This window comes from Bacillus pfraonensis (assembly GCF_050768835.1).
Lineage (GTDB): Bacteria > Bacillota > Bacilli > Bacillales > Bacillaceae_G > Bacillus_A > Bacillus_A pfraonensis.
The window spans coordinates 1-57,671 of the sequence record NZ_JAHCDO010000004.1; the positions used below are offsets into that span (position 1 = coordinate 1).

Below are 57,671 nucleotides of genomic sequence, written 5' to 3' on the forward strand. Positions count from 1 at the left end.
TTTTTTGAAGTTATTTACTTGTGACCGGATTAACTACTGGCGGAATTGGACAGATGTAACTAGCGCCATCTAACCTTTCCTGCAACCCGGCTTTTGCCTGTTCTGTACGAATCAATATCTCGATAGCGACCACTGCTATCATTCTTCCAGCGTGAAGCGTATTTTTCTTAACTAAAACTTTTTGTTTTGTCTTTTGCTGAGTATATTTGCTTGCCTTTGATTTAATTCTTGCATTTGTTCTTGGTCCTTACTAGGAGTATTTAGTGCATCTAAAGGCATGTTGTTGATTTGATGATTTCGTAGATTTTTTTTGTCCATGATATATAGCTCCTTCTCTGATTTAAATTTAGATCCAATCTAATTATTAATGAGTATTTTACATCTTAAGATTAATTTATATACAATAGATATATTGAGAAATCACTTAACTATAATGAGTCTTTTTAATTTATACAATTTTAAAAAGTGGTCAGAAATATGATTCTAAATTACATGCAGCTGTTTGTAGAATTGAGTGGGATAAAGTATTTAAGTTAGAAGTCAAGCAAGAGCCTGTGTTATTAAAGTAAAAGAGCAAGATTGTTGAAGATAGAAGAGTATTTCATTCAAGTGTCAAATGTATTGGAGTAGAGATTAACTTTCTATTATTTTATGGAGGAGTATATGAGACAAAAAACAATAATAATATCTATTTCGGCTATATCTGGTGGAGGTAAGACAACAGTTACAAAGACACTAGCTAATAGACTTAATAACTCTAAGGCTGTTCATTTTGATGATTATGATTTAGAAGGACCAAATGACATTTGTAAATGGGTAGAAAAAGGTGCAAATTATGACGAGTGGAATGTTACTCCCATAATTAAAGACATCAAGTCATTATTAAAGGATTCAATTATAAATTATATTATTTTGGACTATCCGTTTTCGTACCTTAATAATCAGATGAAAGACTTGATAGACATTTCATTTTATATTGACACACCATTAGATATAGCGATGGCAAGAAGATTAATTCGTAATCCTTTGAATTCTATTGATGAAGTCATTTATGAATGCGAGATGTATTTGAGTGCTGGAAGACAGGCATACTTAGAGATGGAGAAAAGTATTAAACCAGATTCGGACTATATAATTGATGGTCAATTGAATATAGAGAATATTGCAGAAGCAATAATAAACAAACTGTAAAACTGATACTAACAGGAATTTTTCTTGAATAAGCAATGAGTTTTTATTCATTTTCCTAAGTCTATTAAAATACCAAATCCCTTACTTTTTTTGTTAAAAGTAGGGATTATTTTTTAGTTGAAGATCTTTCCTTTTTCTCAAAGTACTACACTACATTTAATTTTTGATAAAAATGATAATCTCTAATTCACAAATATTTAATTGACAAATAAAATTTTGGATACTATAATTTATCTTGAATTCGAGATAAATTGTAAAAGGATTGATAATTATGGATAATATGAACGATGAGGATTTATCTCTCAAATTATTTGTTATATTTTCTCGTGCAGGACAGACAATAACAAAGCGCATTGAAGAAGATATAAGAAGCTATGGACTTAATCCAACTGAATTCGCAGTTCTTGAGTTCCTATTTAGTAAAGGTGATCAGCCTATACAAAAAATTGGAGATAAAATATTACTTGCAAGTGGCAGTATTACTTATGTTGTTGATAAGTTAGAGAAGAAGCAATTGTTAATTCGAAAACCATGTCCTAAAGATCGTCGTGTTACGTATGCAGCGATTACTTTAAAAGGAACTGAACTGATGAATGCTATATTCCCTAAGCATAAAGAGGCAATTCAACAAATATTTGGTGGATTGAACTCTATGGAAAAAAGAATGATGATTGAACAATTAAAGAAATTAGGATACAATGCCCAAAAGCAATAATTTTTGGGCTGATATCTCGAATTCAAGATGAAGTGAAGATGCAAGAAATTTTAGACAGGTGAAATTGTTATTTTTTATATTTTATCTCGAATTCGAGATTATTTAACTCAAGATAAATTCTCGTGATGTGAATGTAACTACATCATGTGGATAAGATTAAGTGTAAGCTGATACAAAAGGAATAGGACAATCGTTAAAGTTTAGTGATTAAGATTAATGTTTTTAAATAAAGAAATGAAAGGGAGTATACAAAATGAATAAGAAAATTATGGGGATTCACCATATTACAGCAATCGTAGGTCATCCGCAAGAGAATGTAGATTTTTATACAGGGGTCTTAGGATTACGTTTAGTAAAACAAACGGTAAACTTTGATGATCCAGGTACGTATCATCTTTATTTTGGGAATGAAGGAGGCAAACCAGGGACTATTATTACATTTTTTCCATGGGCAGGTGCTCGACAAGGGATTATAGGAGATGGTCAAGTAGGGGTAACTTCTTATGTTGTTCCGAAAGGTGCTATGGAGTTTTGGGAAAAGAGATTGGAAAAGTTCAATATTTCGTATACAAAAATGGAGCGTTTTGGAGAACAGTATTTAGAATTTGACGATCCTCACGGCTTACATTTAGAGATTGTTGAAAGAGAAGAAGGAGAAGTAAATAATTGGACTTTTGGAGACGTAAAACCAGAAGTTGCGATTAAGGGATTTGGTGGAGCCATTCTGCTATCTGCTCAACCTAGCAAAACTGCAGAGTTATTAGAACAAGTAATGGGATTAGAACGAATTGGAGAAGAGGGAGATTTTGTTCGCTTCCGTTCCTCAGCTGAGATTGGAAATATCATTGATCTAAAACAAACTTCTATAGGACGTGGACAAATGGGAGTTGGTACAGTTCACCATATTGCATGGAGAGCTAGTGATGATCAAGATCAATTGGATTGGAGAGAGCATGTTTCACGCTATGGTTATGGTGTAACACCTGTACGAGATAGAAACTATTTTAACGCGATTTACTTTAGAGAACATGGAGAAATCTTATTTGAAATTGCAACGGATCCTCCAGGATTCGCGCATGATGAATCACAAGAAACTATGGGTGAGAAATTAATGTTGCCTGAACAATATGAGCCACATAGAAAACAGATTGAACAAGTATTACTACCGTTTGAAGTAAGGGAATTAGACTAATTTACGAAAGGAATGATTTCTGTGCTTTCGATCGATCCATCCCAAAATACTGAAAGAGAAAATTATAAGTTTCTAATAGGAAGTATTATTCCAAGGCCGATTGCTTTTGTTACTACAATTTCAAGAGAGCATGTTTTAAATGGTGCACCTTTTAGTTACTTTAATATTGTTTCCTCTAATCCTCCGATGATTTCATTAGCAATTCAACGGTCAGAGGGAAGACAAAAGGATACAGCAAAAAATATTCTCGATAGTAAGGAATTCGTCGTTCATATTGTTGATGAAGAAAATGTAGAAATGGTGAATAAAACTGCTGCTAATTTACCTTCTAATCAAAGTGAAATTGAATTGGCAAATTTCACACCGGTAGAGAGTGAAAAGGTTTCTGTACCAGGGGTACAAGAGGCTAAAATTCGAATGGAGTGTGTACTAGAGAACTCCCTAGAATTAGGCGGTTCAGATTCTCCTGGATGTGATTTGATTATAGGAAAAGTGGTTCAATTCCATATTGAAAGTGAGATTTATGAAAAGGGCAGAATTGATCCAAAAGGATTAGGAGCAGTGAGTCGATTGGCAGGTCATAATTATGCGAAAATAGGTGAGATTTTTTCCATTGAACGCCCCAAATAAAATGAATATAGCCTATTAACGAAATGGAGAGAGAGTTATGCCGAATAAAATAGCAGGGATTCATCATATTTCTGCAATGGTAAATGATGCACAACGAACAATTGATTTTTATGCAGGTGTTCTGGGACTAAGACTAGTAAAAAAGACAATCAATTTTGATCGTCCAGAAGTGTATCATCTGTACTTTGGGAATGAGTCTGGTGAACCAGGAACCGTCATCACCTTTTTTCCATGGCCTAAACAGTTAAAAGGACGAATTGGAACAGGTCAAGTTGGAGTAACCGGTTATATGATTCCAAATGGATCCATGTCATTTTGGAAGAATCGTTTGCAAAAATTCAATATTGAGTTTGCTTCATCAGCTCGTTTTGGGGAAACGTATTTACAATTCCAAGACCCAGATGGTCTCCAAATTGAACTGGTAGAGCGAGAAGGGGGTTCACAAAATACGTGGGGCTTTGGAGGAATTGGGATAGAGAACGCGATTAAAGGGTTTAGTGGTGCTACTTTATATTCTACACAGCCGAATAAAACAGCCCAATTGCTTGAAGAGGTATTTAGATTAGAGTGCATCGGACAAGAGGATGGATTTTTGAGATTTCAATCAGAAGCAGAAGTTGGAAATATAATTGATATTAAATTAACCGCTTCAATCCGAGGTTTAATGGGAGCAGGAACTGTTCATCATATTGCATGGCGAGCAAAGGATGAAAAGGAGCATCAAGAATGGTGGTCTATGCTTCAAGATAAAGGATATTATCCGACTGAAATTCTCAATCGAAATTATTTTAAGGCGCTGTATTTTCATGAAGCAGGTGGCATTTTATTCGAAATAGCAACAGATCCACCGGGTTTTACAGTGGATGAATCGACAGAGAATTTGGGTGAAAGACTTATGTTACCATCTTGGTTAGACCAAAGACGAGAAGAATTAGAAGAACTCTTACCTCCTATTGAGGTGCGGATATTGGAAGGGGATAAATAATGAAACATTTTTTTCATAAAGGGAAGGATTTAACAAAACCAACATTATTACTACTTCATGGTACTGGTGGGAATGAGTTAGATTTATTACCACTTGCGGGCAGAATTGATGAAGAAGCTTCTATATTAACTGTTCGTGGAAATGTATTGGAAAATGGAATGCCTCGTTTCTTCCGAAGATTAGCAGAAGGCGTTTTTGATGAAGAGGATCTTGTTTTTCGTACGAAAGAATTGAACGAATTTCTTGATGAAGCAGCAAAAACATATGACTTTGATAGAGAAAATATAGTAGCAATTGGTTATTCTAATGGCGCAAATATCGCAGCAAGTTTATTATTCCATTATCACAATGCACTGAAAGGTGCCATTCTTCATCACCCTATGGTACCTAGAAGAGGAATAGAGCTTCCTGATTTATCAGGTAAATCTGTATTTATTGCAGCTGGGACAAATGATCCAATCTGTTCACCTATGGAATCGGCAGAATTACAAACCTTATTAGAAAAGGCGAATGCAAATGTATCATTACATTGGGAAAATAGAGGGCATCAGTTGACTGCGAGTGAAGTAGAAGTAGCTGCTCAGTGGTATCAGACTTTTCTAAATGCATGATAAAAAAATTTTATGAAATGGATTATAATTTGAAAAAAGTGAAAAAATAGGTAGGTGTAATGAAATGGGGATTTTATCCAAGTTATTTGGGAATTCATCAATAAAGGAGGAAAAAACGATGGAAAATGTAAAATTAGCAGTGATTTATTACAGCATGGGTGGAACAAACTATCAACTAGCAAAGTGGGCTGAGGAAGGTGCAAAAGAAGTTGGTGCAGAAGTAAAAGTATTAAAAGTGCCAGAATTAGCTCCACAATCTGTAATTGAAGGAAATCCAGCTTGGAAAGCACACATTGAAGCGACTAAGGATGTACCTGAGGTAACATTAAGTGATTTAGAGTGGGCAGATGCAATTATTTTCAGTGTACCAACTCGTTTTGGGAATATGCCTGCACAAATGAAACAATTTTTAGATACAACAGGTGGATTATGGTTCAGTGGAAAACTTGTAAATAAAGTTGTTAGTGCGATGACTTCTGCACAAAACCCTCATGGTGGACAAGAGGCAACAATTTTATCATTATATACTTCAATGTATCATTGGGGAGCAATTGTGGCTGCACCTGGATATACGGATCCTGTAACATTTGGTGCAGGTGGAAATCCATATGGTACTAGTGTTACTGTTGGTCAAGACGGAAAGATGATTGAAGATGTACAGGCAGCTGTAAAACATCAAGCGAAGCGTACAGTAACTGTTGCAGAGTGGGTAAAGAAAGCAAATCAATAAAAAGTACTAAGGAATTTTCTTATTACTGAAATAGCGTACAATTTATTCAAAACACAAACAATCCAGCCTATGTTTTTACTGATAATAAAGGCTGGATTTTATATTTATAAAAGCTTACAGAGACCTTTAGGTAATCATTGAATCAATATGAGATTGGGATATACTACAAGATTTTGCATTTTTGAAAACAAGTTCCCTTGATATATTGACCAAAGGTTAGGTATAAAAATTTTGTGGGAGGAAAGCATTGATGGAAGAGAAAAAAGTAACGTGGCTGGAGCTATTTTTTGATTTAATTTTTGTGGCTGCTATTTCAAAAGCGACACATTTGTTGCTCCATTTAGAACAGGGAATTATTCCATTCGAGTATTTATTAAAATTTATATTAATTTTCGTTCCTATTTGGTGGGCATGGGTAGGCCAATCTTTATACGTTAACAGGTTTGGTAAAGATTGTGTCGCTCAACGATGGTTTATGATTATTCAAATGCTTTTTATCATTTTAATGACGGCCAGCCTATCTGTGAATTTTGATCAGTATTATGTCTCCTTCCTTATAGGGTATGTTGGTATTCGATTTTTTACATCTATGCAATATATATGGATTAGCAAACAAGAAAACGGCTCACGCAAAAAGGCAGCTGAATATTTAGGATATGGATTTTTAATAGGAATTGCAGTATCTTTATGTTCTATTTTCCTTGATTCATGGGTTCGATATCTTATTTTATATCTAGGGATTTTTATTGATATTATTGTCCCTATTTTGGGTCGAAGATACTTGATTAAAGCACCAACAAATACCCCGCATTTATTAGAAAGATTTGGCCTTTTTACTATTATTTTATTTGGGGAATCAATTGTCAGCTTAATTGCTGTTTTGCATCCAGAAAAAGGGAGTTGGGATGCGATTAGCTTTGTGCTTGTATCATTTACAATTGTTATTACTATGTGGTGGCAATATTTCGATAATGTTGAAAAAAAGGTCGATAAAGAATTAGAAACTACTGGGCAAGCAATTATTTATGGGCACTTATTTATTTATATGTCTTTAAGCATAATTGCATCAACTATTCAATTAGCATTTTCACAGGATATTCATTATTTATTTTTAGTAATTTTAGTTTTCATATCTACTTTTATCTATTTCTTGTCAACTACGCTTATTTTTCATAAATATCGATTTGTCAAGAATCGACTGAAGATTTACCATTTAGGTTTATTTATGTGTATTTTGTTTACCTTTTTATTATTTGACCTGTTTATTGTGGTTCCAAACATTCTCATCTTTGTTCAGTTAGCTGTTTTCTTCCTCGTATATACAAAAGTAACAATTTAATAATCTATACTAAATTTATTTTAAATTACATTTGTATTAAAACTAGAAAATTTATAATTTTTCAATGCATATGGTTTGGAAAAATAAGAAATAATGCTAAAGGTATTGATATTTGATTAGTCGAGGTGTAACGAATGGAAAAAGTAAAACTTGCTGTTATTTACTACAGTTCCACAGGTACTAACTATGAATTAGCACAATGGGCAATAGAAGGTGCAAAAGAGTTAGGAGCAGAAGTGAAATTATTAAAAGTTCCTGAACTTGCCCCACAGTCAGCAATCGAGTCGAATCCAGCTTGGAAGAATTACGTTGAAGAAGTCGCAGTTTGTGTCCCTACAGTTTCTCTTGATGATTTAGAATGGGCGGATGCAATTATCTTTAGTGTACCAACTCGTTTTGGAAACATGCCTGCTCAGATGAAACAATTTCTTGATACAACAGGTGGGCTGTGGTTTAATGGAAAACTAGTAAATAAGGTAGTGAGTGCAATGGTCTCAGCACAAAATCCTCATGGAGGACAAGAAGCGACTATTCACTCTTTATATACTACAATGTACCATTGGGGAGCGATTGTAGTAACCCCTGGATATACAGACCCTGTGACATTTGCTGCTGGAGGTAATCCTTATGGAACTAGTGTAACAGTGGATCAAGATGGGAAAATGAAAGAAAATGTACGAGGTGCAGTAAAGCATCAGGCAAAGCGTACCGTAACTGTTGCTGAGATGGTTAAAAAAGCAAATCAATAAGAAAGAGCACCAATCAAGAAGCGAGATTGGTGCTTTTTTGTTTCATTCTTTATTCTCAATAAAATTTTTATATCTTCTATTTGTAAAAAATGAAATTAATTACATTGAATACTTCTTTTCTACTGACAATTATAAAATGAACAAATGTAGTTAGCAGTAGATACTATGAAAGCAGTCTCTTCGATTAATTCGGTGAATGCTTGAGCGTATATGGGTATATTATCAACGTAGAAATATACTAAAAAGAGCATTCTTTATTTCAAGCCATGGGATTGAATATCCTTACAATTAAAGAAACTATACGATCAAGTAATATACAGCCTATTGATATTCTTTGTATTTCTTTTAGTTCAGCAATGTATAGTGTCAGTGCTGTAGATTAACGAGATGTATCACTTGGGCAGATAATAGAAGCTCACGCTGGGCACAGAAAATAAAGAATGAGATGAATGGTCATGAAATTTACCTTCGTACTGGGACATCAATCCATCCTATGTCACCGCTTTTGAAATTAGTTTGGCTTGAGAACGAGCATACAGAATTATTCACAAAAAGCTATAAATTCATTTCTATCAAAGAGTATATTTTGTATAAGTTATTTAAGGAATATGTAATTGATTATTCTATAGCATCTTTTTGAAATTGCGACAGATGGACCAGGATTTACAATTGATAGAGACGTGGAACATTTAGGAGAGAAATTTGATTTACCGCCGTTCTTGGAGGAACAGCGAGTAGAAATTGAAGCAAAATTATCTCCTATTGAAGAGAAGTAATAATGGGAAAATGTTATATTGACAAATCCAAAGGTCTAGAAGAAAAAGTACAACTGTAAAGTATAAATTAAAACTATTGGAGGAATATAAAGTGAACCAACTAAAAGGAATACACCATGTTACAGCTATTACAAGTAGTGCAGAAAAGAACTATGAATTTTTTACTCATGTTTTAGGAATGCGTCTAGTTAAAAAAACGGTAAATCAAGATGATATTCAAACCTATCATTTATTTTTTGCGGATGATAAAGGAAGTGCAGGAACGGACATGACTTTCTTTGACTTCCCAGGCATTCCGAAAGGCGTACACGGTACAAATGAGATTTCAAAGACATCGTTCCGAGTACCAAGTGATGCAGCATTGGAATACTGGGTAAAACGTTTTGATCGTCTCGAAGTGCAACATACTGGAATTAAAGAGCAATTTGGCAAGAAAACTCTCTCTTTCTCTGATTTTGATGATCAACAATATCAATTGATATCAGATGAATTCAATAAAGGGGTGGAATCAGGTACACCTTGGCAAAAGGGGCCAATTCCATTGGAATATGCAATTACTGGTTTAGGACCTGTTTTTGTTCGTATCGCGAATCTTAGTTACTTCAAAGAAATGTTAGAAAAAGTTCTATTATTTAAAGAGAATGATCAAGAAGGAGCATTCCACTTATTTGAAGTAGGAGAAGGTGGAAATGGTGCCTCTGTCATTGTAGAACATAATGTGATTCTTCCTGAAGCCCAACAAGGTTTTGGTACAGTGCACCATGCAGCATTCCGCGTAGAGGATCGCTCCGTATTAGAGGAATGGATTGAGCGGATGAGTAGTTTTGGATTCCATACATCCGGCTATGTAAATCGTCACTTTTTTGAGTCATTATACGCAAGAGTTGTACCACAAATTTTATTTGAGTTTGCGACAGATGGACCTGGTTTTATGGGAGATGAACCTTATGAAACGCTGGGGGAAAAACTATCTTTACCTCCATTCTTAGAGCCAAAACGTGCAGAAATAGAAAAATTAGTTCGCTCAATTGATACAGTGAGAAGCACTAAGGAATTCATTAAAGAGTAAAAAAGAAACATATTTAACCGAATAGATATTTATGAAGAAAATTTGAATATAAAATAACTCTAAAATTGATAATGGAAGTTAATTTTGGAGTTATTTTTTTGTTTTCGTCACTTATGTTTGATTAAAAAAGTATTAGGCTGTGAAAAAATGGTTGTAGACTGAAGGGGTATTTTTCTGTACATGAAAGCACCCTTTGTTAAGATAAAATAAACGTATTGTAAAAACTTTTAAAGTCTCTTCAGAAGATCTTAAGAGACTTCCATTTACATGATTCCCGCTAGCAACAGTACAAGAATAATCTCCAATATTCTGGAGAGAGGCATTATAAAAACTGATTTAAATAAACCCAGTGTATTTTGCCAACTTCCTGTCCAACTTGTAAGCGAACAGTTTAAAATTAATGCAAGAACTGTCAAACTCACATATTGCTGTTTGATATATTGGGAGATGAACACTAAAAGTGTTATTGCAACTGCGACGATTTCGATGTATAGATAAAGGTTGGTTTAGTAGTTTAGAAGAAAGAGTTGGGCGAGATGTAGAAAATAATTTACTGTTAATATCTGCAGACGATGCTAATATTACCTTTATTCGAACAGGTGAGGGGCTCCTACTTGTGTGTATTTAGAAATTAAAGAAACACCAAATGGATCAATTTTAGAATCTGTTTATGATTCTGCAAATCGCGTTATTGGTGAAAAGCGAGATGAAAAAGATTCATTTACATTTGAATGTGATGCGGATGGACAAGTTACGAAAGTCAAAGACCATGTCAATGGTGTAGGTGGAGATGAAAATGTGTAATATATAGATATCATAATTAAGCAAATGTTAAAGATAAATATAATGAGGGTGCAATTATAAATATTCAAAGATATGAAAACATTCATCTCCTTTTATTTTCTTAACTGTTCAATCGCTAAAGGATATGCTGGATTTTTATCAATCTTAACGACACGTGGTGTTGTACAATAGCGAACAGCAAAGGCTTTTTTGAAAAAGCGCTTGGCTGCTTTGGTATTTCTGGATTTACTTAAATAAAAGTCAATCGTATTTCCTCCCGAATCGACTGCACGATATAAGCAGATCCAATGACCTTTGACTTCCACATATGTCTCATTGGCTCGCCAAGAATCATTGGTTGACTTAAGATGATGCCGTACTCGCTTATCTAATTCAGGACTATACTGATTACGTCTCTTTATAGAGTTCTAGTATTGATATGTCCAAGATTTAGAGACTAGTTTCAATTCAGCAGAAATTTTGCACCAAAACCAAATTTTTAATAGAAACTGAATATGAAAATTAATAAAGAAACTACAAGGTAGATTATAGTAGTCTCTTTACTGGTTTTAGCATACTTCTTATTTATAATACATTTTTTAGTGTATATGGTTTATTATAAAAGGTAACTGCCACAAATATAAATATAGAACTAAAGACGGTTAAAATGAATGTTTCTCATAGCGGTATATTAAACCTATATGATACGATAAAAAGATGTATTGAAAGTGGGAATACACCCTCTGCACCGTTTGCACAATAGTTGTAGAAGTAATTTGGTATAGAATACAATAATAGTTCTTAAACATCACATTGAAATACTTCTTAGAGTTTAAAGTAAGGTAGGATTATTAGGATAGAACAGGTGGAATAAATATGGAAAATAATCAAACGAATGAAATTGTAAATAATTGGCTTGCCATTACTAATATTCAAATGGGCATAACTAATGAATTAGAGCGTGCTTTGCAAAAACAATATAATTTATCATTAAATGAGTTTTATGTTCTTTATTTTTTATCTCAAACAATCGATAAAAGGTTAAGACTACAACAATTACAAGAAATGGTTGGATTGAGTCAGAGTGCGATGTCAAGGCTAGTAAATAGATTAGAAGCAAAAAGCTGTGGAGTTTTAGAAAGACATATATGTGAAGATGACCGTAGAGGGATATATACAAGTTTGACTGCAAAAGGCGAAGAAAAATTACAAAATTGTTTGCATACCTTCCACAAGATTATTCATACTACTTTTTCAAATAAACATCTTCAACTTGAAATCCAGTCATTAATACAGAAAATATAATGTAATTTTCACCTTGAATTTAAGCAAAGGAAAATTATATGTATTTGTTTAAATAGGAATGAATAGTTTTTTGCCCAGTAAAATTTACTAGGGCTATTTTTTTAATTTATATTACCACGTATACTTTCAATATTGCTTATGTATGAATACATTGACAAAAAATAAAGCATAATGATAAATTAAATGCATGCGCATACAATTAATTTAAAAGGGGATATTATTATGAATCATTTATTTAGTCCTTATAAATTGAAAGGATTAGAATTAAAAAACCGTGTCGTAATGCCACCAATGTGTCAATATTCAGTTGACAAGGGGGACGGTATTGCAACAGATTGGCATTATTTACATTATGTTAGTAGAGCAATTGGTGGTGCGGGCTTAATTATAATTGAAATGACAGATGTAGAGCCTGATGGCCGAATTACAGATAAGGATTTAGGATTATGGTCAGATGAACAAATTCCAGCTTTAGCACGAATTGTGGAAGCTTGTCATAGGTATGGAACTAAAGTAGGGATTCAAATCGCACATGCTGGAAGGAAAGCGGAAGATGCAGAAATACCTGTTGCACCTTCTTCCATTCCATTTGATGAAAATTCAAAAACACCTAGATCTCTTTCGACAGGTGAAGTAAAAGAGATGATTGAAAAGTTTCGTAGGGCTGTACAACGTGCAGTAAAAGCAGGAGTTGATGTAATTGAAATACATGGTGCACATGGATATTTGATTCATCAATTTCACTCTCCTATAACGAATAAGAGAGAGGATGAATATGGAAAAGAACTCACTAAATTTGGTAGAGAAATTCTCAAAGCTGCTAAATCTGAAATGCCAAGAGATATGCCATTAGTGATGCGTATATCTGCAAAAGAATATGTTGAGGGCGGATATGACATTCAGGAAGGTATTGAATTGGCAAAAGAATACCAAAAAGCAGGAGTTGATATTTTCCACATCAGTTCAGGCGGAGAAGGTCCTATTAGTCCGTTTCGAAAACCAGGTACACATGCAGGCTATCAAGTAACATTAGCAAGAGAAATCAGGAATGCTCTTAATGTTCCAGTTATTGCAGTTGGAAGATTAGATGAAGCGGTGTTAGCAGATACTGTTATTGGAAATGGGGATGCAGATCTTGTAGCAGTAGGACGAGGGATGCTACGTAATCCTTATTGGACACTAGAAGCATCTAGTAAACTAAAAAAAGAAATTAATGTACCAGCACAGTACATAGCTGGTTTTTGAGATGAGTTTTATTTATGCAATTCCCAAATGGAATAAAAAAGTTATTCTCAATAACAAGTGGATTATTTTTTCGTGTATGAAATTTGATTTTTTGATGTTGAAATAAATATGAAGCGTTTTTTGGCTCTATAGCCACATACTATTCTTTAAAAATCAGATAAAAAGAGAAAATTTCATCTTTTCAACATTTCTAACAACCATCTATCAGTAATCAGATAGATGGTTGTTGTATTTGAAACAAAATAATCAATGTAATTTATTATTTTAATATAAAGTTATTTAAGGGTTGACTGATTTTCTTAAGTTACATCTATACATACTCCATTTGATATATAGAATGAATGGTTCGGGTTTGAAAATTTCATCTGACTTGAAACTAATTTCTAAACCTTGGAAATACTGATACTATTACTTTAAAACAAAGTGTGTGATCGGTATAAAAAGGAAAAATTGTTCAAATAGAAGCACTATCAGTTTGATGTTGTTTTATTTACAGCACAACCTAAGTTTTCAGGGTTTGGTAGAAATAATGGAAGGATGAGGCTTATCTATCGCTCATACGACCATCATGCGTTAGGTTCATCAATATGAACCTAAATTAATAGAAACAAAAAAGTATCTATAGAACTTTTTTGTTTCTATAGCACTAAAAAGTGCGTAATTTTCTTTGTAATTAATATATCTCATAATAGTATTTGTCAGTTGGCTTTCGCTTTACTCTGTTGTTTTTATAAGTAATTTCAATGATACGTAAAGCGATGATTAGGAAGAGATAAAATAACTTTAGATAAAACTGAAGTATATTGGCAATTGGAATAACAAAGTTTATCGGTGTAGGATAGTTACCACTTATATTTCAATGTTTACAAATTTCTGTTAGAACTGCGGGTTTAATGGTAGTTTCTTAAAACTTTTTAGTAGGAGATGTTTATATGGTTGAAGAACTTTTTTATAAAAAAATACTCAAAAATCTCTTTTCAGACCCTGTTCAAATTAAACTTTGGAATGGAGAGACCATACAATAGGGCGAAGGGGAACCTCAATTTTATGTAACATTCCATAAGCCTCTATCAAAAAAGGAGATTGCTAAGGACCCTTCTATCGCATTCGGTGAGGCATATTTGAATGGTGATCTTGAAATACAAGGTGACCTTGAAAAAGCAATTCAATCTATTTATAAAAGGCAGGATAGCTTTTTAGGTAATAGTAAATTGCAATATTTCAAAAGTAAATGGAATTTCTCAAAACAAAAAAATAAAGAAGATATTGCTCACCATTATGATATTGGGAACGATTTCTATAAACTATGGCTTGATGAAACAATGACATATTCTTGTGCGTATTTCCAAAGCGATACCGATTCCCTAATAACAGCTCAACATAATAAAGTTAATCATATTTTAAAGAAGTTAAATCTTCAGAAAGGTGATACTTTATTGGACATTGGTTGTGGATGGGGTGAGCTGATTACGGCTGCCGCGAAACAATATGGCGTTAAAGCAATGGGAGTAACATTAAGTGAGGAGCAATATGCAAAGACTTCCGAGCGAATTAAGCGAGAGGGACTTACAGATTTAGTTGAAGTATCTTTACTCGATTACCGTGATATTCAGAATCGTAAATTTAATAAAATTGTTAGTGTAGGCATGATTGAACATGTAGGAAAGGACAACATTACGCAATACTTTGAGACAGTGAATAAACTACTAAATGACGGTGGAATTTCTCTTCTGCATTGTATTACTTCTCCAACTAATGGTGGCGCTACGAATGGTTGGATTGAAAAATATATATTCCCTGGTGGATATGTTCCTGCTGTTAACGAATTAATCACGAACATGACAAACGAACAATTTTTTATTGTTGATGTTGAAAGCTTACGTAGACATTACGGTAAAACATTACAGCATTGGTCTCAAAATTTTGAAAATGTATTGGAGGAAGTTCGCAAAACGAAAGATGAGCGATTCATTCGTATGTGGCGCTTATATTTAAATGCATGTGCAGCTTCATTCTTTACAGGTAATATTGATTTACATCAATTTGTATTTATAAAAGGCATTAATGATACAATTCCTATGACACGCTCTTATATGTATGAATAAGAGAATATAATCTAATAGCTCTTCACTTATCAAGTTCAAGCAATGTATAAATTCATAGCTCCATAACCTATAGTAAAAGGTCGGGATGAAAATCGAAAATGATTTTTGTCTCGACCTTTTTTATTTAATATTTAGGGGCTTTTCAGCATGTTGAAAATGTAAATTGCTTTTGCGATTTCTATAACTATAAGAGATAGCGGGAGACTAATGGAGAATAAAATTGAAATAATACGTAAAGAAATGGACATGACTCAAGTGTAGTGTATAAAAGTGTGTGATATTACGCGGCAAACGGTCACCGCGATAGAGAATAATAAAAATAGTTGGCATTTGCATACTACAAGTTCATGATTTGTTTAATATATAATTTAAAAAACAAAACTATATACTTTTTATTATGAAAATATATAATAAATATAGGAACGAAAATTTATGAGCAAGGAAGTTGAAGAACATGACATTAACAATGGGCTTTATCGGGTTTGGGAAATCAGCTAACCGTTATCACTTACCTTATGTAAAAACACGTAAAAATATAAAAGTAAAAACAATTTTTGCCCGACATATTAATGAAGAATTAGCGGCTCCATATCAGGAAAAAGGTGTTTACTTCACCACTGATTTGGACGAATTGTTGAATGACAAAGAAATTCAATTAGTGACGATCTGTACGCCAGCACACACGCATTACGAATTGGCAAAAAAAGTTATACTTGCTGGGAAATCAGTTATCGTTGAAAAACCATTTTGCGATACGGTTGAACATGCTAAAGAATTATTAGCTTTAGGGCGTGAAAAAGGTGTAGTAGTTATGCCTTACCAAAACCGCCGTTTTGATGGTGATTTCTTAGCTGTGAAACAAGTTGTTGAACAAGGATTCCTTGGTGATATTATTGAGGTTGAATCGCACATTGATTACTTCCGCCCTGGTTCAATCACTCACGAAGGTCCAAAAGATGAAGGTTCATTTTACAGTTTAGGTATCCATACGATGGACCGCATGATTTCACTATTCGGTCGTCCGGATACGGTGACATACGATATTCGCAATAATGAAGTGGAAGGTGCGGTTGATAACTATTTCGATGTTGGTCTACATTACGGAAATCAATTGAAAATTAAACTGAAAACCAACCATGTTGTAGCAAAAGATTATCCGCGCTTTATCGTTCATGGAACAAACGGATCATTTATTAAATATGGTGAAGATCAGCAGGAAAATGATTTGAAAGCAGGTATTATGCCTGAGAGTGCAGGGTTTGGTGAAGATTCACCGATGTACTATGGAGTTGCTAAATATCGCAACGCGAACGGTGACTGGATTGAAAAGCAAATTAAAACGCCGCTTGGTGATTACGGTCGCTTCTATGATGCAGCGTATGAAACAATCGTAAATGGTGCAACAAAACTTGTGAAAGACGAAGAAGCGGTAACGAATATTGAAATCTTGGAAAACGGATTTGCTGCATTATCACCTTCAGTTTACAAACTTGAGGCTTTAAATTGGAACGAATAGAAGGTAGCTAAGCAGAAAATAAAGCATAAAGGGGGTAGGGGAATGGCAAGCGGATCAACTCAAGTAAAATACCTCGGCATTTATCAAAAAATTAAACAGCAAATTTTAGACGGCGAGTATAAAATTAACGAAAAAATCCCAAGTAGCCCCGTCCTTGCTGAAGAATTCGGCGTTTCAACTCTTACCATTAAAAAGGCGCTGGACCTGCTAGTTAGAGACGGCTATATCATCCGCCGGCGCGGCAGCGGAACGGTGGTTCAAGATTGGCGTCAGCAGGAAAAGGCACGAATGATTCAAACTTTAACAGGTACAAAAGCTGTTTACGGCAGTGAGGTAGAAAGTAAAATTATCGAGTTTATGATTGTCGGTGCCGATGAAATCATTGCTGAAAAATTGGGGATTTCAGTCGACGATTTTGTCTATAAAATCATTCGCCTCCGTATCATTCACAGTATTCCGACGATTATGGAGCATACATGGATGCCAATTTCGGTCATACCAGGTATTGAAGCTTCGGTTTTAGAGCAGTCGATATACTCGCACATTCAAAAAAAACTTGGTCTTGAAGTGGGGACATCCGTTGTCAGGGTAAAAGGAATTCGTCCAGATGATAGGGAAAAGCAGTTTATGAACTTAACCAATCAGGACTTCCTAATGCGAGTTGAACAGGTAGCCTACTTGACGGATGGACGCACTTTCGAATACTCTTACGCCGACCATCTGCCAGAAACCTTTGAATTTGAAACAGTCATTACTGCAAAAAATTATAAAGAGTCATAAACGTAAACAGGTTGGGATGAGTTTTGTCCTGACCTGTTTTTTTATGTCTTCAATATATTTTACACATTCAATGGAACGATTCAGGATCTATATAAACAGAGACGGAATCTTAAATCAGATTCCGTCTCTTCTATGTGCATAGAATTATAAAATTAGTATCACTTTCTTCATACTAACAGCCAAACAGTCATTTTTGGTATGAAAATTGAGTATTTAAATCAGATTGTAAAGTAAATAATGAAAAATAATATGTTCATTATTCGTCGGTTGTAATAAGCATGGACGTGTTCCCGTTTTTTTCAAGATGAACTTCTCCCCAAGTGCAGAGGGAATCGAGTATGGATCCTAAAGACGAACCGTAATCTGTTAAAGAATACTCCACTTTCGGTGGTACTTGGTCATATACTTTTCTTTGAATTACACCGTCTTCTTCTAGTTCACGTAATTGTTGTGTTAACATCTTTTGTGTAATACCAGGCATTAAACGTTTTAATTCGCTCGTTCTTTTTGTACCTTTCTTTAAATGACAAAGGATAACAACTTTCCACCAATAACTTCTAAAGTAGCCTCTACAGGAATATTGTATGTTTTCATTAAAAAAACCTCCTTTGATGAATTTAGATTACAGTTTTGGGGCTAAATACGTTTTCGTACTAAAATTATTTCTTTTTGGTACCTATAACACTTTAAAGTACGTACTTTTTATTGTGCTAAATATAGTTCATAATAATCGATGTAAGAGAGGGAGTAAGCAGAAATGTATTAGAAAGTTCATATGTTACTTTTTAGTACCTATAACACTTTAAAGTGCGTACTTTTTATTATGTTAAATATATTCAATAATAGCACATGTAAGTAAGAAATGAATAAAATATACTTTAAAGTACATTTGGAATTGGTTAGCATCCATTTTATTGGGAAAGTCACACAAAAGAAAACGATTTGTTACGTGGATAGAATTAATCCAACATTTAACAGTTGATTAATAGAACTGTAAAGTTTAAATTTACAGTATGTTTTTTGGAAGTAAATTGCCATTGTCAATAAAATGTAGTTACATTAATTTTATTGAAGTAGCATTTTAAAAAGAAATGGATAGTTAAGATAAATTAAATATTGCCGAATAAATAACATTACGTGAATTTGATTCTAAACTGTAATTTTTTTTAATACATTTGATAAAAAATATTAAAGGAGTGTGTAAAATATGGTAATTCTATATACGACACCAAGCTGTGGTTCATGCCGGAAAGCAAAAGCATGGCTTGAGGAGCATCAAATTGATTATATTGAAAAAAAAATCGTATCAAATTCTATGACGGTCGATGAACTTAAATCAATTCTTCGTTTAACTGAAGATGGTGCTACTGAAATTATTTCAACTAGATCCAAAACTTTTCAGGAATTAAATATAAATATCGAGGCGCTTTCGCTTAATGAATTTTATAAATTAATAATTGAGTATCCTCAAATGTTGCGCCGGCCAATTATGCTGGACGAAAAAAGATTGCAGATTGGTTTTAATGAGGAAGAAATTCGTAAATTTATACCACGTAGTGTTCGAACATTTTTGAACATTGAATTGCAAAAATTGGCTAATTAATAAGTGATATTTTTAAGTAAAAGTTTTTTGAAAGGAGGAAACAGGAGATGATTGAAGTATTTGTTACAGTTAATTATAACAATAGAAATTATCAAACAAATGTTATTGTGAGCAAAGATACGATATGGACAAAAATTAAACAGTTGGCAGAAGAACAAGTCAAGAAACAGTGGAATTTTTAAATGTATGTTCAGACTTAAAAACAGTGATGATAAAAAGGTTGTTTAAATTTGATTATTCAAAAATTAAAACAAATTTATGATATAGATTTTAACTAAATCCAGAACTATTCAGAAATTAAATATAAATAAGGGGAAATTTTTTGAAAGGAGGAAGCAGGAGATGATTGAAGTATTCGTTACAGTTAATTATAACAATAGAAATTATCAAACAAATGTTATTGTGAGCAAAGATACGATATGGACAAAAATTAAACAGTTGGCAGAAGAACAAGTTAAGAAACAGTGGAGTTTTTAAATGTATGTTCAAACTTAAAAAGAATAAATGATAAAAGGTAGTTCAAAAAGCTAAATGAAACTAATAGTCATAGGTGAGCTCGTATAGAATATGAAGGAATTTATTTCTTCAACGTAAGAATTATTCATATATATTTTAACGTTCACAAACCTATCTATAATATTTGTGGCTACAGTATGTTAATAAGCGAGAAATAATATTTTATATCGTAGGAGGAAAACCATGAACAGCGACTTTACCTTGGCCATTCACAGTTTAACTTATCTAGCTATACAGCCAGACCGGATGTCAACAAGTAATGCTATTTCAGAAAGTGCAGGTGTTCACCCAGTACGCATTCGCAAAGTGCTTAGTTTGTTAAAAAAACACAAGTTTATACAATCAAAAGAGGGAACTGGTGGCGGTTTTATTTTTGCTCGGGATTTAAGTGAAGTTAATCTTTGGCATATTTATCAGATAACCTCAGAAGGTGCTTTGCAACCTAAGTGTCCTGAATCAAATGAACAGTGTATTGTAGGTTCGAATATGCGAAAAGTCCTTTTTACTATTTTCTTAGGTGCTGAAGAACATCTAGGTGAATATTTAAAGAACTATACAATGAAAGAAGTTTTTGATCTTATCAATAAAGAACGATAAGCGATTTGAATGTTATATAGCCGTGGATTTCTTAACACTTAAGTGTAACGGAAAATATTACAGTTGAATTTAGTTTTTATATTTTGTTTGTCGGTACTAAAAATTAAGAAATTATTTTATTAATACAAAAATTATTTGTAAGAAGGTGAAAAAGTATGATGTCAAATAATAATCATATTTTAAAAATAGGAGATTGGGTTCGTGGAATATCAAATGAAGGTGAATTAATAGTTGGTTACATTGCATCACTTGATGACGTAGATGGCGTAGTTACAGTTATTATTGTGAAACGTGACAACAAGTACACAATAAACGAAACAATTTCATTTTTTAGTAAACACGTTAACAAACTCCCTGAATCAAAGGCAATAAATAAGGAACAAATTTTGTTTCTTATAGATCTAGCATTATTAACTGGAGATGAAGAATGGTTTATTGAGCTTTCTTCAAAATTAAACTCGATAAAAGAGCTAGTTAATGGGAGATTTTAAAAAGCTCCATTAAATCAGGGGATCTAGATGAAGTGTAGTAATATGATTTGCAAACTTAAGTTAAGAGGTAGGATACCATAATGAAATAGAATATGATTTGGTGAACAAAGTATGCGGGATAGCCTGAAAAGGTCTATCCTGTTTTTTTATAATTAACAATAATTTATTTCGCCCTATATTGGATTTTCTCCACATACCCATCAAATTTTATAGCACCTCAGAACGAAATTTTGTATTAAAGTAATTGTCTTTCTCTAAAAAGTGTATAGGAATTCAATAATATATATCCTAAATTTCGGTTTTTATATTTTGAAAATTATTTCTTTTCATCTACATCAATCATTTATCACAATAGCTTTCGTGTCTAAAATAAGATCTTTCAATAAAGAGGAATATATGTATTCAGTTGCAATTCAGTTGCACTTACAAATACTGCAAGTAGTTTTATCGTGAATCAATTGCACATGAAAGAGCCTCCAAGGGCCATTTTATCGCTTGTATTAGTGTTTGGTCTTATAGCTATACTAAATTTTGGTCAAGATATTACTGTAAAGATAATGAGCATGCTAGTATATCCTTTCATAGCTTCTTTACTTTTTATCGCAATATCTTTGATTCCACAGTGGAATACGTCAATGCTTAGTTTTTCAAGTGTTTCTACTGCTTCAACAGGAACAGGATATTTTGGAACGATATGGATGATACTACCAATCATAGTATTCTCATTTAATCATTCTCCTCTTATTTCATCATTTGTTGTGAAACAGAGGGTTACGTATGGAATAGAAGCTACTGATGCCAAATGTGCTCAAATACAAAAAGTTTGTTATATCATGACATTTGTTGTTATGTTCTTTGTTTGGAGCAGTGCGCTGAGTTTGACCCCAGATGATTTAAAAATGGCAAAAGAACAGAACTTATCAATTCTTTCATATCTTGCTAATGAGCTTAATTCGCCTGTAATTACTATTGCAGCTCCAATCATTGCTTTTGTGGCTATTACAAAGTCTTTCCTTGGTCATTTATATAGGAGCATATGAGGTAATGCGTGACATGATTATGAAGTTTGGTAAAACACGTGGAAAAGATATAGAAGAAAAAACAATTAAGACAATGACCCTTACTTTTGTCGTATTAACATGCTGGTTTGTTGCTTATACAAATCCAAGTATTCTTGAACTTATTGATTCTCTTAGCGGTCCGTTAGTTGCTGCTATCTTATGTCTATTACCGATGTATGCAATCCGTAAAGTACCAGTACTAGCTAAATACAGAGGGAAAATGAGCAATGTATTTGTCATTGTTGTAGGTGTACTTACTGTCCTAGCAAGTATTAAGTCATTATTCTAATTCACTATAGTTGGTTTTGGTGCAAAAATAGTGGGACATGAAAAATTCCTAGTAGAATTGAATTTTATTTATTTTGTTAAATGAAAAAGTTTTTGGACAAACTTCTCACATTGGAGCGTTTGTCCTTTTTAATCCAACCATAAGAGGATACCGTCTCCAATCTATCAACTTAAACGTTAATTTTTGCGATTAGCGACAAACAGCCACCTTTCACATAAGGTGGCTGTTTCGGTATTCACATGAGTAAAATATAGTATCTTTTCGTAAAGTCATTGTAGCGCTATAAAAATGTGCAAACAGCTTAATATATTTTAATTAATCCCTTCTAAATGGACCTTTTGGAGCAATTAGCTCTAAATTAGTACCATCTGGATCACGGAAGTAGGCAACTCCTGTACCAAATCCAGATTTCAAGCCGTCTTCTTCTTGAAAGACAATTGGCTCTCCATCTGGTTCTATCCCAATTGCTTTTAGGCGTTCTACAGCGGCATCAATATCTTCTACTTCAAAACAAAGATGCATCGCACTAATTTGATCATTTGAGTAAGATGCTTTATCTGATTTAGGGACAACATATTCTAGAATGTCGATATTCAAATTATCTAAGTGAAGGTTGGCATACTTAATACGAGTATCTTCAAGTCCTTGGGTTTGCGCCATTCTCTTTCCGCCAATTTCATCGATGTTCGATACTTTTTTACCTGTTAATGCTTCATAAAAAACGATAGATTTTTCTAAATTACTCACAGTAATTCCAACGTGATTTACTTGTGAGAATCCTGCTGTTTTTTCACTCATCTTTGTTGCCTCCTATTTTTTAGGTGGTGTAATTTATTCTTTTCACCAATGTTTTACTGTAATTAAAATGAGCCTTTAGTAGAAGTTCTATTCTAAGTCTTTTGTAACAAGACAGGAAAGAGTTTGTACATGAAATCGTAACTTATGTAAATGTATCGTGAAAGAATGTCTTTATTATGAATAAAGACACGATAAATATAGGAGTGTTTTTTGACCAGAAAAGAATCTAGTATCGGCTAGGTTCTTTTTATTTTTCGTTTATCTTGATAAAAAAACTTTGATGAATTTGGATTACAGCCATTGAGCAAAAAAGTTTAATAATAAAAAGAGTATTGCTTAATACATATAGCACTTAAAAGTACATACATTTTTAATGTGTTAAATATATTTCATAATAGCCTACGTAAGAGGGGGATAAGTAGGATAGTACTTAAAAGTACCTATAGCACTGAAAAGTACGTACTATTTATTGTGTTGAATATCATTCATAATAGCACCAGTAAGAAGAAAACAAGCTTTACAGTACTAGTTACCAACGATGTTACAGCAGTTTATTTAGATTCAAAATGATTGAAAGGTTGTACTATAGAGCCTAATAATTTCAAAAAATGCCGGTGTAGCATAAAACAGTTATGGAGGTTAAAGATATGAGTACTTCAAATATGAGTGAAATAAGTAAACAAATTTTAATAGAGGAGGAAACACTTCAATTTTCCTCTTTTACAAATGAGGATGCCTTGCAATTAGGTTTATTTATCGTTGAAACAGCAAAGCGAGAGGGAAAATTGATTGCTGTTGATATAACAAAAAATGGTGTGCAATTATTTCATTTCAAGATGACAGGGACAACTGAGGAAAATACGAAATGGATTGAGCGTAAAAAACGAGTCGTTTCCCTGCATAATCATAGCTCGTATTATATGCAGATACAAAGTGAAATAACTGGAGTCCCATATCATGAAAAATACCGTTTAGATGCCTCGGAATATGCTGCGTTTGGTGGATCATTTCCGATCCAAATAAAAAACGTAGGGGTTGTTGGAATGGTAACAGTTTCAGGATTACCACCAGAAGAAGATCATGAATTGGTTATAAGAGCAGTTAAAAATCATTTAAACCAATAATGTAAGTAATTTTAATGGTTAAATAAAAAAGGCAAAAATGAACATATTTCTGTTCATTTTTGCCTTTTTTATTATTCGTCAGCTGTAATGAGCATGGACGTATTTCCATTCTTTTCGAGATGACATTCCCCAAAAAGTACAAGGAGAATCTAGTATGGACTCTAAAGACCAACCGTAGTTAGTTAAAGAATATTCTATTTTCGGTGGTACTTGGTTGTACACTATTCTTTGGATTACACCGTCTTCTTCCAGTTTGCGTAATTGCTATGTTAGTATTTTTTTGTGTAATATCAGGCATTAAACTTTTTAATTTACTTGTTCGTTTTGTCCCTTTTGTTAAGTGACAAAGGAGAACAACCTTCTATTTTCAATCGATTCCTTCTAAAGTTGCCTCTACAGGAAGATTGTATTTCTTCATATCAACCCCTCCTTTGGTGAATGTAGAGTTCAGTTTTTGAACAAAATAAGCTAGACTATGCAAATGTTACTTTTTAGTACCTATAGTACTTTAAAGTACGTACTTTTTATTATGTTAAATATCATTCATAATAGCACATGTAAGAACAAAACAAACATTACGGTACTAGTAACTAACTATGTTACTTTTTAGTATCTACAGCATTTTAAAGTATGTACTTTTTATTATGTTGAATATGTTTCATAATGGTTCATGTAAGAAAAACGTTAGTAGTACGGTACTAAAAAGTACCTATAGTACTTTAAAGTGCGTTCTTTAAAAAAAGAATAAAACTATTCATAATAGCGTTTGTAGATATTAAATATATTTTTTTAGAAGATAAAAGGGCCTTTTTATCACACTATTATGATGGGAATTATAGGGAAGAGGGGAACTCAATTGAATTCATATACAGCATCTTCTTCAGAAGTTCATACGAGTCGAAGAAGTATATTTGCTTTATTAGCACTAGCAATTAGTGCGTTCGGGATTGGAACAACTGAATTTGTTAGTGTCGGTTTATTACCATCTATTTCAGAAGATTTACATGTTTCGGTTACAACAGCTGGTTTAACTGTTTCTTTATATGCGTTAGGCGTAGCATTTGGTGCTCCAGTATTAACGTCGTTAACAGCTAATATGTCACGAAAAACGTTATTAATGTGGATTATGATTATTTTCATTATTGGTAACGGAATCGCAGCAGTCGCAACAAGCTTCGCTGTATTACTTATTGCGAGAATTGTGTCTGCACTTGCACATGGTGTGTTTATGTCAATTGGTTCAACAATTGCTGCAGCACTTGTACCAGAGAATAAACGTGCTAGCGCAATTGCAATTATGTTTACTGGAGTAACAGTCGCGACTATTACAGGTGCACCAATTGGAACATTTATTGGTCAACAATTTGGCTGGAGAACATCATTTTTGGCAATTGTGGTAATTGGAGTTATAGCCTTAATCGCAAATGGTATTCTAATTCCATCTAATATGAAAAAAGGTATGTCTGTATCATTTCGTGATCAATTTAAACTGATTACGAACGGAAGACTGTTACTTGTTTTCATCATTACCGCATTAGGATATGGGGGAACATTCGTAACATTTACGTATTTATCTCCGTTATTACAAGAGGTAACAGGATTTAAAACAAATACAGTTACTATCATTTTGTTAGTGTATGGAATCGCAATCGCGATAGGGAATGTGATTGGCGGGAAATTATCGAACCATAATCCAATTCGAGCGCTATTTTACATGTTCTTTATTCAAGCGATTATATTATTTGTTTTAACATTTACAGCGCCATTTAAAGTTGCTGGGTTAATCACAATTATTTTTATGGGACTATTCGCATTTATGAATGTTCCAGGGCTACAAGTATATGTCGTAATGTTAGCTGAACGATTTGTACCGAGTGCTGTCGATGTTGCATCGGCAATTAATATTGCGGCGTTTAATGCTGGGATTGCTCTTGGTGCTTATTTAGGCGGTATTGTAACGAACTCGTTAGGGTTAATTCATACCGCTTGGGTAGGCGGCATTATGGTAGTAGGAGCTGTTATTTTAACAGCGTGGAGTATGGCATTAGAAAAACGAGATCAAGTAAAATAAAAGGAGAGAAAATAAAATGAAACATTTACAAAGTAAAACAACATTGCATAACGGTGTAGAAATGCCTTGGTTCGGTTTAGGTGTATTTAAAGTAGAAGAAGGACCAGAACTTGTAGAAGCGATTAAAGCAGCGATTAAAGCAGGATACCGCAGTATCGATACCGCAGCAATTTATGGAAATGAAAAAGCTGTAGGTGAAGGAATCCGTGCAGGTATTGAAGCAACTGGGATTTCAAGAGAAGAATTATTTATTACTTCAAAAGTATGGAATGCAGATCAAGGATATGAAGAAACAATTGCTGCATACGAAGAGAGCTTAAAAAAATTAGAACTAGATTATTTAGATTTATATCTTGTTCACTGGCCTGTAGAAGGGAAATATAAAGATACGTGGAGAGCGTTAGAAACACTTTATAAAGAAGACCGCGTACGTGCAATTGGCGTAAGTAATTTCCAAATCCATCACCTGCAAGATGTAATAAAAGATGCAGAAATTAAACCGATGATTAACCAAGTAGAGTACCACCCTCGTTTAACACAAAAAGAATTACAAGCTTTCTGTAAAGAACAAGGTATTCAAATGGAAGCATGGTCACCACTTATGCAAGGTCAATTATTAGATAACGAAACACTACAAGAAATTGCTGATAAACACGGTAAAACAACAGCGCAAGTTATTTTACGCTGGGATCTACAAAATGGAGTGATCACAATTCCAAAATCAACGAAAGAACACCGCATTACCCAAAATGCTGATGTATTTAATTTTGAATTAACAAAAGAAGAGATGGAAAAAATCGATGCGTTAAACGAAAATCACCGCGTTGGTCCAGATCCTGATAACTTCGATTTCTAATAAAAATAAGTAAAAAGAGTGCAAAAGTTGCACTCTTTTTTTATATGTTCTATTCAAGAAAGTGTTTAAGCTTATTCTTTCTTGAATATCGTTTATATCATAACTATTGAATTGTGTTAGGCTATCTAGAGAAATAATTCTGAAACAGAATGAATTGAGACAGTATAAAGTTTGACATATAATAATGCATTCTATAATATATGTGCTGTAGCACATATATTATAAGTTATTTGGAGGTGGCATATGGACTTATATGATTTAACAGGATATCTTGTTCATCGTACTGATGTGAAGTTAACAAATTATTTCATGAAACAATTAAAGCCTTATGGTGTTACTCCGGAACAATGGAGTCTTATAAGTATTCTTGATAGCCAAAGGGGTATGACCCAAAAGGATCTAGCTCAAACGATTGATAAAGATCATAGTACGATTGTAAGAATGATACATTCTATGGAGAGAAAAGGGTTTGTCGTGAAGAATTTTAATGAACATGATAAACGTTCACATTACATTTTTTTGACTGAAAAGGGTGAAGAGATAAAAAAAGATATTCTACCTGTAGTTAAAAATGCTAACGATTTTGTAACAAGTGGTTTAACTAGCGAAGAAGTTCAACAGTTAAAGGTATTGTTAAATAAATTATATAATGTAAGTTATTAGTCAGACATTCCTTATGAAATATATTTTATAAGGAATAAAATTTACCATTTATGTGCTATAGCACATAAATGTCATCTCTTAACTTGTAACGTCCAAAATCTAAATAATACAGTAGATAGATCATGAAACGAGGAGATTTTAGTTATGGAAAAATTGATATTAGCGTTTGATAGAGAACTTGTAATTGCAGAAAAAAAAGACTCAACATGGAGCGTCCAATCGCAGTTTGTAGGTGCTAATCCAGTTGCGTTAGCTTCAGATCCATACGACCCAGAAAGAATGTATTGTGGTACTTTTGATAGGGGATTATGGAGAAGCATAGATGGAGGAAGTTCATGGGAAGCAATTGGGACGTTACCTTCTTTTGGTGAAGTGTTCCCAGCTAATGCTATTAATATGAGATCTATTACAGCAGTTTCTGTATCTCCATCGAAGGGTGATGACGGTAACGGGATCGTATATGTAGGAACTGAACCAAGTGCAATGTTTGTATCCAAGAATGGAGGAGACAGTTTTGAATTGTTAACTGATTATCGACAAATGCCATCTTATTCATCATGGTTCTTTCCTCAAAGAACATATACGCACCATGTAAAACATATTGAAATTGATGCTAATAATCCAGAAACCATTTATACGACCATTGAGGTAGGGGGATTAATCAAAAGTGTAGATGGTGGTATTACATGGACTGAAGAAAAAGAGGGGAATTACCCTCAAGATATCCATGTTCTCAAATCACATCACAATGCTCCAAATCGTTTATATGGTGTTTTAGGTGATTCATTCTTGAAGAAGCCAGGTCAAGAGTATGCGGAAAGTTATGATGGAGGTAAGACTTGGAACTATATTTCTAGTGGATTAAATCATCATTATGCATATCAAATGGCAGTTAATCCAACTGATCCAGAAAATATTATTATTGCGACATCTTCAAATCCACACGTAGCGCATGATTACAATAATGGAAATTGTGAATCGTTTATTTATAGGAAAGAAAAAAATCAGTCTTGGACGGAAATGAATTCAGGTTTACCAACTCCTAAAGGTACAATAATACCAGTTTTAAAGGCAACAAACGATGGGAAGTTCTATCTGTTTAGCAATAAAGGGGTTTATCAATCATTAGATGGCGGTTTAAATTGGACATCATTAGAGATTCCTTGGGAGAAAAGATTTATGGAACAACATCCTTATGAGATGCTAATCATTAAATAAGTGATGGGAATAGTTTTTACTACTATTCATTAGAAATGTTTAATTAAATATAAATTTTAAAGATAATAAGCCAGGTAATGCATTATTAATGCTTCCTGGCTTTCTTGTTGACTATAATGAATCAATTTAACATTACTATTTCTCATTTAAGACATGTCGATTCAAGATGAAATTTGATGATAATAGTAGCTACAGTTCATAATTGTGTAAATATGAAACACGCAGGATACATTAATAGAGAATGGATAAAATAGTACCAAACGATAATTAAATCTTATCAATGATTCTACAAGGCGTTCTTAGGTAACACTGAATTGGCTTGGGTCAGAAGTGGGTTATTTAGATTCAGGATGATTGGCAATTAGTGCTATGAGCCTAATCATTGAAAAAATTTAATAATTTAAATTCTTATTGTCTTCGAGATATATTATTTTGAAGGATATTAGGAATTAGGAGGAGATAAATTATGGCAAAAGATTTCTATACTGCACTGAAAGAAAGACGTACTTACTATGGGATTAATAAAGAGGTACAAGTATCAGATGAAAGAATTAAAGAAATCGTAGAGTTTGCTGTGAAATATACTCCGTCAGCTTTCAATTCTCAAACTGCGCGATTAGTTGTATTATCTGGTGAAGCTCATAATAAATTATGGGATATTACAACTGAAACATTAAAAAAAGCAGTTGGAGAGAGAGATTTTTCAGGAACTCAACAAAAAATGGATTCCTTTAAAGCTGGTTATGGAACAGTATTATTCTTTGAAGATGAAGCTGTAGTTAAATCACTTCAAGAAAAATTTGCTTTATATGCTGAAAACTTCCCAATTTGGTCAAACCAAGCATCAGGTATGCACCAATTAGTTGTGTGGACGGCATTAGAAGCAGAGGGGTTAGGGGCATCTTTACAACATTATAATCCATTAATTGACGATGAAGTGAAAAAAGAATGGAATATCCCTGCTAATTGGAAACTTATTGCGCAAATGCCATTTGGTAACCCGACAGCTGCACCAGGTGAAAAAGAATTCCAACCGCTTGAAGAGCGTGTGAAATTTCATAAGTAATATTCAAATTTAATAACCTCACTGTGGTTTGAAAATAAAGCTGTTTAGTTACAGAAAGTTTATTCGCTCTTTTTATTAATAGGGTATGTATTATAAAAGTTTTTAAAAACACTATTGTATTTTTAAAAAGAACAAGGTGATCGTTTTGATCGCATTGTTTCATTTCTTAAAGTTTATTTTATTAAGAATAATTTCATCCAAAAGTATAAATGATTAAGGGGATATCCGTAATTCTTTTAGTCATTAAAAAACGCTAGCTTTTCATAAATGCTTGAAAAGCTAGCGTTTTAATTATAGATATCCGTAATTTGATCACTTAAAACTATATACGAAAAAGCTTTTATACTATTCCTCAAGTTCTATCCATTCCTGGGACCATTTTTCTATTCCGTGAATAATGGATTCTAAAGCAAATCCTTTTTGAGTTAAAGAATATTCTATACGAACTGGTGTCTCAGGAAAGACCTTACGTTCGACAATTCCTTCTAGTTCTAATTCCTTTAATCTTTCAGAAAGTAATCTCCCGCTGACAGGAAGAGAAGATTCAAGCGTACAAAAACGCTGAGATCCAGAGAAAAGTTGGTAAATAATCAGTGCTGTCCATCGTTGACTAAAAAATTTCATTCCTTTTTCAAAGCGAGGGCATAATGTAGAATCATTCATTTTCCTTCACCTCCTAAAAGAAATTATACAACATCTTATAGTTAGTAACAAATATTTTTATGATTAATTACTTTACGTAAATCAATTACAAATATATAATAACTTACATAAAGTAACTAAGTTATTTTATATTACTAACGATTCTTTTCTTTAAATAGCCAAAGTTGTAATGATACATATTGCATATAAGCTGAGAGAAAAAAGAATATCATCTGTAAAAACACTTACGTTGTGTAAGTTAAACAATAAAAAATATAACAATGGAAGAGAATTTTTTTAGAGATTCTCTATACTAGGAGGTACTTAATGGTTACAACAGATACAATTCATATGTTAGAAGATAAAATTCAATTCATACATCAAGATGGAAAGGATATTTATTTAGTAGGTCCTATCAAATTGCCAATTAATTTATATGGGGAGACTAAAGTTTTCCAATGGTATTCTTGGTTGCAATGTAGTGAGATTACAAATGGTGTAGAAGGAATTAGTGAGAAACTTCCATCTATTAATTTAGCTGATATGCAACAATCTAGTGTACTTGTGTATGGTGATTTTGAGAATTCTGAAGATGCCCTGATTCGTATGCATAGTATTTGTCACACTGGTGACATCTTTGGTAGTAAACGTTGTGATTGTGGATTCCAATTAAAGCAGTCTTTAAAGATGATTACAGAACATGGTTCAGGTGCTTTATTTTACTTAGCAAATCATGAAGGAAGAGGAATTGGATTATTTAGTAAAGCGATGACTTATCTTTTGCAAGAAAATGGGTTAGATACAGTAGAAGCTAATCTGAACCTAGGTTTTAAAGATGACGTTCGAAATTATGATGATACAATTGAAGTATTAAAAGCACTACGCTCAAAACCTGTAAAACTTATTACAAATAATCCGAAAAAATTAGAAGCTTTACAAAAAGCTGGATTAAATGTTACGAGTCGTGAACCGTTATGGGGTGATGTCTCAGAATTTAATGAGAAATATTTGCAAACGAAGATTCAGCGTTCTGGACATTTTGAAGGGGGACACTTACATGGGTGAGCATGAACTGTATATGAATCTAGCACTAGAAAATGCCAAGGCTATGAAGGGACAAACCACTCCAAATCCACTGGTTGGATCTGTAATTATAAATGATAATCGAATTGTAGGAATCGGAGCACATATGAAGGCGGGAGAACCACATGCCGAAATACATGCGATACGTATGGCGGGAGAACAGGCCCGTGGTGGTACCATCTATGTTACTCTAGAACCTTGTTCTCATCATGGAAGAACAGGCCCTTGTGCAGAAGCAATTGTACAAGCAGGAATTAAGAGAGTAGTAGTTGCTACACTTGATCCAAATCCACTTGTTTCTGGACGTGGAATTAAAATTCTACAAGATGCTGGTATTGAAGTGCTTGTAGGAGTGTGCGAAGAAAAATCTAAAAAGATGAATGAAGTCTTTAATAAATATATTATGACAAAGCGTCCATTTGTAACGATTAAATCGGGTGTTACATTAGATGGGAAAATTGCTACTTCTTTATCGGATAGTAAGTGGATTACATCTACAGAAGCAAGACAGGAAGTACACCAAATATGAAACGAAAATGCGGCTATTTTAGTAGGAGCGAATACTGTCCAAAAGGATAATCCGTCATTGACAACGCGTATTCCAAATGGACGAAATCCAATTCGAGTGATATTGGACTCCACATTACGCACACCAATGGAAGCTAACGTTGTTACAGATGGGGAAGCTCCTACATGGATTTTTACAACAGGTAATCATGCAGAGGAAAAAAGAAAGGCATTAGAAAATGCAGGAGTCAAAGTGTTTGTTACTAGCGGAGAAAAGCATATAAACTTACATGAAATGCTTGGTGTTTTAGGGCAAAAAGGAGTTTCCTCCCTTCTTATTGAAGGTGGTGGAGAGGTAAATGCTTCGTTTATTGAAAATAAATTAATGGATAAACTTATTTTATATTTTGCACCTAAAATTATTGGGGGTAGAATGGCGCCTAGCTTTGTAGAGGGTACTGGTATTACTAAAATGCAAGATGCAATTGAATTTAAGGATATATCCTTTACCCAGGTTGGAAAAGATTATAGATTTATTGGCTATCCAGAATATCGGAAAGATGAGGAATAAGGAGAATAAAAAACTACTTATGTTTTTCAATAAATGAAGTGCAGAAAGGAGCGATGAAGAGTGAAGTTTGGATTTGATATCGATGATACGTTGATTGATTTAAGACAGCATGCTTTTCATTTATATAACCAAAAATTAAACAAAAAAGTAGGATTGGATGTATTTCATTCTTTAAAAACAATTGAAATTCATGAAGCATTTAGCATGACTTCGGAGGAAGGTACTCAGATGTGGAATAGTTTGCTTGATGAGATTTATTATACTTCTTGTTCACCGTTTCCATATGCAGTAGAGACATTGCAAGAATTAGAAAGACAGGGACATGAAATATACTATATAACGGCGCGACCTAAAGAGCATGGAGAACAAACAAAGAAATGGTTAATGGAAAAAGGATTTCCGGTACATGAAGATCGCTTTTTCTATGGAATGAAGGATGAAGAAAAAATACACTTCATACAAGAAATAAAATTGAACTATTTCTTTGATGATAAGCCGGCTGTCTTAGAAACGTTAGTAGGAAAACCAATTAAAGTGTATGCAAAAAGTACTTCTTACAATCAACATCTTAATATCCCGCGTATTACAAGTTGGATAGAGTTAGGAAATATTATAAAGAAAGATATGTAAGTATTTAATTAGAAAATCAAATGGAGCCAAGAGCATATTGAGTATTACAATTTTTAGAGGAAAGACATAGGATTAGTAAATCGTAGAAGTTTAGGTAGGGACATCATCCACAAGGAAATTGACTTTTTCATGAGTAAAAAGATCCTAGTTATTAATTCAATCACAAGTGTAACAATATGTATATTTCAAAAAACACGAAGACTTTAAGTCTTCGTGTTTTTTTGATTAATGTCTGAAAGAGAAGAAATAAAAGAGTATAGACAATTATACGATATTTAGGTACCTGATATAAAATATTTATATATAAAAAATTATATATATTTAATGATTGATAATCATGAATTAATGTAACTATAATAATTACACTGATAAATAACTTACTGACCACAGTTATAAGTGAAGAAGGAGGAAATTGTTTTATTGTATTTTGTATATAAAAAAATAGAAAAGGAGATATGCAAATGAAAAGGTCACTTGTTATAGGCATAATGTATACAATGCTTTTCCTCATAGGAAATATACACTTACATGCTGATGAACGAACAAATGTAAAAGAAATTACTAGTTTAGAAGAACCTACTTGGATATTTCAGACAGGAATAAGTAAGGGGAAATATCATGATCGACAAGATTTAGAGTTTATTTTGCAGAGAAATACGCCATTAAAGGTAAGACAAACGAATCCTAACTTTAAAGACAAATTAACATTACGCTTATTATCTAATGACTCAAAAAAAGAAAAATCCATACAAGTAGGGAGTGAATGGGTTACTATTCAAGGTGATAATCCTTTAGTTCCTTTCATAGATACTCCGTATGGTGAAGAGCGCGCTATACTTGAGTACCAAGTAGGAAGTGAAAGTGCTACTAAACCTCTTCCAATTTATAAACAACAAGGAAGTTCTTGAAAAATGAATTGTATGCTCCGTTTGAAGCAATCCCTCTGTTACTTTCCAGCGCCGAATAATTGTTATTTTTATTATCGAGTTATAGTTACCAAACGTTTTTCAACACTATTTTTCCTATTGCTTCTTTCGATTCCATATACTCATGTGCTTGTTCAACTTCATCAAATGTAAAAGTTTTAGAATCTAGCAATGGTCGAAGTTTTCCTTCTTCTACTATTTGAGTTATTTTATTTAAGATTTTCCCGCAATCTGTTACGACAGTTCCATTGACCGCGGCAGCTTCAAAAGAATTATCGAGATTCTTATTACCCACTGTATCAAATACAACTTCGAATCCTTTGCCATTCGTATATTTTTGAACATATTCCTGAACAGATTCTTCTTTATAATTAATAGCTATATCGGCTCCTAGACGATGAGCTATTTCAATTTTGTTCTGCAGAGAAGCTGTTGTAAAAGCTTTAGCACCTGCCCATTTAGCCAGTTGAATGGCTACGTGTCCTACGCCACCAGTAGCTCCATGAATGAGGACATTTTGACCAGATTTAATATTTGCGCGATCAAATAAAGATTCCCAAGCTGTAATTGCAACTAATGGTAGAGCAGCTGCTTCTTCCATTGTTTAATTTTTTGGTTTGTGAGCAATCAATCGAGCATCAGCAAGCATAAACTCTGCAAGTGCACCACCAGTAGTTCTTTTAAAACCTCCGGCACACCCATATACTTCATCACCAGTTTTGAATTTCGAAACGCCTTCTCCTACTTATATAACAATACCTGATACATCCCCGTGTAATATAGCTGGAAACTCAGGAGCAACTGATGAAACAGCGCCACTGCGTATTTTCGTATCAATTGGATTTACACTTGTCGCTTTTACATGGATTAGAACATGTCCTGGTAAAAGTTTCGGTTTTGAAAACTCCTCTAATTGAAATGCAGATGAATTACCAAAAGAACGGATAATTTGTGCTTTCATTATTTATTACCTCCTATTCGTGGTTATAGCATAGCAAAGTACAAAAAATAAGTATAATATTATGAATTTGGCTAGTGAGAATTTCATATATTCTTGTATTGTATTTAAGGGCATTTGTGTTCTCTTAAGATGATTAATGAAAAGTATTCGATCTATATCTAATTGAACATACTGCCTATTATTATTCTCATTTCTTTTAGCTGGGGGAAGAAGGTTAATTTTTTCGTAGTACCTGATTATGTCTGTACTTAATCCTGTTTTCTTTGCAACATCTGATATTGTGAATATATCGTTCATTTGTAATTACTCTCCTTTCACTACAAGTGTATTACTTGGAGTTAACTCCAAGTCAATCATTTTTTGATGAGTTTATATAAAGAAGAGGAGATTGCGTGAAATAATGTAACACACCTGCAGAAGCAACTTTAGAAGTTATTGAAGGAAGGTAAGTCGTCATTTTATACAGCATGACTTATTGATTAAAGTTATAATCAGGCATTTGGTATAGGTACTTTAAAGTACCTACATCACTTTAAAGTACGTACTGTTATTCATGTTATGAGCGATTTATAATAACATTCGTAGCACAAAGTTATTACGATTACAATCGTATTTTAGTTAGACAAAACTGCAACAATGTGGTGTTACAGGATTGGGTATGAATTTTGAGAAGAAAGACCAAAAGTAAAAAATTATAGATTTATATTAATGAAGGAAAGTGAGTGAAACACATGGAAAAGTTTGCGAATCATTTTGGATATAATCGTATGTTTGCGAAAGATCGACTTACATTAGGAGTTCACATTCCGATTGAAAATTATCAGTTTCATGCCCCAACGATGGAAAAACAAGTAGAATTGGTACAAAAAGCGGAACAATATGGTTTTACAGGCGTATGGCTTCGAGATGTTTTGCTGCAAGACCCTGACTTTGGCGATCCTGCAACAGGTCAAATTTACGATATGATGATTTATTTGACGTATTTAGCAAGTCATACAAAGAAAATCGCATTTGGGACGTCGGCAACAGTCTTGTCACTTCGTCATCCGCTTCGTGTGGCGAAAGAAATTGCTACACTGGATCAACTATTTTCAGAAAGAATTATGCTCGGTGTTTCATCGGGTGACCGACGTGCTGATTTTAAGGCGTTAGGTGTTAATCATGAAACACGAGGTGAAAAGTTTAGGGAAGCGTTCGCTTACTTGGAAGATATTTTGTATAAAAACTTTCCATCTATCCAATCAAAACTAGGGGAAGTGCATGGGGCAAATCTAGTTCCAAAACCGTCTAAACGTGTACCAACCTTCATCACAGGTTTTAGTCAGCAAACGATGAAATGGTTTGCTGAACATGGTGATGGATGGATGTATTATCCACGTAGTCCGGTACATCAGGCTACAGCAATTGGACAATGGCGAGAGCTAGTAGAGGACTATCATCCAGGTGTATTCAAACCATTTATACAGCCGATGCATCTAGATTTGTCTGAAGATCCAAATGAACGACCTACACCAATACGCTTAGGTTACCGTACAGGTCGGAATGCGCTGATTGAATTGCTGGATTTATACCGAAGTATTGGTGTTAATCACTTATTCCTTGCTCTATTTGATGGTCAACGCCCAGCTAATGAAGTATTGGATGAGCTAGGGGAAGAAGTACTTCCTCATTTCCCCGCATTGTAAAGGAGTGGAAAGAATGAAAGCAATAGGACTTATGCAATATGGAGATAAAAATATACTACAAGAGATCGAAATGAAAACACCTCTATTGGGAGACAATGATGTACTTATTGAAGTATATGCAGCTGGTGTAAATCCCGTGGATTGGAAAATACGTGAAGGTTTACTTCAAGATGTAATTCCCTATAACTTCCCGCTCGTTTTAGGGTGGGATGTTGCCGGTATAGTTGTTGGCATAGGACCAAACGTAACAGCATTTAAAGTGGGTGATGAAGTATATAGTCGTCCGGATATTGAACGAAACGGCACTTATGCAGAGTACGTGGCAGTAGATGAGAAGTATGTAGCGAAAAAACCAAGAAATCTATCCTTTGAAGAGGCAGCATCAATCCCTCTTGTAGGATTGACAAGTTGGCAAAGTTTAGTGAAATTTGCTAATGTTCAAAAAGGTAATAGAGTCTTAATTCATGCTGGATCCGGAGGAATTGGAACGTTCGCTATTCAGTTAGCAAAAAGCTTCGGTGCACATGTTGCAACTACGACTAGTACTAAAAATATACAGTTTGTAAAGGATCTAGGCGCTGATACTGTCATCGATTACAGAACGGAAGACTTTTCTTTGCTTCTGCATAATTACAATATTGTATTTGATGTGATAGGTGGAGATGTACTAAAGGACAGTTATAAAGTACTTACATCAAATGGAAAGTTAGTGTCCATTTATGGTCCAAAAGGTATAGAAATTCCACAAACTGAAATATCTATAGAGAAAAATATTCAGACTGATCATATATTTACTGAACCTAACGGATATGAACTTTCTCTTATAACAGAATTAATTGAGATCGGGAAGATTAAGCCTGTTGTAACTCATGTGTTACCTTTAAATGTAGAAGGTGTAAAAGAAGCACATCGTTTAAGTGAGTCAGAACGTGTTCTTGGCAAAATTGTATTAAAAAACATTGGTAAAGTATGAGGTTTTGGAGGCAGTATTATGCCAAGTAGCGAATGAGTTTATATTTTCTTTTCTAGAAATTGTTTTAAAAGGGGAGGGTAGCAAATGGATTCAATGCCATTTCTTTTATTCGGAGCGACAGGGGATTTAGCGAAACGCAAAATTTATCCTGCTTTATACAACCTATTTATTAATCAAAATATACCGCAATCGTTTTCTATTATTGGTATTGGCAGAAGAGCGGTATCAGATGTGGAATTTCAAACAAGAGTAGAACAATCCCTTGATACATTTTCTAGAACATCTACTGATGACCAGTCAGGAGTAAAAGAATCTATTGGCTCATTTCATTATTGTCAATTAGATACAGCGAATACAGTGGACTATCGAGATTTATTGTGCCTTGTAAAGAGGCGCGAAACAGAATTAAACATTCCTGAAAACCGCATGTTTTACCTATCTGTTGCACCAGAATTATTTGATGTGATTGCTTTAAATATTAAGGAGAGTGGATTGTGGACTACAAAAGGATTGAAACGTTTTATTATCGAGAAGCCGTTTGGTCATAATTTAAAATCCGCTCGCGAATTAAATGCGAAGTTAAGTAAACCTTTTGACGAAGGTGATATTTGTTGTATTGATCATTATCTCTGAAAATTAATGGATGTATTATTAACTAGAAATACGTAAAAAAGCATGCTTTTTATAGATTTACATTCAAGATTTTACGAGTGATGAAGTTAATATGGGTAACATCATTTAATAAATAGGCAAAAGCTGAAAAATATTACGAAATAAAAATTCTTGAATTCGAGATATTTTTCTTGACGATAATAATTTATGTAGTTAATATACTAGACGTAAGGTTATCTAATTACTAAAAGTAATTAGATATAAATTGTTTTGTTGAGTTCGATAAATAAGTAATTTGTGAAAGAAATGCTTTGAATTGCCACTATTAATATTGGGGACAATGAGAAAGCGAAAGGTATAAAAAGAATTGGAGTTTAATAACTCTTTGTTTTTTTGTAAAAACATGAAGTTAGAAGATGAGAAGAAGCAAGAACGAATCAACAAAGAGTATGAGCTTCTGTACAATTTATTTTTAATATATTGACAATGATTATACAACAAGAGGGGGACTGAAATTGGAATCAATGACCTTTGTTTTATTTGGAGCAACAGGGGATTTAGCTAAAAGAAAAATTTACCCGGCACTATATAACTTATATAGAGATCAAAAGCTTCCTGAACAGATATCCGTTATTGGGCTTGGAAGACGGCAACTATCCCATTTAGATTTTCAAAAAAAAATAAAAGAATCAATAGAAACTTTTTCTCGTCGTAGAGAAGAAGGTACTCCAGAAATGGAAGGTTTTTTAGAGAATTTCCGTTATTGCTCATTAGATGTGAGTAAGCCGGAAGATTATGAGCGGTTATTACGAGTAGTTCGTGAAAGGGAAAAAGAACGAAATATAAAAGGTAATAGAATGTTCTATCTTTCAGTTTCTCCTGAATTTTTCGAGACAATCGCTTTAAATATTAAGGAAAGCGGACTTGATAAAACGGATGGATGGAAACGCCTGATGATTGAGAAACCGTTTGGGCACGACCTCAAATCTGCTCGTGAGCTTAATGATAAGCTTAGTCGAACGTTTGAAGAAGACGAGATATACCGTATTGATCATTATTTAGGTAAACCGATGATTCAAAACATTGAAGCGCTTGAATTTGCCAATCCTGTTCTCCAATCGATTTGGAACAAAGAACATATAGCGAATGTACAAATCACAGCTAGTGAAACAGTTGGGGTTGAAGAAAGGGCAGGATATTATGATCAGGCAGGAGCCATTCGAGATATGGTTCAAAATCATATGTTACAAATATTAATGATGACTGCTATGAATCTGCCAGAAAAGATTAACGCATCTAAAATTCGAGAGGAAAAACGAAAGGTCATGGAGACTCTTCGTAAAGTGAAAAAAGAAGACATTCAGAACCATATCGTACGTGGACAATACGTTTCAGGAGAGATAAATGGTCAACAAGTTGTAGCATACAAAGAGGAGCCCGGAGTAAATCCTTCTTCTAACACAGACACATTTGTTGCCGCTCGCTTATGGATCGATAATCCATTTTGGACTGGCGTTCCTTTTTATATACGAACAGGAAAAAGAATGAAAGAAAAGTCTACTCGTATTGTAATCGAATTTAAAAATACGTTAAAACAGCAATATCAAGATAATAATCCAAATGCAGAACCTAACTTATTAATAATTGAAATTAGCCCAGGTGAGAATGTTTCACTGCAGTTAAATAGTAAAAACCCATTGAAAAATGGAGAGATTGAACCAATCCGTATTAACTTTACTTGCGAGCAAGCAGAAGTGGGAATACCTGAAGCTTATGAAAGACTCATTCATGATGCTGTGTGTGGAGATCCTACATTCTTTGCTCATTGGAAAGAAGTTGAATTGTCATGGGAATGGGTACAGCCAATTCTTGAAGCATTTGAGGAAAATTTATTACCTCTTCATGAATATCAGTCGGGTTCATATGGTCCAGATGCGGCTAATGAGCTGTTACAAGAAAGTGAATTTAAATGGTGGTTAGATCAAAAAATGGAAAAATAAGTACATTCTTAAATGAAAGGTATTTAGGGGGAAAATTACTATGGCACAAAACATAAATCAATTAGCAGTGAATACACTTCGTACGTTATCTATTGATGCTATTAATGAGGCAAATTCAGGTCATCCAGGTCTTCCAATGGGAGCAGCACCGATGGCTTATGCATTATGGGCAAATCATTTAAATTACAATCCTAAAAATCCAGAATGGTTTAACCGTGATCGTTTTGTTTTATCAGCGGGACATGGATCCAGTCTATTATATAGTCTACTTCATTTAGCTGGATATGACGTTTCAATTGATGACTTGAAAAGTTTCAGAAAGTTAAATAGTACAACACCTGGACATCCCGAATTTGGTCATACTCCTGGAGTTGAAGCAACTACAGGACCACTTGGACAAGGGGGATTGCAAATGCTGTAGGAATGGCAATGGCGGAAGCTCATTTAGCAGCGAAGTTTAATAAGGATGGTCACTCTATTATAAATCACAATACTTATGCTTTAGTTGGAGATGGTGACTTAATGGAGGGTATCTCTTATGAAGCGATGTCAATGGCAGGGCATATGAAACTTGGTAAGTTAATTGTACTATATGATTCAAATGAAATTTCACTTGATGGTGAATTAAACATTGCTTTCTCTGAAAACATTCAGAAAAGGGCAGAATCTGTACAGTGGCAGTATATAAGGGTTGAGGATGGAAACGATGTTGAGGCTATCACAAGAGCCATTAAATTAGCAAAAGAAAATAAGGACCAACCTACTCTTATAGAAGTCAGAACAATTATAGGTTATGGAAGTCCAAAAGTTGCTGGAACAAACAAAGCACATGGTAATCCGCTTGGAGTAGAAGAGGCGACAGCGACAAAACAAGTGTATGGTTGGAATTATGAGGACGATTTCTTTGTGCCTGAAGAAGTAAAAGCCCATTTTAATGAACTTAAACAAAAAGGTATTGAAAAAGAGAACCATTGGAATCAGCAGTTCAATTTATATAGAGAAACGAATCCTACACTAGCAGATGAACTAGAAAAAGCGATTACAGGTGAGGTTTTAATTGAAGCGAATGACATTCTATCCTTTGATACTGAAAAAACTATTTCAACTCGTGTTGCAAGTGGAGAAGCTATTAATCATTATGTGAAATCGATTCCTTCTATTTTTGGTGGAAGTGCGGATCTTTCGCATTCCACTATGACAGATATGAAAGGTGAAGCAGTGTATGCAGTAGAATCGTTTGCTGGTCGAAATGTATACTTCGGTGTACGTGAGCATGCAATGGGAGCGGCAGCTAATGGGATGGCACTTCATGGAGGAGTAAAACCTTTCGTAAGTACATTCTTTGTATTTAACGATTATCTCCGTCCATCTATTCGATTGGCAGCATTGCAAAAATTACCCGTTACTTATGTATTTACACATGATTCGATTGCTGTAGGAGAAGATGGTTCAACGCATGAACCGATTGAACACTTGGCAGCTCTTCGGGCAATTCCTGATCTAACAGTAATCCGCCCGTCCGATGCAAATGAAACAGCGAGTGCTTGGGCTTATGCTTTACAGCAATTGGATGGTCCAGTGGTTTTAGTGCTTAGCCGTCAAAATTTACCGGTGTTTGATGAAACGAAAGCGAACATAGAAAATCTTTCTAAAGGAGCTTATATATTAACTCAAACAAATGAAAATCCGGATGTTATTTTAATTGCGACAGGTTCTGAAGTATCCTTGGCTGTTAGTGCGAAAGCAAAATTAGAAAAAGAACATATTTCTGTTCGTATCGTTGCAATGCCGAGCTGGGAGTTATTCGATCGTCAATCGAAAGAATATAAAGAATTAGTTCTTCCGTCTTATGTAACAAAACGAGTATCTCTTGAGATGGGTGTATCTCTTGGGTGGGAGCGTTATGTAGGACAGGAAGGGAAAGTACTATCAATTGAAACATTTGGTGCTTCAGGAACTGGAGCTGAAGTCATGAATTTATTTGGATTTACGACAGAAAATGTTGTTCAAATTACACAAAATGTATTGAAGTCTTAAGCTATGACTATGAATACCTTTGCGGAAATATCAACTTATAAGTATTGAACATGATATGACAAAAAGGTATTCATGATTGTAGTCATTTATATATTTGATAAAAGAAAATTTAAGGAGGAATTATATTATGCAAGTAGGATTAATTGGTTTAGGTAAAATGGGATTAAATTTAGGAAAAAATTTAATTGATCATAAACATCAAGTAGCAGCATTCGATTTAAATACGAGTGCAGTGGAAGAAATGAAAGAGTATGGGGCGACAGGTACATCTAGTTTAAATGAACTTGTTCAGTCGTTACAATCACCAAGAATTCTTTGGGTTATGGTTCCGCACGCTGTTGTTGATTCTGTTATTAGTGAAGTTACACCGCTGTTATCAAAAGGAGATATTTTAATTGAAGCTGGTAATTCACATTATAAAGAGTCTATTCGCCGATATGAGCAACTAAAGAAAGATGGCATTCACTTTATGGATGCAGGAACTTCTGGCGGAATGGAAGGCGCTCGTAATGGTGCTTGTTACATGATTGGAGGAGATCAAGAAGCTTGGGAAATAGTTGAACCTATCTTCCGAGATACAGCTGTAGAAAATGGATACTTATATGCAGGAAAAGCTGGTAGTGGTCACTTTTTAAAAATGGTTCACAACGGAATTGAATACGGTATGATGGCTGCCATTGGTGAAGGATTTGAGATTTTAGAGAAAAGTGAATTTGACTACGATTATGAAAAAGTATCAAGGGTATGGAACAACGGTTCAGTAATTCGCTCATGGTTAATGGAATTGACTGAAAATGCATTTTCTAAAGATGCAAAACTGGATGAAATTAAGGGAGTTATGCATTCTTCTGGTGAAGGAAAATGGACAGTAGAAACAGCATTAGACCTTCAAACAGCAACTCCTGTTATCGCGATGTCTTTATTAATGCGCTACCGCTCATTAGAAAATGATACGTTTACAGGAAAAGTTGTAGCAGCTCTGCGCAATGAATTTGGCGGACATGCAGTAGAAAAGAAATAAAAATCTTAAAATTGCAACTCGTTAACGTATAAAAAATGGAGGGAATTAATTATGAAGTTTTTTATTGATACTGCAAATCTTGAGGACATAAAAAAAGCATATAAACTGGGAGTTTTAGCTGGTGTTACAACAAATCCTTCTTTAGTAGCAAAAGAGGGCATCAAATTTGAAGATCGTATTGCAGAAATTTGTCAGGCAGTACCTGGTGTTGAGTCTGTTTCAGCAGAAGTAACTCCAGATGCTGTTACAGCTGAAGAAATGATCGTCCAAGCAGAAGAACTGATTAAAATTAACGGTGGCGATAAAAACATCACCATAAAACTTCCGATGACGCTAGCAGGATTAGAAGCTTGTCGACACCTTACTGAAAAAGGTGTTAAAACAAACGTTACACTTATTTTCACTGTGAACCAAGCTCTTTTAGCTGCTCGAGCAGGTGCAACGTATGTTTCTCCATTTTTAGGTCGTTTAGATGATATTTCTGAAGATGGCGTACAATTAGTTGCTAAAATTGCTGAATTATTCCGTGTTCATCAATTAGATACACAAATCATTGCGGCTTCTGTTCGACACCCAGATCATGTAACTCGTGTAGCGATGGCAGGTGCTCACATTGCAACAATTCCTTATAAAGTGATTGAACAACTTGCTATGCATCCACTAACAGACCAAGGTATTGAAAAGTTTGCTGCGGATTGGGAAAAAGCACCTAAAAACTAAAATCATCTACTATAAGAAGAGGCGATTATTCCTTTTGGAGCGTTGGTTTCTTTAAGAACAACCTCCAAAAGGAGGAGGGGGGCTATTCCCATATAAATACGGTGTTTTTTATAAAGTCTCCCTAATGCCTTTTATGTTAAAAAGTTTATTAAATAAGTTAAAGAAAAAGTGCAAGTCTTACTATAACAAATATAAATCGATACAAAGGAGAAAGGCTGTATGACTATTTCTTTTGATTACTCAAACGTATTATCATTTATGAAACAAAACGAAGTAGATTATTTAAGTAGATTCGTGAAAGTAGCTCATAATATGCTTCATGAAAAAAAAGGACCAGGAGCTGATTTTCTTGGGTGGGTAGATTTACCACATCAATATGATAAAGAAGAGTTCTCGAGAATTAAAAAAGCCGCTGAAAGAATTCGTAGCAATTCTGATGTTCTAGTTGTAATTGGTATTGGGGGATCTTATCTAGGTGCACGAGCTGCAATCGAAGCATTGTCTCATACTTTTCATAATCAAATGAATGGTACAACTCAAGTATATTTTGCGGGACAGAATATTAGTTCTACCTATGTTTCACATTTATTAGATTTATTAGAAGGTAAAGATATCTCTATTAACGTTATTTCTAAATCAGGTACAACAACAGAACCTGCTATTGCTTTCCGCATTTTCCGGGACTATATGGAGAAAAAATATGGGAAAGAAGAAGCAAGAAAACGCATCTATGCTACTACTGATCGAGCGCAAGGAGCACTAAAAAAATTGGCAGATGAGGAAGGCTATGAAACATTTGTTATTCCTGATGATGTCGGTGGGCGATATTCTGTGCTGACTGCAGTAGGTCTCTTACCAATCGCTGTAGCAGGACTTAATATTGATCAAATGATGGAAGGGGCAGCTGCTGCCGCTCGTAAATATAATAATTCTGATCTCTCCACAAATGAAAGTTACCAATATGCTGCCGTGCGAAATGCTCTTTACCGTAAAGGGAAATCTATTGAGCTTTTGGTGAACTATGAACCCTCTCTTCATTATGTATCAGAGTGGTGGAAGCAACTTTTTGGAGAAAGTGAAGGGAAAGATCAAAAAGGGCTTTTCCCTGCTTCAGTTGATTTTACAACCGATTTGCATTCCATGGGACAATATGTTCAGGAAGGAAGACGGGATCTGATTGAAACGGTATTGCAGGTTAAGAAACCACGTATTGAGTTAACTGTTCAAAAAGATTCAGCAAACCTTGATGGTTTAAATTTTTTATCTGGAAAAACAATGGATGAAATTAATAAAAAAGCATTCCAAGGGACAGTATTAGCTCATGTAGATGGTGGAGTGCCGAATATGGTTGTTGAATTGGATGAAATAAACGCATTTACGTTTGGTGAAATGGTTTATTTCTTTGAGAAAGCTTGTGGAATTAGTGGATTGTTACTGGGGGTAAATCCGTTTAACCAGCCAGGAGTTGAAGCATATAAAAAGAATATGTTTGCCTTACTGGGTAAGCCGGGTTTTGAAGCAGAAAAATCTGAACTCATGAAACGTTTATCAAAATAACATTATAGTTATCAAAGGGAAAATCCCCTTGTCAGTGAAGCCCGCCAAAATGTAAATCTGATAAGGGAGATTCCTTTTTCCTATAAATCATTATTTTGTGAAGATGCCTTCAATTATGTATAGGTGTATGTGTAAATAATATTAATAATTCAAATATAGCCCTTACTCAAGAAAGAATTTTGTGGGTTCTCTTTAGCTATGGGAAGATTTATCCTCACAGGTATTTTTGAAAGGGTTTACAGAGGGCACATAAGGTGGAATTGAGTATGGATATGTATCTTTTAATTATTACATTATTATCAATTGTAATTGTTATTTTAGGGGTGTCGTTGTGGAAATGGCATGCGTTTATTAGTTTAACAATTGCAAGTTTGTTTTTAGCAGTTATGTCTGGGATGTCAATGGATAAGATAGTTAGTGCTTATGAAACGGGAGTTGGGAGTGTTCTAGGACATTTAGTGGGAATTCTAGTATTAGGTACAATTTTAGGGAAAATGATGGCAGAGTCAGGTGCTGGAATGCAAGTGGCAGATTTCTTTGTTAAATCCTTTGGCATAAAAAATTTACCATGGGCAATGTTAATCGCAGGTTTTATTATTGGGATTCCAGTATTTTTTGAAGTGGGTATTTTAATATTATTGCCTTTGGTGATTTCAATTCACAAAACAACGAAACAAAATATTCTATTGATAGCGTTACCAGCGATTGCTGGGTTATCCGTAGTACATGGCCTTGTCCCTCCGCATCCAGGGGCAATAGTTGCAATAGGTATTTATAAAGCGAATCTTGGGAAGGTCCTTCTTTATTCACTCATTATTACGTTTGTTGCAGCTATTATTGCAGGTCCTATATTTGCAAAGTGGATTCATAAACGTGTAATTCCCGAAAATGAGCCGGAATTAATCCGTGTAAATACAAAATCAACAAAATTACCAGGAACGGGAGTTTCGTTTTTTATTATTTTGTTACCTGTTATATTAATGGTTTTAGCAGCAGGTGCTCCCTATGTTCCCATTTCTAATACTTTGATGAAGATTGTCACATTAATTGGTAGTCCTGTAATTGCACTTTTGATTGCATGTTTTGCAGCATTCTATTTTCTTGGATTTCGTCAAGGTATCGATAAAAAGGCTATTAAGAAGATAACAGAAGACAGCTTGTTACCAATTGGTTCTATTGTTGCGATTATTGGTGCTGGTGGCGGATTTAAGCAAATTCTTATCGATAGTGGCGTGGGTAATTCTATTGCTCAAATGTCCGAGCATTTAGCACTATCTCCAATTGTATTAGCGTTTATGGTAGCTGGATTAATTCGAATTGCGACAGGGTCAGCGACAGTCGCCTTAACAACAGCAGCAGGTATCGTTTCGCCAGTTGTTGAACATTTGTCAGGTGTGAACTTAGAGCTACTTGTCATTGCAACGGGTGCAGGAGCACTAATGTTTTCACACGTAAATGATGCTGGGTTTTGGATGGTAAAAGAATACCTAGGATTAACAGTGAAAGAAACATTTAAAACATGGACGGTATTAGAAACATTACTTTCATTTATTGCTTTTGTAGGAGTTTTACTACTTGATATGTTTGTTTAAAATAGGCATATTTTTATACGAATTTTCAAAGGGAATTTTAGCACAAACTATTTTATTAATAGAGAAAACCAATGTAAGAAGTTTGGATATATGTTTAGACTTCTTACATTATTGATATAATGTTGCGATTTTTTGTTAGGAGGAAGAAGTAGTGAGCTCAAAATATATGATTGGTGTAGATATAGGGACAACTAGTACAAAATCAGTTCTATTTTCGATTGATGGATCTGTTATTGCGAGTCATGGAATTGAATATCCTTTATATTCTCCAACACCAGAAACAGCAGAACAAGATCCGGAAGAGATTTTTCAAGCGGTGATAAATACGATTAAAGTAACTATACAATCAAGTAATATACAGCCGATTGATATTCTTTGTGTTTCTTTTAGTTCGGCAATGCATAGCATCATTGCTGTAGATAAAGAGGGAACTCCATTAACAAAATGTATCACTTGGGCAGATAACAGAAGCTCAGAATGGGCTCAGAGAATAAAGAATGAGATGAATGGCCATGAAATTTACCTTCGTACAGGGACACCAATCCATCCTATGTCACCGCTTTCGAAATTAGTTTGGCTTCAGAACGAGCATGCAGAATTATTTGCAAAAAGCTATAAATTCATTTCTATCAAAGAGTATATTTTCTATAAGTTATTTAAGGAATACGTAATTGATCATTCGATAGCATCGGCTACAGGGATGCTCAATTTAAAATCGTTAAAATGGGATGAAGAAGCTCTTCATGTTGCAGGGATTTCAGAAGGCCAGCTTTCTAAACTGGTTCCAACAACGTTCAGCTTGAGAGGATTAGATGAAAATCTTGCAAGAGAGATGAATTTACCTGTTTCTACTCCCTTTGTAGTAGGAGCTAGTGATGGAGTACTATCTAATTTAGGGGTAAATGCGATAGAGCCTGGAGTTGTGGCCGTTACAATTGGTACAAGTGGTGCGATACGCGCTGTAACGAATCGTCCTGTATCAGATCCTAAGGGAAGGATTTTTTGTTATGCGCTAACTGAGGAGCATTGGGTAATTGGTGGGCCAGTTAATAACGGTGGTATGATTTTCAGGTGGGCTCGTGACCAATTAGGTACTTCAGAAATTGAACTTGCGAAGCGTTTAGGGAAAGACCCATATGAAGTGCTTACTGAAATAGCAGCAAAAGTTAATCCTGGATCTGATGGTTTATTATTTCATCCGTATCTAGCAGGGGAAAGAGCTCCTTTATGGAATGCAAATGCGCGAGGATCTTTCTTTGGACTAGGATTACATCATAAGAAAGAACATCTTATTCGTGCTGTTTTAGAGGGGATAATTTATAACTTATATACTGTTCTTCTTGCTTTAAAAGAGCTAATTGGCGAACCGAGAAAAATTCAAGCGACTGGAGGCTTTGCAAGGTCAGAACTTTGGAGACAGATGATGGCGGATATTTTTCATCAAGACGTATATGTTCCTGAAAGTTTCGAAAGCTCTTGCTTGGGAGCTGCTATACTTGGTTTATATAGTCTAGGTGAAATAGATACATTACATGTAGTTTCTGAAATGGTAGGTGCAAATTATTATCACGAGCCAAACATGGAAAGTGTGGAAAAATATAAAGATTTAGCACCTATCTATATTCGCCTGTCCCGTCACTTGGAAGAAGAATATGAAAGTATAGCAGCTTTTCAGAAAAAATGGGTTTAGAGGCTATTCAGTAGAAAAATATGATAATTTATAAAGAGGTACTCAGAGTCTTTTGGGATACCTCTTTATAAATTATTTTAAGACTATTTATTAAGAAGTATGATGAATAAAACTATAGGGGGAGCGGTTTATAATAATGATGAATAACAAAGAACTTATTGGATATATTGGAACTTATACTAGAGGAGACAGCAAAGGGATATATACTTTTACTTTAGAAACAGAAATGAAAAAAATTAGTAATGTAAGACCAGTAGCAAATCTGGATAACCCTACATATTTAACCATTAACCAAAGTAATCAATATCTCTATTCTGTTATAAAGGAAGGGGAAGCCGGTGAGAAAAACTAAACATTTGTGTTATGAATACCCTAATTATTAAAAATGATTTAAATATCTTTGTCATGCGAAGTACGATATTTTCATTCGACGAAAGACAAAAAATAACTTCGTTGAGAAGGATTAAATATACTTTTTTTGTCTAGAATATGGATTTAAACTAATATAAATTGTTTGAAATAACTTATCTAATTTTTAGGAATGTCCTTAAAATATCACTTGTAAATTCAAATTCATTAAAGTTAAGAGCCACTTTATGCTTAACAAAGTCTAGGGTAGGCTTACTCCTAAAATCACCTAAACTTTGTCCGAAAGCATCTCCTCGATCAACTACAATTTTAATGGGCAGGTCTCTTATAGTTACCTTGTTTCTATTTAATAAATACCAAATTGGAAATACATCATGTAAGGGGCTCCCTAGAATTCCAGGTACGCTTTGTGAATAAAATTGATAATAAAAATTTAATAATGGTTTAATAATTAAACCTATTGGATCTTTTGTCTTCTGATGAAAATAATCAATCTGTTCGACTTGTTGAGGTGTAATAAGAGCTCTTTGTGTGACATTCAAAGGGATAACTGTTAAATTTTTGGCATAAGTAATGATAATATTGGCTGCATACGGATCACTATGAAAATTAGCTTCTGCAGATGCTGTGACATTCCCTGGGTAAAAAAAGGCTCCACCCATTAATAAATATTCTTTTGCTTCTTGCATAAGTTGTAATCCTAAAACAAATGTTGTTGCTAGGGAGGTAAGCCTTCCAACATTAACAATTGTTAAATCGTTTATGTTTTTCTCTACCAAATCTAGTACCATATGTAGGGGGTAAATTGGATAATTTATTGATGGGGTAATAATTGGCCCTAAACCTTCGGGACCATGTACATCTGAATAATATTCTGCTGTAATACCTGTTAGGGTACAGGATGCTCCTTCATAGACAGGTATACCTTTCTTCCCTGATAAGTACTTTAAGTAATTTATATTTTTAAGAACTTTTTCTCTTGGTACATTTCCATAATCTGCTACTATCCCGACTATTTCAATTTCTTTAGTAAAAAAAGAATATATGAGTGCTATTGCATCATCAATTCCAAAATCACCAAAAAGTAAAATTTTTTGTTTCATCATTTTGCCTCTTTCATTATATATTGTTTGATACTTTTCTAAGCAATATATATTTCGGTTTGATTAATTTATTCCTTGGAACCAGTAAATATTAATGACACTAATAACATGTAATGCTTTTACAATATATGTTTGAAATGCATGATACTTTTTTCCGTTTAATTACAGAGCTTTAAGTGAGTCTAACCAAGCTTTTTTATAAGTATAGAATGTTCATATAAAAATAAAGGGAAAAGGATTCATATTGATTAAAGGAGGAACTTTCAATCAATATTTATTTTAAAGCCATATCTTTCCTAGATTTTCTTAAGCATAAGGAATTTCTTAACTTTATAAACATAAGTTAGATAGCATTTCTTTGTAGTGCATATATTTTATGTTGAAGAGAATAATACTTTTAATGTAGTTTCAAGTATGTAGGGAGGGGAAGGAGGAGTGAAAGAGTGGATTGCTACTGTTTTAAAAAGCAAAGCAAAAAAAGAACAGAAGAAAAATGTTTATCAGATTTTTGAAACAGCTAAGAAGTCAATGGATTTTAAACAATTCTCTCCCTCGGAGCATTCAGATTTTTTGTTTATTAGTTACTATAGCACACTAATAGAGGGAGAAAAATTTCAGAGGGTTTTATTAGCATCTATTCAACGTAATATACATAATATAAATACTTTAGAGCAATTAAGAAGTTGTATACCTTTAGAAGATATTATAATTACTGATGATGTTGAAGAAATCGAATTAAAGTTAAATCAAGGATTTGTCGTTATTCAACTTAGAGAAACGGATGTTCTTTGTGCATTAATTAATGTTGAGAATGCAAGCTTGGGATTAAGAGAAAATAACGAAACTGAGAATGAATTTAGTGTGGTAGGACCTAAAATAGGGCTTGTTGAAAACATTGATGTAAATATTCATTTGTTGAGAAAACAAATAGTAACATCAAATTTAATTTTTGAGGAAATAACAGTAGGTTCTATGTCGAAAACTAAAGTCTTGATTTTCTATTTAAATGGTGTGACGAATCCAGAACATATTAATACCGTTAGAGAAAGATTAGGAAATATTGATTTTGATGTAGTTTTTGATAGTTCTCAAATTGATCAAATAATAACGGATAATTCTAATACTCCTTTTCCGTTATTTCTTTCAACTGAAAGAATTGATCGTGTTATATATGCTCTCATTAACGGGCAAGTTGCAATAATGAGTAATGGCTCACCATATGCTATTACAGGGCCAGCTACTATTATGGATTTTTTTATTTCTCCCGAAGATTATTATTTACCTTGGATCATCGGTTCTTTTTTTCGGATTATAAGAATATTTGGTGTCATTTTTTCTATATTTTCAACACCCATTTATGTTGCTGTTTTAACGTATCACTATGAAATTATTCCAATGGATTTACTAGGTCCTATTGTAAGTTCTAGGGCAAACGTTCCTTTTCCACCAGTATTAGAAGTAATATTTTTAGAAATAACAATTGAATTATTACGAGAAGCAGGAGCGAGATTGCCAACGAAAATTGGCCAGACTTTAGGTATCGTAGGAGGAATTGTTATCGGACAAGCTTCTGTTGAAGCAGCACTAACAAGTACGATCCTTCTTATCACAGTTTCTCTGTCAGCTTTAGCATCATTTACAACACCGATTTTTAAGATGTCTAATACAATTCGTTTATTAAGATTTCCATTTATATTTGCTGCATCTCTCTGGGGTGGATTTGGAATTATACTTAGTATTGTTTTTTTATTAACTCATTTAATGCGATTAAAATCTCTTGGAACACCCTATATGGTTCCTATGTACCCTTTTAGGAAATCTGATTATGCCGATAATTTTATTCGTTCCTCCTATAAAAATACGACGAACAGGTTAAGATATCTAAAGCCAAAGGTATTAAAAAGATATAATTCAGAGAATGATCATGATGATATAAATAACGAATAATACATCATAATTATCCAGATTTGGAGAGGTTATTATGAACAAAGTTGTTATTTTAGCCATTGTTGTTATCGTTTTATGTGGATGTGTTCGTATGAAGGAAGTCGATAAGTTAGATATTATTCAAGTATTAGGTTTTGATAAAAATGGAGATAAGCTGACAGGAACAGCACTTTACCCTGAATACAATCAAAATCGTCAGGAAAATAAAGCGGGATTTCTAAGGGCAGAGGCTTCTACTGTGAATCTTATTTTAAGTAGAATGAATCGGAAGGCAGCATCTCCAGTTGAAATTGGAAAATTAAAAGTTTTGATGTTTGGAGAAAGTATAGCGAAAGAAGGAATTTCTGACCTTGTACGAGCTATATGCCGCGACCCATTAATTGGAAGTAATTTACAAATTGTTGTTGCTGAAAAATCAGCTGAAAAGTTATTAAAAGAAGCCAAAAAAGAAGGGGCATTATATCTATTTGAATTAATAAAACAAAATATACAAAAAGAAAGTTCCCCGCTTACTAACGTGCAAATGTTTTTATTTAATTATTATGGAGAAGGTAGGGATGCCTATTTACCTTATTTAAAAGTGAATAAGGACCATTCTATAGCGATAGATGGGATAGGTATTATGAAGGGAGAAAAATTAAAGTTACATTTGAATGAGAATGAGATGTTCACATTTAAGTTACTCTCTGGACATGGGATGAATGGGAATATTGAAATGCCAATAAAAAAGGAAAATAAAGCAGGGTATATTGTCTATAATAATTTATACGGTACGGTGAAAATGAAAGCGAGTGGTTTAGATGTTAAGCCTAAAGTAACAGTTAACATTACAATGAGCGGATTAATTAAGGATTCTCCAAGTTGGTTAGATTTAAAAAATACTCATAATATAAAGTTCTTAACCAAAAAGATAGAAATAAAACAGACAAAAGAAGTATATAGACTTATAAAAAAGCTACAAAAGTATGAAGTAGACCCAATTGGGATTGGAGATTTTATTAGAGGTAGACAACGTAATTGGAATGAGAAAGAATTTTATAAAATCTATCCCTTAGTTACATTTAAAGTGGAAACACAGTTGAAGTTATTACAATCGGGTGTTGGTGAATAAATTGAAATGGTGAGATACATGAATAAAGTAAGAGTGAAAGAAAGTTCTATGGTAACACCATTTTTTGTATTTTTTTTAGTCCATTCCTCACAAACTGGAGTAGGAGTTTTAGGATATCAAAGGGAACTCATACAAGGAGCAGGACATGATGCATGGCAGTCAATCTTGATTACAGGTATAAGTATACATATTGTGATAAAAATGATGTATTCAGTTTTAAAATATGCAGAAGACGGAGATTTAATTTCAATCAATAATAAACTTTTTGGTAAGAATATAGGATATATTCTATCAAGTTTATTTATAGGATATATGATTGTTTCAGCGATTATTGTTATCAGAGCATACATAGAGATTTTGCAGGTTTGGATTTTTCCTACGGTTCATACATGGGAGTTTACATTACTTATATTGATAGTAATTTATTATATTGTAGCAGGTGGATTCAGGGCAGTAACTGGGATAAGTTTTTGGAGTGTAATAATTCCATCTTTTTTAATAATCACAGTGTTCTTTCTAATTAAGTATATGGTATGGAATAATTTTTTACCTGTTTTTAATCATGACATATTTGAAGTTTTGCAATCGGCGAAGGCTTCAACTTTTATGTATTTGGGATTCGAGACATTATTTTTATATTACCCATTTATTAAAAATAGGGATAAATCAGTAAGATGGGCACATTTAGCTACTTTAACTACAACTACTATCTATCTGATGTTAACAATTATTTCTTTTGGATATTTCACTCAAGGAGAAATTAAGCATACAGTCTGGGCTACACTAATACTTACAAAGGTGTTTGAACTTCCATTTGTTGAGAGAATTGAGTACATTATTATCTTTATTTGGTTTTTTATCATTTTGCCTCCAATTTGTTGTGCAATCTGGGGGAGTACGAGAGGAATTAAAAGAATGTTTAATGTTAAACCAAAAATATCATTGGTTTGTATTTGTATAGTAATATTTGTATTTGCAATATTTATTGATAAGCGAATTAAGATAGAAAAACTAAGTGATATTACGTCTAATATTGGATTTTATATTTTATATGCTTATATTCCTTTGATGTATATAATGATGAAAATTAAGCAAGCTTTTCAAAAATAATATATCTATGTTTTATATAGGTAAGTCTGAATTTCTGGTTAAGTCACGTGCAAAAACTTAACCTGTTTTACTAGGATCGTACTCAACAAAACCTTCTAGTACTTTGTCAATCTGATTCATTATTTCAGGTTCCAGTTTGACACCAGAAGCGAACGCATTCTCTCTTACCTGTTCCGGGCTCGAGGCACCGATAATTGCTGAGGAAACATTCTGGTTTTGTAGTACCCAAGCTACTGCGAGTTGAGCGAGGGTAAGATTAATCTCTTGAGCGATGGGTTTGAGTTTCTGGATAGCAGTGAGCACATTGTCGTTCATCCAACGTTGTGCAAGATTATAAAAAATGGTTTACCAGCAGGAAAATTAGCACGTGATTGAGTTGGTACTGGTTTTTGGGGTGGATATTTTCCAGTGACAACACCTTGTGCGAGAGGCGACCATACTACTTGCCCAAGTCCCTCACGTTGACAGGTTGGTATCACATCGGTTTCGATAACTCTCCACAACATTGAATACTGGGGTTGGCTAGCGATGAGTGGAATATTCAATTCCCGTGAAAGTACTGCACCACGGGTGATTTGTTCTGCTGTCCACTCACTTACACCGATATAAAGCACTTTACCTTGTCTTACAAGATCTGCGAAAGCTAACATCGTTTCTTCAAGAGGAGTAGTTGGGTCAAATCTGTGTGTATAATAGACATCAATATAGTCGGTCTGTAAACGATGCAAAGATGCATTACAACTTTCTAGAATATGCTTTCGTGATAAACCTTTATCGTTTTGCCCATTCCCAGTCGGATGGCACACCTTTGTACATAGTTCAATGCTCTCCCTTCGTATACCTTGTAAAGACCGGCCGAGTACTTATTCAGCCTTAGTGTCTGAATAAACATCAGCAGTATCGAATGTTGTTATACCGACATCTAGTGCTGCTTTAACACACTCTTTTGCAGTATCCTCATCTACTTTACTCCCATGATTTATCCAGTTTCCGTATGCAATCTTGCAGACTTGCCAATAGAGGGTATGAAGATACATGACAATTGATTAAAATGAAGTATTAGGCTTGATCATAATAAGCAAAAAGCTCCTTCAAAATAACTTTTCTTAAAAGGGGAGCATTGTTATGTTATTTAAGTTTATTGAGGGGCTTTCGTTTGAAGCAACTTTAACCCCATACCAATAAGAATCATTCCTGTTACCTTACAAAAGTAATTCATGAAGTTTCCGCTTTCTTGTCTTTCTATAATTGTAGAAAGACAGGAATCTCTAAACTAAAAAATTATGAACTAACGTTGATAAATAGTCAGTGTCAAAATTTTAGTAGGTACTTTCATGTCTCAGCAAAAGGATATGAAAGTCTAAACTTTTTGACAGTGAGACAAGAAACTCTAAACTACTTAGCCAATAATAAAACAATATGAATGAGAATAGATCAATTTTTAAAAGAAAATATATGAAATGTAATTTTATAAAAAAATTGACAACTTATAATAAAGTTTGATTAACAATCCTGTTTTTACAGTTTTTTTCTTTAATATAAGGTCGACAGGCTAGTTGAACAAGAAAAATAAAAATCATTCTATAATAAATGCTTTTTATCTTTATCATCATTTGGTGATGTACTAGAGTGTGTTAATATGCTGCCTAATACTTTTTCAGTAAATGGCATAAAGTAATTAAGAATTAGCCCCCCTAAACAAATGATTAGTAAAGTTCCAACACCAATTGGTCCATTTATAATCATTGCCATTATCAAGAATACGAGGTAAATGAATGTTCTCGAAAAAAATATATTTGTTCTAGTTAATTCTTGTACGATTAACGTTAATCGGTCAACTGGAATCGGTGCAAAATTTGTGTATAAATATGTTGCAGTTCCTAATCCTATAACAACTAATCCAATTCCAAAACAAACAACTTTGCTGTACCATAGTTCAGGTGCTATCAAATCATGCAATAAAAAAAGCCAAATATCAATACTAATACCCGTTATAAATGCTGTTAACAACCCTAAAAATTCTGGTCTTTGTCTTTTTAAAAATGAATTACAACATATCAATATTAAAGCTATTATTATTTCCCAACTTCCTACAGTAAGCCCCACATTTATGGACAGTCCTACCAAAAGTGCATCAAAAGGTGAAGTTCCAAGATCTGATTGTATAGTGAAAGAAATACCAAGGGTTAATATTAAAATTCCTAATACATAAAAAACATATTTCACTTTACTCACCCCCTTTACCACTGTTTTTATTGCATTTGCAACAAAAATAATATATATTGAACTTAACTCAACTTTGTTGCATTTGCAATAAAAATATATACTAAGGAGTTAATTATGAAGGAAATTCTTCGTGAAATTGGAATGATAGCAAGGGCATTAGATTCTATAAGTAATATAGAATTTAAAGAATATGACCTTACAAAAGGACAGTATTTGTACCTTGTGCGAATATGTGAAAAACCGGGAATCATTCAAGAAAAGTTATCAGAGCTGATAAAAGTAGATCGAACAACGGCAGCTCGTGCTATAAAAAAACTTGAAATTAATGGATTTATTGAAAAGAGAGAAGATGAATATAACAAAAAAATTAAAAAGCTCTTTCCAACAGAGAAAGGGAAAAATGTTTATCCTTTTATAAAAAGAGAAAATGATTATTCTAATATCGTTGCATTAGAGGGATTTTCTGAAAGAGAGGTAGAAGCCATTTTCAACCTTCTTCAAAGAGTAAGGAAAAATATAGAAAA

The 57,671-nt window shown here is 33.8% G+C and carries 47 protein-coding genes and 13 pseudogenes (1 of these 60 running past the window's edge); 49 read left to right on the forward strand and 11 right to left on the reverse strand.

Annotated features, from left to right (window positions below):
* Positions 1–171: 171 nt before the first annotated feature.
* The gene (locus tag KFD70_RS04635) at positions 172–318 is read right to left on the reverse strand and encodes a hypothetical protein (RefSeq protein ID WP_336451030.1); all 147 of its coding nucleotides are present in this window, start codon (positions 316–318) and stop codon (positions 172–174) included.
* Positions 319–663: 345 nt separating this feature from the next.
* Here KFD70_RS04635 and KFD70_RS04640 point away from each other — a divergent pair, with 345 nt between their 5' ends.
* From KFD70_RS04640 to KFD70_RS04700, 13 genes and pseudogenes are all read left to right on the forward strand, one after another.
* Positions 664–1,191, forward strand: a complete 528-nt coding sequence (locus KFD70_RS04640; RefSeq protein ID WP_336451031.1) for a nucleoside/nucleotide kinase family protein — start codon at positions 664–666, stop codon at positions 1,189–1,191.
* A gap of 271 nt (positions 1,192–1,462) precedes the next feature.
* Complete coding sequence (locus tag KFD70_RS04645; RefSeq protein ID WP_336451032.1) at positions 1,463–1,906, forward strand: MarR family winged helix-turn-helix transcriptional regulator; 444 nt, start codon at positions 1,463–1,465, stop codon at positions 1,904–1,906.
* 253 nt (positions 1,907–2,159) lie between these two features.
* Complete coding sequence (locus KFD70_RS04650; RefSeq protein WP_336451033.1) at positions 2,160–3,098, forward strand: ring-cleaving dioxygenase; 939 nt, start codon at positions 2,160–2,162, stop codon at positions 3,096–3,098.
* A 21-nt stretch (positions 3,099–3,119) separates the two neighbouring features.
* Positions 3,120–3,728: a flavin reductase family protein gene (locus KFD70_RS04655; RefSeq protein ID WP_336451034.1), complete on the forward strand. Its 609-nt coding sequence runs from the start codon at positions 3,120–3,122 to the stop codon at positions 3,726–3,728.
* A gap of 37 nt (positions 3,729–3,765) precedes the next feature.
* Complete coding sequence (locus KFD70_RS04660) at positions 3,766–4,713, forward strand: ring-cleaving dioxygenase (protein ID WP_336451035.1); 948 nt, start codon at positions 3,766–3,768, stop codon at positions 4,711–4,713.
* On the forward strand, positions 4,713–5,324 hold the full coding sequence (locus KFD70_RS04665) for an alpha/beta hydrolase (protein WP_336451036.1): 612 nt from the start codon (positions 4,713–4,715) through the stop codon (positions 5,322–5,324). Before KFD70_RS04660 ends, KFD70_RS04665 begins: the two co-directional genes overlap by 1 nt.
* Before the next feature lie 64 nt (positions 5,325–5,388).
* The gene (wrbA, locus tag KFD70_RS04670; protein WP_336451037.1) at positions 5,389–6,054 is read left to right on the forward strand and encodes an NAD(P)H:quinone oxidoreductase; all 666 of its coding nucleotides are present in this window, start codon (positions 5,389–5,391) and stop codon (positions 6,052–6,054) included.
* 250 nt (positions 6,055–6,304) lie between these two features.
* Entirely contained in the window at positions 6,305–7,393 is a 1,089-nt protein-coding gene (locus KFD70_RS04675) for a low temperature requirement protein A (RefSeq protein WP_336451038.1), read from the forward strand.
* 134 nt (positions 7,394–7,527) lie between these two features.
* Positions 7,528–8,142, forward strand: a complete 615-nt coding sequence (gene wrbA / locus KFD70_RS04680; RefSeq protein ID WP_336451039.1) for an NAD(P)H:quinone oxidoreductase — start codon at positions 7,528–7,530, stop codon at positions 8,140–8,142.
* Positions 8,143–8,420: 278 nt separating this feature from the next.
* Positions 8,421–8,776: pseudogene (locus tag KFD70_RS04685) on the forward strand (FGGY family carbohydrate kinase); the annotation flags it as partial.
* Positions 8,775–8,918 (forward strand): annotated as a pseudogene (locus KFD70_RS04690) (ring-cleaving dioxygenase); the annotation flags it as partial. The pseudogenes KFD70_RS04685 and KFD70_RS04690, both read left to right, overlap by 2 nt.
* Positions 8,919–9,009: 91 nt before the next feature.
* Positions 9,010–9,987: a ring-cleaving dioxygenase gene (locus tag KFD70_RS04695; RefSeq protein WP_336451040.1), complete on the forward strand. Its 978-nt coding sequence runs from the start codon at positions 9,010–9,012 to the stop codon at positions 9,985–9,987.
* A gap of 618 nt (positions 9,988–10,605) precedes the next feature.
* Entirely contained in the window at positions 10,606–10,791 is a 186-nt protein-coding gene (locus tag KFD70_RS04700; protein ID WP_336451411.1) for a hypothetical protein, read from the forward strand.
* 95 nt (positions 10,792–10,886) lie between these two features.
* Here the strand turns inward: KFD70_RS04700 and KFD70_RS04705 are convergent.
* Positions 10,887–11,180 (reverse strand): annotated as a pseudogene (locus KFD70_RS04705) (DDE-type integrase/transposase/recombinase); the annotation flags it as partial.
* Between the two features lie 466 nt (positions 11,181–11,646).
* Between KFD70_RS04705 and KFD70_RS04710 the strand changes: the two are divergent.
* From KFD70_RS04710 to KFD70_RS04730, 5 genes and pseudogenes are all read left to right on the forward strand, one after another.
* Complete coding sequence (locus KFD70_RS04710; RefSeq protein WP_336451041.1) at positions 11,647–12,075, forward strand: MarR family winged helix-turn-helix transcriptional regulator; 429 nt, start codon at positions 11,647–11,649, stop codon at positions 12,073–12,075.
* Positions 12,076–12,297: 222 nt separating this feature from the next.
* The gene (locus tag KFD70_RS04715; protein ID WP_336451042.1) at positions 12,298–13,320 is read left to right on the forward strand and encodes an NADH:flavin oxidoreductase/NADH oxidase; all 1,023 of its coding nucleotides are present in this window, start codon (positions 12,298–12,300) and stop codon (positions 13,318–13,320) included.
* Positions 13,321–14,252: 932 nt separating this feature from the next.
* Positions 14,253–15,425 (forward strand): annotated as a pseudogene (locus KFD70_RS04720) (cyclopropane-fatty-acyl-phospholipid synthase).
* 454 nt (positions 15,426–15,879) lie between these two features.
* A complete protein-coding gene (locus KFD70_RS04725) occupies positions 15,880–16,941 on the forward strand; it encodes an oxidoreductase (protein WP_336451043.1) in 1,062 nt (353 codons plus the stop codon).
* A gap of 42 nt (positions 16,942–16,983) precedes the next feature.
* The gene (locus KFD70_RS04730; protein WP_336451044.1) at positions 16,984–17,721 is read left to right on the forward strand and encodes a GntR family transcriptional regulator; all 738 of its coding nucleotides are present in this window, start codon (positions 16,984–16,986) and stop codon (positions 17,719–17,721) included.
* 256 nt (positions 17,722–17,977) lie between these two features.
* Here KFD70_RS04730 and KFD70_RS04735 read toward each other — a convergent pair.
* Positions 17,978–18,315: pseudogene (locus KFD70_RS04735) on the reverse strand (winged helix-turn-helix transcriptional regulator).
* A 613-nt stretch (positions 18,316–18,928) separates the two neighbouring features.
* On the opposite strand from KFD70_RS04735, the gene spxA reads away from it, so the two are divergent.
* The 6 genes and pseudogenes from spxA to KFD70_RS04765 all read left to right on the forward strand — a co-directional run.
* On the forward strand, positions 18,929–19,324 hold the full coding sequence (spxA, locus tag KFD70_RS04740; RefSeq protein ID WP_336451045.1) for a transcriptional regulator SpxA: 396 nt from the start codon (positions 18,929–18,931) through the stop codon (positions 19,322–19,324).
* A 47-nt stretch (positions 19,325–19,371) separates the two neighbouring features.
* Positions 19,372–19,506 (forward strand): BA3454 family stress response protein, encoded by a 135-nt coding sequence (locus KFD70_RS04745; protein WP_336451046.1) that lies wholly within the window; start codon positions 19,372–19,374, stop codon positions 19,504–19,506.
* A 160-nt stretch (positions 19,507–19,666) separates the two neighbouring features.
* Positions 19,667–19,801, forward strand: coding sequence for a BA3454 family stress response protein (locus KFD70_RS04750; RefSeq protein ID WP_336451047.1), 135 nt, complete (start codon positions 19,667–19,669; stop codon positions 19,799–19,801).
* A 222-nt stretch (positions 19,802–20,023) separates the two neighbouring features.
* Positions 20,024–20,437: an Rrf2-family transcriptional regulator SaiR gene (saiR, locus tag KFD70_RS04755; RefSeq protein ID WP_336451048.1), complete on the forward strand. Its 414-nt coding sequence runs from the start codon at positions 20,024–20,026 to the stop codon at positions 20,435–20,437.
* Between the two features lie 155 nt (positions 20,438–20,592).
* Entirely contained in the window at positions 20,593–20,928 is a 336-nt protein-coding gene (locus tag KFD70_RS04760; protein WP_336451049.1) for an IDEAL domain-containing protein, read from the forward strand.
* Positions 20,929–21,341: 413 nt separating this feature from the next.
* Positions 21,342–22,278: pseudogene (locus KFD70_RS04765) on the forward strand (SLC5/6 family protein); the annotation flags it as partial.
* 315 nt (positions 22,279–22,593) lie between these two features.
* Here the strand turns inward: KFD70_RS04765 and KFD70_RS04770 are convergent.
* The gene (locus tag KFD70_RS04770; RefSeq protein ID WP_336451050.1) at positions 22,594–23,076 is read right to left on the reverse strand and encodes a VOC family protein; all 483 of its coding nucleotides are present in this window, start codon (positions 23,074–23,076) and stop codon (positions 22,594–22,596) included.
* 647 nt (positions 23,077–23,723) lie between these two features.
* On the opposite strand from KFD70_RS04770, the gene KFD70_RS04775 reads away from it, so the two are divergent.
* On the forward strand, positions 23,724–24,200 hold the full coding sequence (locus tag KFD70_RS04775) for a heme-degrading domain-containing protein (RefSeq protein WP_420792329.1): 477 nt from the start codon (positions 23,724–23,726) through the stop codon (positions 24,198–24,200).
* Positions 24,201–24,271: 71 nt separating this feature from the next.
* Here the strand turns inward: KFD70_RS04775 and KFD70_RS04780 are convergent.
* A pseudogene (locus KFD70_RS04780) lies at positions 24,272–24,618 on the reverse strand (winged helix-turn-helix transcriptional regulator).
* Positions 24,619–25,056: 438 nt separating this feature from the next.
* Between KFD70_RS04780 and KFD70_RS04785 the strand changes: the two are divergent.
* From KFD70_RS04785 to KFD70_RS04805, 5 genes are all read left to right on the forward strand, one after another.
* Positions 25,057–26,271 (forward strand): MFS transporter, encoded by a 1,215-nt coding sequence (locus tag KFD70_RS04785; protein ID WP_336451052.1) that lies wholly within the window; start codon positions 25,057–25,059, stop codon positions 26,269–26,271.
* Positions 26,272–26,287: 16 nt separating this feature from the next.
* Entirely contained in the window at positions 26,288–27,127 is an 840-nt protein-coding gene (locus tag KFD70_RS04790; RefSeq protein WP_336451053.1) for an aldo/keto reductase, read from the forward strand.
* A 243-nt stretch (positions 27,128–27,370) separates the two neighbouring features.
* The gene (locus KFD70_RS04795) at positions 27,371–27,790 is read left to right on the forward strand and encodes a MarR family winged helix-turn-helix transcriptional regulator (protein ID WP_336451054.1); all 420 of its coding nucleotides are present in this window, start codon (positions 27,371–27,373) and stop codon (positions 27,788–27,790) included.
* A 144-nt stretch (positions 27,791–27,934) separates the two neighbouring features.
* Entirely contained in the window at positions 27,935–29,008 is a 1,074-nt protein-coding gene (locus tag KFD70_RS04800; protein WP_336451055.1) for a WD40/YVTN/BNR-like repeat-containing protein, read from the forward strand.
* 466 nt (positions 29,009–29,474) lie between these two features.
* Complete coding sequence (locus KFD70_RS04805; protein ID WP_336451056.1) at positions 29,475–30,074, forward strand: nitroreductase family protein; 600 nt, start codon at positions 29,475–29,477, stop codon at positions 30,072–30,074.
* A gap of 345 nt (positions 30,075–30,419) precedes the next feature.
* Here the strand turns inward: KFD70_RS04805 and KFD70_RS04810 are convergent, their stop codons facing one another.
* Complete coding sequence (locus KFD70_RS04810) at positions 30,420–30,737, reverse strand: winged helix-turn-helix transcriptional regulator (protein ID WP_336451057.1); 318 nt, start codon at positions 30,735–30,737, stop codon at positions 30,420–30,422.
* A 306-nt stretch (positions 30,738–31,043) separates the two neighbouring features.
* Between KFD70_RS04810 and KFD70_RS04815 the strand changes: the two genes are divergently transcribed.
* The 4 genes and pseudogenes from KFD70_RS04815 to KFD70_RS04830 all read left to right on the forward strand — a co-directional run.
* A complete protein-coding gene (locus KFD70_RS04815; protein WP_336451058.1) occupies positions 31,044–31,781 on the forward strand; it encodes a GTP cyclohydrolase II in 738 nt (245 codons plus the stop codon).
* A pseudogene (gene ribD / locus KFD70_RS04820) lies at positions 31,774–32,877 on the forward strand (bifunctional diaminohydroxyphosphoribosylaminopyrimidine deaminase/5-amino-6-(5-phosphoribosylamino)uracil reductase RibD). The gene KFD70_RS04815 and the pseudogene ribD overlap by 8 nt, the downstream one beginning before the upstream one ends.
* Positions 32,878–32,937: 60 nt before the next feature.
* The gene (locus tag KFD70_RS04825; protein ID WP_336451059.1) at positions 32,938–33,507 is read left to right on the forward strand and encodes a 5' nucleotidase, NT5C type; all 570 of its coding nucleotides are present in this window, start codon (positions 32,938–32,940) and stop codon (positions 33,505–33,507) included.
* A 461-nt stretch (positions 33,508–33,968) separates the two neighbouring features.
* A pseudogene (locus KFD70_RS04830) lies at positions 33,969–34,409 on the forward strand (putative mucin/carbohydrate-binding domain-containing protein); the annotation flags it as partial.
* 91 nt (positions 34,410–34,500) lie between these two features.
* Here the strand turns inward: KFD70_RS04830 and KFD70_RS04835 are convergent.
* A pseudogene (locus KFD70_RS04835) lies at positions 34,501–35,394 on the reverse strand (zinc-dependent alcohol dehydrogenase family protein).
* 6 nt (positions 35,395–35,400) lie between these two features.
* The gene (locus KFD70_RS04840; RefSeq protein WP_336451060.1) at positions 35,401–35,691 is read right to left on the reverse strand and encodes a MerR family transcriptional regulator; all 291 of its coding nucleotides are present in this window, start codon (positions 35,689–35,691) and stop codon (positions 35,401–35,403) included.
* A gap of 434 nt (positions 35,692–36,125) precedes the next feature.
* On the opposite strand from KFD70_RS04840, the gene KFD70_RS04845 reads away from it, so the two are divergent.
* From KFD70_RS04845 to KFD70_RS04895, 11 genes and pseudogenes are all read left to right on the forward strand, one after another.
* Positions 36,126–37,079: an LLM class oxidoreductase gene (locus tag KFD70_RS04845; protein WP_336451399.1), complete on the forward strand. Its 954-nt coding sequence runs from the start codon at positions 36,126–36,128 to the stop codon at positions 37,077–37,079.
* A gap of 13 nt (positions 37,080–37,092) precedes the next feature.
* A complete protein-coding gene (locus KFD70_RS04850) occupies positions 37,093–38,052 on the forward strand; it encodes an NADP-dependent oxidoreductase (RefSeq protein ID WP_336451061.1) in 960 nt (319 codons plus the stop codon).
* A gap of 84 nt (positions 38,053–38,136) precedes the next feature.
* Entirely contained in the window at positions 38,137–38,685 is a 549-nt protein-coding gene (locus tag KFD70_RS04855) for a glucose-6-phosphate dehydrogenase (protein ID WP_336451062.1), read from the forward strand.
* 494 nt (positions 38,686–39,179) lie between these two features.
* Entirely contained in the window at positions 39,180–40,664 is a 1,485-nt protein-coding gene (gene zwf, locus KFD70_RS04860; RefSeq protein ID WP_336451063.1) for a glucose-6-phosphate dehydrogenase, read from the forward strand.
* Between the two features lie 40 nt (positions 40,665–40,704).
* Positions 40,705–42,701, forward strand: a pseudogene (gene tkt / locus KFD70_RS04865) (transketolase).
* Between the two features lie 127 nt (positions 42,702–42,828).
* Positions 42,829–43,722 (forward strand): phosphogluconate dehydrogenase (NAD(+)-dependent, decarboxylating), encoded by an 894-nt coding sequence (gnd, locus tag KFD70_RS04870; protein WP_336451064.1) that lies wholly within the window; start codon positions 42,829–42,831, stop codon positions 43,720–43,722.
* 51 nt (positions 43,723–43,773) lie between these two features.
* Complete coding sequence (gene fsa / locus KFD70_RS04875) at positions 43,774–44,442, forward strand: fructose-6-phosphate aldolase (protein ID WP_336451065.1); 669 nt, start codon at positions 43,774–43,776, stop codon at positions 44,440–44,442.
* Between the two features lie 219 nt (positions 44,443–44,661).
* On the forward strand, positions 44,662–45,999 hold the full coding sequence (locus KFD70_RS04880; protein ID WP_336451066.1) for a glucose-6-phosphate isomerase: 1,338 nt from the start codon (positions 44,662–44,664) through the stop codon (positions 45,997–45,999).
* Positions 46,000–46,265: 266 nt separating this feature from the next.
* Positions 46,266–47,591 carry a gluconate permease GntP gene (gene gntP / locus KFD70_RS04885; RefSeq protein ID WP_336451067.1) on the forward strand — a complete coding sequence of 442 codons (1,326 nt, stop codon included), beginning with the start codon at positions 46,266–46,268 and terminating at the stop codon, positions 47,589–47,591.
* A gap of 166 nt (positions 47,592–47,757) precedes the next feature.
* The gene (gene gntK, locus KFD70_RS04890) at positions 47,758–49,281 is read left to right on the forward strand and encodes a gluconokinase (protein ID WP_336451400.1); all 1,524 of its coding nucleotides are present in this window, start codon (positions 47,758–47,760) and stop codon (positions 49,279–49,281) included.
* Positions 49,282–49,417: 136 nt separating this feature from the next.
* Positions 49,418–49,621: pseudogene (locus tag KFD70_RS04895) on the forward strand (beta-propeller fold lactonase family protein); the annotation flags it as partial.
* A gap of 184 nt (positions 49,622–49,805) precedes the next feature.
* Here KFD70_RS04895 and KFD70_RS04900 read toward each other — a convergent pair.
* The gene (locus KFD70_RS04900; RefSeq protein ID WP_336451068.1) at positions 49,806–50,753 is read right to left on the reverse strand and encodes a nucleoside hydrolase; all 948 of its coding nucleotides are present in this window, start codon (positions 50,751–50,753) and stop codon (positions 49,806–49,808) included.
* Positions 50,754–51,188: 435 nt separating this feature from the next.
* Between KFD70_RS04900 and KFD70_RS04905 the strand changes: the two genes are divergently transcribed.
* Genes KFD70_RS04905 through KFD70_RS04915 form a run of 3 tightly spaced genes read left to right on the forward strand, consistent with a single transcriptional unit; the run spans position 51,189 to position 54,921 of the window.
* The gene (locus tag KFD70_RS04905) at positions 51,189–52,700 is read left to right on the forward strand and encodes a spore germination protein (RefSeq protein ID WP_336451069.1); all 1,512 of its coding nucleotides are present in this window, start codon (positions 51,189–51,191) and stop codon (positions 52,698–52,700) included.
* Positions 52,701–52,734: 34 nt separating this feature from the next.
* On the forward strand, positions 52,735–53,811 hold the full coding sequence (locus tag KFD70_RS04910) for a Ger(x)C family spore germination protein (protein WP_336451070.1): 1,077 nt from the start codon (positions 52,735–52,737) through the stop codon (positions 53,809–53,811).
* Between the two features lie 18 nt (positions 53,812–53,829).
* On the forward strand, positions 53,830–54,921 hold the full coding sequence (locus KFD70_RS04915) for a GerAB/ArcD/ProY family transporter (protein ID WP_336451071.1): 1,092 nt from the start codon (positions 53,830–53,832) through the stop codon (positions 54,919–54,921).
* Positions 54,922–54,978: 57 nt separating this feature from the next.
* On the opposite strand, the pseudogene KFD70_RS04920 reads toward KFD70_RS04915, so the two are convergent.
* Positions 54,979–55,958: pseudogene (locus KFD70_RS04920) on the reverse strand (aldo/keto reductase family protein).
* A 544-nt stretch (positions 55,959–56,502) separates the two neighbouring features.
* Positions 56,503–57,147, reverse strand: a complete 645-nt coding sequence (locus tag KFD70_RS04925; protein WP_336451072.1) for a YczE/YyaS/YitT family protein — start codon at positions 57,145–57,147, stop codon at positions 56,503–56,505.
* A 114-nt stretch (positions 57,148–57,261) separates the two neighbouring features.
* Here KFD70_RS04925 and KFD70_RS04930 point away from each other — a divergent pair, with 114 nt between their 5' ends.
* On the forward strand, positions 57,262–57,671 hold the 5' portion of the coding sequence (locus tag KFD70_RS04930; RefSeq protein WP_336451073.1) for a MarR family winged helix-turn-helix transcriptional regulator. It continues 43 nt past the right edge of the window; only the first 410 of its 453 coding nucleotides appear in the window; its start codon is at positions 57,262–57,264; the stop codon falls past the right edge of the window.

Coding starts and splice junctions, on each gene's coding strand:
- KFD70_RS04635 (WP_336451030.1), bottom strand. CDS start 318: ATGGACAAAAAAAATCTACGAAATCATCAAATCAACAACATGCCTTTA.
- KFD70_RS04640 (WP_336451031.1), top strand. CDS start 664: ATGAGACAAAAAACAATAATAATATCTATTTCGGCTATATCTGGTGGA.
- KFD70_RS04645 (WP_336451032.1), top strand. CDS start 1,463: ATGGATAATATGAACGATGAGGATTTATCTCTCAAATTATTTGTTATA.
- KFD70_RS04650 (WP_336451033.1), top strand. CDS start 2,160: ATGAATAAGAAAATTATGGGGATTCACCATATTACAGCAATCGTAGGT.
- KFD70_RS04660 (WP_336451035.1), top strand. CDS start 3,766: ATGCCGAATAAAATAGCAGGGATTCATCATATTTCTGCAATGGTAAAT.
- KFD70_RS04665 (WP_336451036.1), top strand. CDS start 4,713: ATGAAACATTTTTTTCATAAAGGGAAGGATTTAACAAAACCAACATTA.
- wrbA (WP_336451037.1), top strand. CDS start 5,389: ATGGGGATTTTATCCAAGTTATTTGGGAATTCATCAATAAAGGAGGAA.
- KFD70_RS04675 (WP_336451038.1), top strand. CDS start 6,305: ATGGAAGAGAAAAAAGTAACGTGGCTGGAGCTATTTTTTGATTTAATT.
- wrbA (WP_336451039.1), top strand. CDS start 7,528: ATGGAAAAAGTAAAACTTGCTGTTATTTACTACAGTTCCACAGGTACT.
- KFD70_RS04710 (WP_336451041.1), top strand. CDS start 11,647: ATGGAAAATAATCAAACGAATGAAATTGTAAATAATTGGCTTGCCATT.
- KFD70_RS04715 (WP_336451042.1), top strand. CDS start 12,298: ATGAATCATTTATTTAGTCCTTATAAATTGAAAGGATTAGAATTAAAA.
- KFD70_RS04725 (WP_336451043.1), top strand. CDS start 15,880: ATGACATTAACAATGGGCTTTATCGGGTTTGGGAAATCAGCTAACCGT.
- KFD70_RS04730 (WP_336451044.1), top strand. CDS start 16,984: ATGGCAAGCGGATCAACTCAAGTAAAATACCTCGGCATTTATCAAAAA.
- spxA (WP_336451045.1), top strand. CDS start 18,929: ATGGTAATTCTATATACGACACCAAGCTGTGGTTCATGCCGGAAAGCA.
- KFD70_RS04745 (WP_336451046.1), top strand. CDS start 19,372: ATGATTGAAGTATTTGTTACAGTTAATTATAACAATAGAAATTATCAA.
- KFD70_RS04750 (WP_336451047.1), top strand. CDS start 19,667: ATGATTGAAGTATTCGTTACAGTTAATTATAACAATAGAAATTATCAA.
- saiR (WP_336451048.1), top strand. CDS start 20,024: ATGAACAGCGACTTTACCTTGGCCATTCACAGTTTAACTTATCTAGCT.
- KFD70_RS04760 (WP_336451049.1), top strand. CDS start 20,593: ATGATGTCAAATAATAATCATATTTTAAAAATAGGAGATTGGGTTCGT.
- KFD70_RS04770 (WP_336451050.1), bottom strand. CDS start 23,076: ATGAGTGAAAAAACAGCAGGATTCTCACAAGTAAATCACGTTGGAATT.
- KFD70_RS04775 (WP_420792329.1), top strand. CDS start 23,724: ATGAGTACTTCAAATATGAGTGAAATAAGTAAACAAATTTTAATAGAG.
- KFD70_RS04790 (WP_336451053.1), top strand. CDS start 26,288: ATGAAACATTTACAAAGTAAAACAACATTGCATAACGGTGTAGAAATG.
- KFD70_RS04795 (WP_336451054.1), top strand. CDS start 27,371: ATGGACTTATATGATTTAACAGGATATCTTGTTCATCGTACTGATGTG.
- KFD70_RS04800 (WP_336451055.1), top strand. CDS start 27,935: ATGGAAAAATTGATATTAGCGTTTGATAGAGAACTTGTAATTGCAGAA.
- KFD70_RS04805 (WP_336451056.1), top strand. CDS start 29,475: ATGGCAAAAGATTTCTATACTGCACTGAAAGAAAGACGTACTTACTAT.
- KFD70_RS04810 (WP_336451057.1), bottom strand. CDS start 30,737: ATGAATGATTCTACATTATGCCCTCGCTTTGAAAAAGGAATGAAATTT.
- KFD70_RS04815 (WP_336451058.1), top strand. CDS start 31,044: ATGGTTACAACAGATACAATTCATATGTTAGAAGATAAAATTCAATTC.
- KFD70_RS04840 (WP_336451060.1), bottom strand. CDS start 35,691: ATGAACGATATATTCACAATATCAGATGTTGCAAAGAAAACAGGATTA.
- KFD70_RS04845 (WP_336451399.1), top strand. CDS start 36,126: ATGGAAAAGTTTGCGAATCATTTTGGATATAATCGTATGTTTGCGAAA.
- KFD70_RS04850 (WP_336451061.1), top strand. CDS start 37,093: ATGAAAGCAATAGGACTTATGCAATATGGAGATAAAAATATACTACAA.
- KFD70_RS04855 (WP_336451062.1), top strand. CDS start 38,137: ATGGATTCAATGCCATTTCTTTTATTCGGAGCGACAGGGGATTTAGCG.
- gnd (WP_336451064.1), top strand. CDS start 42,829: ATGCAAGTAGGATTAATTGGTTTAGGTAAAATGGGATTAAATTTAGGA.
- fsa (WP_336451065.1), top strand. CDS start 43,774: ATGAAGTTTTTTATTGATACTGCAAATCTTGAGGACATAAAAAAAGCA.
- KFD70_RS04880 (WP_336451066.1), top strand. CDS start 44,662: ATGACTATTTCTTTTGATTACTCAAACGTATTATCATTTATGAAACAA.
- gntP (WP_336451067.1), top strand. CDS start 46,266: ATGGATATGTATCTTTTAATTATTACATTATTATCAATTGTAATTGTT.
- gntK (WP_336451400.1), top strand. CDS start 47,758: ATGATTGGTGTAGATATAGGGACAACTAGTACAAAATCAGTTCTATTT.
- KFD70_RS04900 (WP_336451068.1), bottom strand. CDS start 50,753: ATGAAACAAAAAATTTTACTTTTTGGTGATTTTGGAATTGATGATGCA.
- KFD70_RS04910 (WP_336451070.1), top strand. CDS start 52,735: ATGAACAAAGTTGTTATTTTAGCCATTGTTGTTATCGTTTTATGTGGA.
- KFD70_RS04915 (WP_336451071.1), top strand. CDS start 53,830: ATGAATAAAGTAAGAGTGAAAGAAAGTTCTATGGTAACACCATTTTTT.